This window comes from Novosphingobium sp. PhB165 (assembly GCF_004341845.1).
Classification (GTDB): Bacteria; Pseudomonadota; Alphaproteobacteria; order Sphingomonadales; family Sphingomonadaceae; genus Novosphingobium.
Genome location: NZ_SLVB01000014.1, coordinates 1 through 57,671 on the forward strand (window position 1 = coordinate 1; position 57,671 = coordinate 57,671).

General features: G+C 62.8%; 34 protein-coding genes (1 of these 34 running past the window's edge). 22 read left to right on the forward strand and 12 right to left on the reverse strand.

The window, feature by feature from the left end; genetic code table 11:
* Positions 1–267 precede the first annotated feature (267 nt).
* The 8 genes from EDF56_RS23970 to EDF56_RS24005 all read left to right on the forward strand — a co-directional run bounded on the left by EDF56_RS23970 (position 268) and on the right by EDF56_RS24005 (position 9,696).
* On the forward strand, positions 268–1,746 hold the full coding sequence (locus EDF56_RS23970; protein ID WP_132392379.1) for a DUF1214 domain-containing protein: 1,479 nt from the start codon (positions 268–270) through the stop codon (positions 1,744–1,746).
* 548 nt (positions 1,747–2,294) lie between these two features.
* Positions 2,295–3,212, forward strand: a complete 918-nt coding sequence (locus EDF56_RS23975) for an alpha/beta hydrolase (RefSeq protein WP_132392381.1) — start codon at positions 2,295–2,297, stop codon at positions 3,210–3,212.
* The gene (locus EDF56_RS23980; protein ID WP_132392383.1) at positions 3,209–3,700 is read left to right on the forward strand and encodes a cupin domain-containing protein; all 492 of its coding nucleotides are present in this window, start codon (positions 3,209–3,211) and stop codon (positions 3,698–3,700) included. Before EDF56_RS23975 ends, EDF56_RS23980 begins: the two co-directional genes overlap by 4 nt.
* The gene (locus tag EDF56_RS23985; protein ID WP_132392385.1) at positions 3,697–4,308 is read left to right on the forward strand and encodes a hydrolase; all 612 of its coding nucleotides are present in this window, start codon (positions 3,697–3,699) and stop codon (positions 4,306–4,308) included. Before EDF56_RS23980 ends, EDF56_RS23985 begins: the two co-directional genes overlap by 4 nt.
* Positions 4,309–4,356: 48 nt before the next feature.
* The gene (gene bdcA, locus EDF56_RS23990) at positions 4,357–5,067 is read left to right on the forward strand and encodes an SDR family oxidoreductase (protein WP_132392387.1); all 711 of its coding nucleotides are present in this window, start codon (positions 4,357–4,359) and stop codon (positions 5,065–5,067) included.
* Positions 5,068–5,147: 80 nt separating this feature from the next.
* Positions 5,148–5,927, forward strand: a complete 780-nt coding sequence (locus EDF56_RS23995; RefSeq protein ID WP_132392389.1) for an SDR family oxidoreductase — start codon at positions 5,148–5,150, stop codon at positions 5,925–5,927.
* A 104-nt stretch (positions 5,928–6,031) separates the two neighbouring features.
* Complete coding sequence (locus EDF56_RS24000; RefSeq protein WP_132392391.1) at positions 6,032–9,067, forward strand: sensor histidine kinase; 3,036 nt, start codon at positions 6,032–6,034, stop codon at positions 9,065–9,067.
* Complete coding sequence (locus EDF56_RS24005) at positions 9,067–9,696, forward strand: response regulator transcription factor (RefSeq protein ID WP_243652827.1); 630 nt, start codon at positions 9,067–9,069, stop codon at positions 9,694–9,696. The genes EDF56_RS24000 and EDF56_RS24005 overlap by 1 nt, the downstream gene beginning before the upstream one ends.
* A gap of 616 nt (positions 9,697–10,312) precedes the next feature.
* Here EDF56_RS24005 and EDF56_RS24010 read toward each other — a convergent pair.
* A complete protein-coding gene (locus tag EDF56_RS24010; protein WP_132392395.1) occupies positions 10,313–13,372 on the reverse strand; it encodes a YadA-like family protein in 3,060 nt (1,019 codons plus the stop codon).
* Positions 13,373–14,064: 692 nt separating this feature from the next.
* On the opposite strand from EDF56_RS24010, the gene EDF56_RS24015 reads away from it, so the two are divergent.
* Both EDF56_RS24015 and EDF56_RS24020 read left to right on the forward strand, forming a co-directional pair.
* Positions 14,065–15,573 carry an arylsulfatase gene (locus tag EDF56_RS24015; RefSeq protein WP_132392506.1) on the forward strand — a complete coding sequence of 503 codons (1,509 nt, stop codon included), beginning with the start codon at positions 14,065–14,067 and terminating at the stop codon, positions 15,571–15,573.
* A gap of 818 nt (positions 15,574–16,391) precedes the next feature.
* Positions 16,392–27,401 (forward strand): autotransporter-associated beta strand repeat-containing protein, encoded by an 11,010-nt coding sequence (locus EDF56_RS24020; protein ID WP_165912363.1) that lies wholly within the window; start codon positions 16,392–16,394, stop codon positions 27,399–27,401.
* Between the two features lie 74 nt (positions 27,402–27,475).
* Here EDF56_RS24020 and EDF56_RS24025 read toward each other — a convergent pair whose 3' ends face one another.
* The 6 genes from EDF56_RS24025 to EDF56_RS24050 form a co-directional block, all read right to left on the reverse strand.
* Positions 27,476–27,928, reverse strand: a complete 453-nt coding sequence (locus tag EDF56_RS24025; RefSeq protein WP_132392399.1) for a GNAT family N-acetyltransferase — start codon at positions 27,926–27,928, stop codon at positions 27,476–27,478.
* Positions 27,929–28,248: 320 nt separating this feature from the next.
* Positions 28,249–29,946, reverse strand: coding sequence for a sulfatase-like hydrolase/transferase (locus EDF56_RS24030; protein ID WP_207905040.1), 1,698 nt, complete (start codon positions 29,944–29,946; stop codon positions 28,249–28,251).
* A gap of 17 nt (positions 29,947–29,963) precedes the next feature.
* Positions 29,964–31,802, reverse strand: a complete 1,839-nt coding sequence (locus EDF56_RS24035; protein WP_132392403.1) for an arylsulfatase — start codon at positions 31,800–31,802, stop codon at positions 29,964–29,966.
* A 13-nt stretch (positions 31,803–31,815) separates the two neighbouring features.
* Positions 31,816–33,609, reverse strand: a complete 1,794-nt coding sequence (locus tag EDF56_RS24040) for an arylsulfatase (RefSeq protein WP_132392405.1) — start codon at positions 33,607–33,609, stop codon at positions 31,816–31,818.
* A gap of 7 nt (positions 33,610–33,616) precedes the next feature.
* Positions 33,617–35,104 (reverse strand): sulfatase-like hydrolase/transferase, encoded by a 1,488-nt coding sequence (locus tag EDF56_RS24045; protein WP_207905042.1) that lies wholly within the window; start codon positions 35,102–35,104, stop codon positions 33,617–33,619.
* Entirely contained in the window at positions 35,104–37,941 is a 2,838-nt protein-coding gene (locus EDF56_RS24050; RefSeq protein WP_132392409.1) for a TonB-dependent receptor, read from the reverse strand. The genes EDF56_RS24045 and EDF56_RS24050 overlap by 1 nt, the downstream gene beginning before the upstream one ends.
* A gap of 309 nt (positions 37,942–38,250) precedes the next feature.
* On the opposite strand from EDF56_RS24050, the gene EDF56_RS24055 reads away from it, so the two are divergent.
* Positions 38,251–38,430: a hypothetical protein gene (locus EDF56_RS24055; RefSeq protein WP_132392411.1), complete on the forward strand. Its 180-nt coding sequence runs from the start codon at positions 38,251–38,253 to the stop codon at positions 38,428–38,430.
* Positions 38,431–38,718: 288 nt separating this feature from the next.
* Here the strand turns inward: EDF56_RS24055 and EDF56_RS24065 are convergent, their stop codons facing one another.
* Both EDF56_RS24065 and EDF56_RS24070 read right to left on the reverse strand, forming a co-directional pair.
* Positions 38,719–39,405: a peroxiredoxin-like family protein gene (locus tag EDF56_RS24065; protein ID WP_132392413.1), complete on the reverse strand. Its 687-nt coding sequence runs from the start codon at positions 39,403–39,405 to the stop codon at positions 38,719–38,721.
* 100 nt (positions 39,406–39,505) lie between these two features.
* Positions 39,506–40,339, reverse strand: a complete 834-nt coding sequence (locus EDF56_RS24070) for a LysR substrate-binding domain-containing protein (RefSeq protein ID WP_132392415.1) — start codon at positions 40,337–40,339, stop codon at positions 39,506–39,508.
* 276 nt (positions 40,340–40,615) lie between these two features.
* Here EDF56_RS24070 and EDF56_RS24075 point away from each other — a divergent pair, with 276 nt between their 5' ends.
* From EDF56_RS24075 to EDF56_RS24115, 9 genes are all read left to right on the forward strand, one after another.
* On the forward strand, positions 40,616–41,398 hold the full coding sequence (locus EDF56_RS24075) for an ABC transporter permease (protein WP_132392417.1): 783 nt from the start codon (positions 40,616–40,618) through the stop codon (positions 41,396–41,398).
* Positions 41,399–41,451: 53 nt separating this feature from the next.
* The gene (locus tag EDF56_RS24080) at positions 41,452–42,264 is read left to right on the forward strand and encodes an ABC transporter ATP-binding protein (protein WP_132392420.1); all 813 of its coding nucleotides are present in this window, start codon (positions 41,452–41,454) and stop codon (positions 42,262–42,264) included.
* Positions 42,261–42,881 carry a cysteine dioxygenase gene (locus tag EDF56_RS24085; RefSeq protein WP_132392422.1) on the forward strand — a complete coding sequence of 207 codons (621 nt, stop codon included), beginning with the start codon at positions 42,261–42,263 and terminating at the stop codon, positions 42,879–42,881. Before EDF56_RS24080 ends, EDF56_RS24085 begins: the two co-directional genes overlap by 4 nt.
* Positions 42,878–44,110 carry a rhodanese-like domain-containing protein gene (locus EDF56_RS24090; protein WP_132392424.1) on the forward strand — a complete coding sequence of 411 codons (1,233 nt, stop codon included), beginning with the start codon at positions 42,878–42,880 and terminating at the stop codon, positions 44,108–44,110. Before EDF56_RS24085 ends, EDF56_RS24090 begins: the two co-directional genes overlap by 4 nt.
* A 24-nt stretch (positions 44,111–44,134) precedes the next feature.
* Positions 44,135–45,226: an LLM class flavin-dependent oxidoreductase gene (locus EDF56_RS24095; protein ID WP_132392426.1), complete on the forward strand. Its 1,092-nt coding sequence runs from the start codon at positions 44,135–44,137 to the stop codon at positions 45,224–45,226.
* A gap of 106 nt (positions 45,227–45,332) precedes the next feature.
* Positions 45,333–46,667: an LLM class flavin-dependent oxidoreductase gene (locus tag EDF56_RS24100; protein WP_132392428.1), complete on the forward strand. Its 1,335-nt coding sequence runs from the start codon at positions 45,333–45,335 to the stop codon at positions 46,665–46,667.
* A gap of 23 nt (positions 46,668–46,690) precedes the next feature.
* The gene (locus tag EDF56_RS24105; RefSeq protein ID WP_132392430.1) at positions 46,691–47,551 is read left to right on the forward strand and encodes a TauD/TfdA family dioxygenase; all 861 of its coding nucleotides are present in this window, start codon (positions 46,691–46,693) and stop codon (positions 47,549–47,551) included.
* Positions 47,552–47,554: 3 nt separating this feature from the next.
* Positions 47,555–48,493 (forward strand): ABC transporter substrate-binding protein, encoded by a 939-nt coding sequence (locus EDF56_RS24110; RefSeq protein ID WP_207905044.1) that lies wholly within the window; start codon positions 47,555–47,557, stop codon positions 48,491–48,493.
* Positions 48,494–48,626: 133 nt separating this feature from the next.
* The gene (locus EDF56_RS24115) at positions 48,627–51,119 is read left to right on the forward strand and encodes a TonB-dependent receptor (protein ID WP_243652828.1); all 2,493 of its coding nucleotides are present in this window, start codon (positions 48,627–48,629) and stop codon (positions 51,117–51,119) included.
* 181 nt (positions 51,120–51,300) lie between these two features.
* Here EDF56_RS24115 and EDF56_RS24120 read toward each other — a convergent pair whose 3' ends face one another.
* From EDF56_RS24120 to EDF56_RS24130, 3 genes are read right to left on the reverse strand one after another with little or no spacing between them, the layout of a single operon-like run.
* The gene (locus EDF56_RS24120) at positions 51,301–51,798 is read right to left on the reverse strand and encodes a RidA family protein (protein ID WP_132392436.1); all 498 of its coding nucleotides are present in this window, start codon (positions 51,796–51,798) and stop codon (positions 51,301–51,303) included.
* A gap of 16 nt (positions 51,799–51,814) precedes the next feature.
* Positions 51,815–53,362 carry an FAD-dependent oxidoreductase gene (locus tag EDF56_RS24125; RefSeq protein WP_132392438.1) on the reverse strand — a complete coding sequence of 516 codons (1,548 nt, stop codon included), beginning with the start codon at positions 53,360–53,362 and terminating at the stop codon, positions 51,815–51,817.
* On the reverse strand, positions 53,362–55,818 hold the full coding sequence (locus EDF56_RS24130; protein ID WP_243652829.1) for a TonB-dependent receptor: 2,457 nt from the start codon (positions 55,816–55,818) through the stop codon (positions 53,362–53,364). Before EDF56_RS24130 ends, EDF56_RS24125 begins: the two co-directional genes overlap by 1 nt.
* Positions 55,819–56,291: 473 nt before the next feature.
* On the opposite strand from EDF56_RS24130, the gene EDF56_RS24135 reads away from it, so the two are divergent.
* Positions 56,292–57,287 (forward strand): ABC transporter substrate-binding protein, encoded by a 996-nt coding sequence (locus EDF56_RS24135; RefSeq protein ID WP_132392440.1) that lies wholly within the window; start codon positions 56,292–56,294, stop codon positions 57,285–57,287.
* Positions 57,288–57,671, forward strand: the 5' end (the start) of a protein-coding gene (locus EDF56_RS24140; RefSeq protein WP_132392442.1) for an acyl-CoA dehydrogenase family protein. 819 nt of this gene lie beyond the right edge of the window; the window shows 384 of its 1,203 coding nt (coding positions 1–384); its start codon is at positions 57,288–57,290; its stop codon lies beyond the right edge, outside the window.

The window sequence follows — 57,671 nt, forward strand, 5'->3', positions numbered from 1 at the left end:
CTTTTCGATGACAAATCGGTTCGAGTGGCAGACTTGCCTGTCCACTGATCAAGATTGAGCCTTTCCTAAACAGGCCATTCCTGGAGTGCCGGCACCTGCCGGCCCGAAGGGCCGTATGTGGGACATTCGCGACTTTCTGGTTCTGAGTGCCCGACTCAGGAAACCAGACGCTCCCAACGTCCCGCTTGCTAAAAATCCATCGGCGGCAACCGCCCGTTTTCAGCCATTCAGGCCGACCATGATCAACACTGATAGCTGCCGCAATACTTGCGTCTGGCGCGCGCCAATTTTTTTGGAGCGCCTCATTTCATTGAAATTGCACCACCGGCCCTAGGAATGAAGCTGCACCGACCTCGGGTTTCCCCTGATGGCTACGGTTACATCGGTGCCATAGCCTCGGCCACGCAAACCTCGATCCGCGGAAGGTCACGCATCGGATCATCGAAGGAAGTCTTTCAAGAGGATGGCAATCTCATGGCCTCGGCGCATTCCAACCCAACCTCTGACCTCCTGCCGGATTCGGCTATCAGCGACGCCTACATCTATCTGCTCGGCCGGCTGCTGATTACCCGGCAGCAGCAAGTCGACTTTGACGAGGAAGGATTTGTCTGGAACGAATTGGTCCATCGCAAACCAGGCCAGGTTGCCTGGCCGAACCCAAACCTCGATGTCGCCTATTCCGAGGCATGGGTGACAATCGACGAAGTCAGCACGCTGCTGGTGACAGTGCCCGAGATCACAGGCCGTTACTATACAGTGGAGTTCATCAACGGATGGGGCGAAACGCTGGCCAACCTCAACGAACGTTGCCACCCCGACCATCCGAATGGGTTGTTCGCCATATGCTTCCAAGGCAGCGACGTCGAAGTCCCCAGCGGCGCCTTGCGCGTGGATGTGCCGGCGAAAACCATGCGCGTGCTGCTTCGCGTCGAACTCGGGGCGAATTGGGATGAGGCCATCGCTCTCCAGCACCAGTTTAATTTCGAGATTTGGGGAAAACTGCAGGCGCCTGAAATTCCCCGTACCGTGATGTTCGACATGGCACATCTACCTGGCGTTGAAGCATTCGAGTCCGCCGAGCTTGCCATGCAGGAAAAGGATCTGAGCCCACTGGACGACATGCAGGCAAAAGTTCGCGCCATCGTGAGTGAGATTGCCGATCCCGAGCGCCGGGCCGAAGTCGATCAGATAATTCGAACGAAAGCGCAGGCGGACTTTGCAGCCGCTGCGCCTTACATCGGGCGGGGCTGGATCCGCAACGGGTGGGCGCGGGAAAGCTGTTGCGGGCACTGGGGCACGGATTGGTTGACCCGTACGACCGTAAACTACGGTGGCATCTGGGCCAATGTGATGGAGGAAGTGGTCTACTACCGCGGGGCCTTGGACAAGAACCTGAGCTGGGTGGAGGCCGACGGTACCTACTCGCTCACCTTTCCGGCGGACGCGCTGCCAGAGAAATTCGCGCGGTACTTCTGGTCGATAATCGCGGTGGATCGTCAGTTTCGCCACGTGCTGCCCAACCCACTCGAACGCTATCTGCTGAACAAGGAGTCCGGCGTAGTTAGAAGTAGCGACGGTTCGCTCACCTTGTATTTCGGCCCTGCCAAGCCGGATGATGCTCCCGATGCCAACTGGTTGCCGACGGGAGCCGGGAAGCCTTGGAGCCTGACATTTCGCTTTTATGGGCCACAAGGCGGCGTTGCTGACGGAACTTACTATCCGCCACCACTTATCCGAATTGCATGAGCCGGTTGCCAGCTGTGCGCCCAAACTTGTCGTTCGGCGGCTACTTCCGCGAGTCCGAAGGTGGACAGCCAGCCTTGTCTGGGCTGCATTCACACGAATGGTCGCAAATGGCGAATTGGCTCACTGACCTGCTCGCCTTGAATACGGAATAGTGAAAGCGCTCTATGCGCAATCGGAGCGATTGTTTTTGGCCATCCGCTGGCCCCAATCAGCGATCGCTGCTGTCGGCGTGAAGCGTGCGCTCTGCAGGGAGGCAATTTGGGCGAACGTCTGTAGTTCTACCCGTTCGGGTAGTCCTGAAGCCCCACCTTGGGATTGTAGCCCGACCGGGCAGCGTGGATATCAGGCACCGTTATAACCGTTGCTATTACGGCTCAAAGGAGAAGCAATGTTCTGAGCCGTCTTATCGGCAACCGCGCTTTGCCTTGCCGCGCCCGTGGCAACCGAGATTACGCCGTTCCTAGCACGCTCCGGTCCGCGACATAAACGCCGGCGGAGACGCCCCCCGGATTGCTTACCCGACGCTCCCAGAGCCCGAGGAGATTTCCATGCTACGCATTCTAGCTACCAGCCTGATCGCCTTGTTGTCTGCCTCTTTAGCTGAAGCAAAGGTCGTGCAGTTTCCACCGACCTGCAAAGTCCAGGATATCCCAACCAACGCTACCTCGCTGCACGTACGCATCTGCGGAAGCGGGCCCGCCGTGGTGCTGCTGCACGGTTACGGTGAAACCGGCGACATGTGGGCGCCGCTGGCCGCAGACCTTGCTCGCGATCATACGGTGATTGTGCCGGATTTGCGCGGAATGGGGCTCTCGGCACTACCAGTCGGCGGGTATGACAAGAAAACGCAAGGTCAAGACGTTGCCGGCGTCCTCGACGCGTTGAAGGTTGGCCAGATCGATCTCGTCACTCACGATATCGGCAATATGGTCGGTTTCGCCTTTGCGGCCGAGCATCGCGATCAAGTGAAAGCCTTCGTGCTGATGGATGCGCCGCTTCCCGGCGTCGGCCCTTGGGATGAGATCCTGAAAAACCCGTTGCTTTGGCACTTCCGCTTCGGCGGTCCCGATATGGAGCGTCTCGTCGCCGGTCGCGAGCGCATTTACCTCGACCGCTTCTGGAACGAATTTTCCGCCGACCCCGCAAAGTTCGACGAAGAGTCCCGCCAGCATTATGCTGCGCTCTATGCTCGGCCCGGCGCAATGCATGCAGGTTTCGAACAGTTCAAGGCGTTCGATCAGGACGTCAAGGACGATCAGGCTTTCCTGGCGACCGGAAAGCTGACGATGCCGGTCCTGGCGGTCGGCGGCGATCACTCCTTCGGCCCGATGATGGCGGTGGTGATGCGCGCTGCCGCAACTAATGTGAAGGAAGGCGTCGTGCGCGACGCCGGCCATTGGCTGATGGAGGAGCAGCCGGGGCAAACCGTGTCGATGGTCCGCACCTTCCTGGACGCACAGAAGTGAGCCGGGTTTTGCTGCTCGCCTTCCTGGCGGGAACCACAGCCGCGACTAGCGCCCATGCCGCGCAGCGCGGCGAGATTCGCCTGACGCAGGCCGAAATCGCGGCGCAACATCCCGCTTCCGGCGGACCGGGAACCTCAGGTGTCGCCGGTATCCAGACCGTCGTTCTGGCAGGCGATCCCACGGCGGCGGGCCCGTATACGATCGAGTTGCGAGTCCCCGCGAACACCAAGATCGCGGCCCACACGCACCGCGACGATCGAACCGCAGTGGTCGTCTCGGGCACATGGCATTTTGGCTATGGCGCGGTGGCGACCGCGGCGGCGACGAAGGCGCTGGGCCCCGGCAGCTTCTACAGTGAGCCGGGCGGCGATGCCCATTTCGCGATGACCGGGGCTGAACCGGTGACAGTCATCATCAGCGGCTACGGCCCGACCGATACCATTTTCACCGCCGCCGCGCATTCGCAGCAAACGGAGAAGCAGCCATGACCTCACCCGCAATCATCCGTGATCCGATCGCCGACCATATGCTGACGCCGGAAAACGCGGCGCTGATCATTATCGATTTCCAGCCGGTCCAGGTTGGATCGATCGTTACGATGAACAAGCGGCTGTTGGTCAAGAACGTTGCGGCCCTTGCCCGCACCGCCAAGCTTTACGGCCTTCCTGTTGTCCTCTCGACCGTCAATGTCGCGACCGGACGAAACATGCCGACGATCCATCAGATCACCGATCTGCTGCCGGACGTCTCTCCCATCGATCGCACGTCGATCAACGCATGGGAGGATGAGGATTTCGTGGCCGCCGTGAAGGCCACCGGCCGGTCCAAACTCGTTATGGTGGCGCTGTGGACCGAGGTGTGCCTTGTCTTTCCCGCGCTCGACGCGCTGCGAGCAGGCTATGAGGTCTATGTCGTCGTCGACGCCGTCGCCGGTACGTCCGAAGCAGCGCATCAAGCGGGGATCGACCGCTTGGTCCAGGCAGGGGCCGTTCCCGTCAGCTGGATCCAGTTCGCTTGCGAACTCCAGCGCGACTGGGCGCGCGATGCGACCGTCCCAGGCTTCGCAGATATCGTCTTCGCAGAGGTTGGCCACTGACGGCGACGAACCGTCCATCTATCAATCCAAATCTCGATGGAAATCCATATGACTGATGAAAAGCGCAATGTTCTCGTCATTGGCGGCAGCCGCGGTATCGGTGCCGCCATCGTGCAGCGATTTGCCGAGGCAGGCGACCGGGTGACTTTCTCCTACGCAGGGTCTGCAGACGCGGCGGCTGCGCTCCAGAAAAACACGGGCGCCGTTGCGATCCGTTCGGATGCTGCGGATCGCGAGGCGGTCGTCGCCCTGGTCAAGTCGCGGGGTAAACTGGATGTTCTGGTGATCAACGCCGGGGCGCTCGTGCTTGGCAATCCGCTCGACCTGGATGCTGATGCGGTCGATCGGATGATCGATCTCAATGTCCGCGCACCATATCATGCGGCCGTCGAGGCTGCTCGTACGATGGGAGACGGCGGCCGCATCGTCATGATCGGATCCGTCAATGGTGACCGGATGCCCTTTGAGGGCGGAGCGGCTTATGCGCTGACCAAATCGGCGATGCAGGGTATGGCCCGCGGGCTGGCGCGTGACTTCGGCGGGCGCAACATCACCGTCAATGTCGTCCAGCCGGGACCGACCGATACCGACATGAATCCCGGCGACGGCCCGATGAGTGATTTCATGCACGGCTTCATGGCGATCAAGCGCCACGTCCGTCCCATGGAAGTCGCGGGCATGGTGGCCTGGCTCGCCGGACCGGATGCGGGCGCTGTTACCGGCGCTATGCACACCATCGATGGCGGCTTCGGAGCCTGAGACGTTCGCTGCCCGCGCGGCATGGCTTGCGCCAAGCCTGACGCAATGCCCCTGTGCAATTTGATCAAAGGACCAAGCCTATGAACGTCGATCTCAGCGGCAAGACCGCACTTGTCACTGGTTCGACCGAGGGCATCGGTTTCGCCGTCGCGCAGGGTCTGGCCAAAGCTGGCGCGGCGGTGGTGATCAATGGCCGCGCTCAAGCGAAGGTAGACGCTGCTGTCGCGCGTATCGGCGGAAGCGCGCGCGGCGTCGCTGCAGACCTAGCGACGGCCGCCGGGCACGATCTTCTGGTCGGAGAAGTGCCGCAGGCGGATATCGTTGTGAGCAATCTCGGCATCTTCCAGCCCATCGATTTCTTCGACGCGGACGATGCCGTCTGGGACCGACATTGGCAGGTCAATGTGATGGCAGGCGTGCGCCTCGCCCGATTCTATTTGCCCAAAATGCAAGCGGCTGGTTGGGGCCGTTTCCTGCTGCTCGGGTCGGAATCTGCCTTCAACATTCCCGCTGACATGATTCACTATGGCGTCAGCAAGACGGCTGACGTCGCTCTCGCCCGCGGTCTGGCGAAGCGCATGGCCGGCACCGGGGTTACGGTGAACTCGGTTCTGCCTGGGCCTACGCTGTCCGAAGGCGTTGCTGCGATGCTGGAAAACGAACGGGCCGCATCGGGCAAACCGATTGAGGAGGTCGCTGCTTCGTTCGTGCGTGCCTCTCGCTCAACGTCGATTATCCAGCGGGCGGCGTCTGTGGAGGAGGTCGCGAACATGTTTGTATATCTCGCATCGCCACTGGCCTCGGCGACGACCGGCGCGGCGCTCCGGGTCGATGGAGGGGTTATCGATACTCTGATGTGAGCCCGGATGTGGCGATTGGAGATTGCCGAAAATGCAAGCGTTGTCCATACGGTGCTCATTGGTGGGGGGGATCTGGCCTCCGGTAGTGGGAAGAGGCCAGCTGAATGACCCGGTCTTGCAAAACCAGACTTGGCCACCTTGCGTTTTCGATAACACTACAGTTCGTCGGAACTGCCTGCCTGGCCCAATCAGCCTCCCCCGGTTTCGAAGCGTATAAGCACGTCCGCGCTGCGGTCGACGATGGCGCCCCTGACGGTCTCCTGAGAATTGCGCAGACGTCCGACGGCTACATCTGGCTTGCCGGCGACGCACTCTATCGCTTCGATGGCGCGACCTTCGAGCGGATTGACTGGCCGCAAGGGTCGGGCAAGCGTCACGCGTCGCCCTCAACGCTCATGGTAAGCGACCGCGGCGAGCTTTGGGTCGGATTGCGGGACACTGGCGGGGTTGCCGTTTACCGGCAAGGCGAACTGCGGGATATGCATATGCCCGATCCACCGCGGGGCCTGGCCGCTCTTGCACAAGCGCCCGATGGAACAGTCTGGGCGTCCTCCATGTCGCTTGACAAGCGGCTGGAGCGGAAACGCGGGAACCGGTGGGAGCGCGTGGACGAAGCGCTGGGTCTGCCGCGCGGGTATATCATGGACCTGATCGTGGCGCGAAGCGGCAGGCTGTGGATCGCGCTCAGCGCCGAGAATGGAGAAAGCGGCTCGCTGGCGTATCTCGACCCCCACGCGGTACGGTTTCAAAGAGTGCCTGTGCAACTTTCGGGCCGCCCCAAGATCGCGCTCGATCATAGTGGAGCGCTCTGGGTCTCGGACGCAGCGGGAACGCGCATTTTGTTCGACGCCCGGGGCATGCGCAAGCAATCGACCATCACTTTTCCCGCAGTGCCCGGTGTCACCCGCGCCGCTATTGCGTTCGATCGCAGCGGTGGGCTTTGGGGCACGACGGCGTCTGTCGGAATTTTCCACATTGCCAGCCCCCAAGCCCCGTTTGCCGGTCCCGGAACGCGGGTTCGCCGGTTCGATGCGGCCAACGGCCTCACTTCGGACACCACCTATGCCCCGTTTGTCGACCGTGAGGGGAATGTCTGGATCACGACGGAAAACGGAATAGATCAGTTCCGCCGGTCCGCGGCACCACAGGACACCGCCGTGTCCAGCGATTCACAGCACGGCCTTTCGATGGCCCGGGCGAAAGACGGGAGCATTTATGTGGGTTCGCGCGGGACAGTGTTTCGCGTGTCCGCGAACGGTGCAGCGGCACCAATCCTGAAGTTGCGCACCGATGAAATTTCCATGTGCCCTGCCCGAGGCGAGGGGGTCTGGGTTATCGAGCCCGGCCAGCTCATTCTGCTGCAAGGCCAGCGAGCGCAGAGGCTGCCCGGTTATCCGGGAGGAGAAGCCAAGATCGCCTGCGCCGAAGATGCCGCTGGGCGCCTCTGGCTTGGCCTGGCCAGCGGCGTGCTCCTATGGCGAGACTCATCGGGCTGGCATCGGGCCAACGGAGCGCTGGACAGCCTCAAGATTTGGGATTTGACCACGACGGCGTCCGGTGATCTTGCTCTCATCATCCCGCCCGACGTCGCCATTCTCCACGGCAATCGGCTTGAGAAGATCAGTCTGGAGCGCACGGGTATCGGAACGCCCTGGGCGGTGATGCCCGGCAATGGCCTGACCTCGCAAGACTTGTTCGTCAGCGGAAGCGCAGGCCTTGCCCGAAAGCGCGGCAATCAATTGCGAATTCTCGCCGAAAACCGCTTCCCCTGGATCACTTGGGTAAGGACGCTCCAGCAGACAAGGGACGGCAAAACTTGGCTGTTCAGCAGAACCGGGGTGTACCAGCTTGCCACGGCCGATCTGGACCGCGCGTTCGAAGATCCACACGCACCGCTGCCTTTTATCAAATTTGACGCGTTGGACGGGCTGGCGAGCACGGTTCAGCAAGGCGGCTTCGCAGGCCCGCAATCCGCCGTTGGGGGAGACGGCAGAATCTGGTTCCTCAATCGGCAGGGCGCGGCCTTCTTCGACCCCGCGAAACTTCAGCCGAACATCATGCCCCCGCCCTTGACTATCCGGTCGCTTGAGAGCGGCGGCAGAACATGGCGCGATCCGGTCAATGTCACCCTTCCACCCGATACGCGCACGGTCAACATCGTTTACGCAGGGCTAAGCTTCACGGTCCCGCAGCGTGTGCAGTTCCGGTACAGGCTGCAGGGCGTCGACGACGCCTGGATCGATGCGGGCGCGCGGCGGACTGCTTCCTATACCAACCTCGGGCCGGGCAGATACAGCTTTCGCGTCATCGCACGAAACAGCGGCGGCGTGTGGAACCGTCAGGGGGCCACTCTGGCATTCGAAATCGAGCCCACCTTCATGCAGAGTTGGCCGTTCAAGTTGATGTGCGCGGCGGCGATACTGGCGCTGATGTGGCTTGCCTATTCGTTGCGGCTGCGCACTGTGGCCGACCGCATCCGCATGCGCATGGCCGAACGGGCGGAGGAACGCGAGAGGATCGCGCGTGAACTGCACGACACGCTTTTACAGTCTGTTCAGTCGCTCACGCTTCGCTTTCAGCTTGCGGCAGACGATCTGCCGGACGGGACGCCCGCGCGGGCCTCGCTCATCACCGCGATCGACACGGCGGACAAGGTCATAGCGGAGGGTCGCGATCGGGTGCGTGAACTACGCACGCAGCAGGATGGCGACTTGCAGCAGATCATTTGCGACCTCATTGCACGGCTCGAGTTCAGCCCGTCCGTCGTCACAACGATCTCCTCCGACGGAGAGGCGTGGCCACTTGAGCCGGCAGCGCTCGAGGAAATCACCCGGATCGCAAGTGAGGCACTTTTCAACATCCGCCGCCATGCCCAAACCACTGAGTTGAGTGTCGAGGTTCACCACGGAGCAAATCTGCAGATCCGTTTTGCGGACAATGGTTGCGGCATAGACGCAGAAGTAGCCCGGGTGGGAGAGAAAGCTGGACACTACGGATTGGTCGGCATGACCGAACGCGCGCGGCGGCTGCGTGGCCGCCTTGTCATCCAGCGGCGCGCCGATCACGGCACCGAAGTCTTGCTGACGGTTCCAGGAGCGATCGCCTACCAGTCCCGCAAATCACGACGATGGAGTTTCTGATGCCCTCACCCATCCGTGTTCTCATTGTCGACGATCATCCGATGGTTCGCGACGGCATTGCGGCCTTGCTCGACCGGCAGCCGGACATGGAGGCCATTGGTGAGGCCTGCAACGGTGACGAGGCGGTTGAGAAGTTTCGCCAGTTGGCGCCCGACCTAACACTGATGGATGTGCAGATGCCAGGTATGGGCGGAGTCGAAGCCATCGCGGAAATATGCCGCCTGTCACCTGATGCACGCATTCTGGTGCTGACCACCTACCCTGGAGATGCAAATGCGGTACGTGCTATACGTGCCGGTGCTGCCGGCTATCTTCTCAAGAATGCCATTCGCGGCGAACTGACTGACGCTATTCGTTCGGTCCATGAGGGGCGCCGCGCGATCTCAGCCGACATTGCGCATGAAATTGCTACGCACGCTCTGGGCGGGGTACTCACCGAACGCGAAATCGAGGTTCTTAGATTGGTTTCCGAGGGGCAGACGAACAAAGAAATTGCGTCAAGGCTGAACCTGTCAACCGATACGGTCAAAGCGCAGCTTAAATTTATATTCGAAAAACTAGGAGTTCACGACCGCACTCATGCCGTAATAATCGCCACGAGGCGCGGATATATCAATCCTTTTTTATAGCATGGCCGCATCACATTTATTTATTCATGAGAAATTTCGCAACGGCTGCGGCCTAGCAGGACCGTGTCGGATTAAACGGCAGGTCAGCAGCCGCCCCTTACCGGCCTTCGGTCGCTGATTTTTCGTGCCCAATCAGACGCATTAACGAAAGGCCGGTTTCGGTGAGGCGCTTGGCCCCGCCAAAGGCGGCTTTGTCGGCGGCTCCGGAATGACCGCTTCCTGGTTAAAATAGTGAAAAGCCGCCATCTGTCAGGTTTTGTCAGGAGCCGCTATTCCGACAGCCTGAGAGAAACGGATTGAGTTGGTCGGCAAGCGACCCAGTGTGAACGACAGCTATCCCAGTTTCTGCGCTCTGAACCGGACATTCGCCTATCGGCCAGATCCAGTCATAACCTGACGCATTAACGAAAGGCCGGTTCGGGGGCGCTCAGCGCCGTGAACGGCGGCTTATGTCGGCGCAGCTGCAGCAAACAGCAGCAAGGCTGACCCCGCAAGCTGGCGGACAAAACGGGGAGGTTGCTCGGCAACCTCCCTACGTCCCCTCAACGGACTAGGTAGACTGGGGGCAAAAGCTCGCGCAGCTCCGCACTCATCGCACCGAGTCTGTTGTTCGCGTTTAGAACGCAAACCCAGCGCCCACCTGCCAGGTTACGCGGTCGTGATAGCCTTCGTAACTCAGGCCGGCTTTTGCAACGACATGCTCATCAAAAGCCTTGGATGCGCCGACGGCGATTGCCACATTGCTGCCTGTTCCGCCCACGCCGACGCCGACGAGTCCTTGTCCGGGTTCAAAAGCCTGCGGAATTCCCCCAAGAGCCGCGTTGCGCGCATCGCCTGAATCGATACGCTTACGCATGTCGTCCAGGTCAAAGCGGATGCTGGCGATTTGGTTGTCGGTGTAGGAATTGGCCTGGGCTAGCGTTGCGGTCAGCCGCGAATTGAGCTGTCCCACATTGACGGCATCTGTTGCGTTCGTCCCTGCGGCGACATTTGTGATACGTCGTTCGCCTCCTGCCGAACCGACAGACACGACATTCGCGGCACCGCCATCGGTTGACCCGGCCCCCAGAGCAACGGAATTGGCGCCGCTGGATTGCGCCGCATAGCCAAGTGCCGTGGACGCCGTGTTGGTCGCGGTTGAATAGTTGCCGGCCGCAAGGGCGTGAGAGCCCGACGCACGCGAACCATTGCCACCTGCAGAGGCATCTGCTCCCGTGGCTTCGGGAGCGACGCCGGCAGAAGTGTTGTCCGAAGCGAAGGCCCCCGCTTTCGCACCGGTGACGAGGTTGGTGACTGCCAGCACTGCTTCGTTGGTCGCGTTGAGCTGGCTGCCGTTAACTGCGTCGGTGGAACTGGTGCCGAGCGTGCCGGCAGCGACGCTGGTCAGCTTTCGGTTGCCCGCGGTTCCGGCAAAGCTGACCTGTGTGCCATCAGTGGCCGCGCCCACAGTAATGTCCGCGCCGGGCGCCGCTTGCTGGACTAGTCCAAGTGTACCGTCGATGAGGCCGGTGATGTTGCTTGTGTTGGTCGCTACCTGGTTGCCAAGGTTGGTGATGTTAGTCGTGTTCGTTGTCACCCGACTGTCGAGCTGGGTGATATTGGTCGTATTCGTTGTCACCTGGGTGTCGATAGCGCCAAGAGCGCTCCCCACGTTGTTATATGCAGAACCCTGCACGGTATAGCTCGGCGCTGAGATTGAACCGTCGGCATTGACAACAGTACCCCCGCCCAGCGCGGACGCCGTGCTTTGCGACGCTCCAAACAACTGGCCCCCGTTCACGCCTTCATTGGAACCGCCAGCTACCGTGCCGTCAGCCACGTTTATCAGCTTGCGTGCACCTGCCGTGCCGGCAAAGTCGATCGCCGCACCATCGGTGTCCTTGCCCACCGTCAGATTGGCACCGGCCGCTGCCTGCTGCACGAGACCAACCGTACCGTTGGTGATGCCGGTGATGTTGTTCTCGATGGTCGTCGTGCGATTGTCGAGATTGGTAAGCGAGTCACCTACGTTATTATAGGTATTGCCGCCAATATGATAGGTCGGCGCGCTGATCGAGCCGTCCGTATTGACGGTCGAGCCACCGCCTAGTGCGCTGGCGGTGGAACTGGCGGTCGCATAGAGTTGCGAGCCGTTGACAGCATCGACAGAGGTCACATTGACCGCGCCGGCAGCGACGTTGGTCAACACTTGCGCTGAGCCGGGAGCCGAAGCATCGCCGCCAATGGCAATCAGCGACAATTGGTCTGTACCGGTGCGCTGCACCGGGCCGATCGTGCCATTGTTGATGGCGTTGATGTTGGTGGTCAGCTGGGTATCGACCGCGCCAAGAGCACTGCCCACGTCGTTATAGGTTGAGCCCTGCACGGTATAGCTGGGGGCAGTGATCGTGCCGTTGAAATCGACGGTCGAGCCGCCGCCTAGCGCGCTGGCTATTGGGCTGGCGGTCGCGTAGAGCTGTGAGCCGTTGATAGCGTCGACTGAGATTGCATTGACCGCGCCGCTCGCGACGTTGGTCAACACCTGCGCCGCACCGGGAGCCGAGGCATCGCCGCCGGCGGCAATCAGCGACAACTGGTCCGTGCCGGTGCGCTGCACCGGACCGATTGTGCCATTGGCGATTGCGGTGATATTGGTGGTCAGCTGTGTATCGACCGCGCCAAGAGCACTGCCAACGTCGTTATAGGTTGAGCCCTGCACATTATAGCTCGGCGCAGAGATCGTACCGTCAGCATTAACGGCGGCACCGCCGCCCGCCAAGCTCGCCACAGAGGCCGACAGCCCATAAATCTGACTGCCATTGACTGCGTCCAGAGAGCCACCGCTAATAATGCCGGCCGCGACGTTGGTGACGATTGTGCCTCCAGGTTCAAGAACAACACGGCTCTTGCTGGAATCCTCATATAATACCGCATTGGCGCTCAGGTCCTCCAAAGCGCTATTGGTCGCGGACAATTGGGAGCCGTTGACCCCATCGGTGCTCGATGGATCGATTCGCCCGGCCGCAACATTGGTAATGGTTCGCTCCGCGTTTGGCGCGCCGACACTGACGGTGCTCAACGGATTACCGCCAGCAAAGCTATAGGTAATGCCATTGATGACGGTCGACGTCGTGGCAATAGGTGCGGCTACGGTCGATCCATCGCCAAGTGCGATCGCTCCATCGAGCCCCGCAGCGATCGAGACATTGTTGCCCAGCACGAAAGCATTGTTGGCGTCGATCACGTTGTCGTTACCAATCGCATAACTGTTATTTCCGTTAACGACGTTGGGATCGCCGATCGCCCCGCTCCCGGAGCCCGTGACGATATTGCCCGCGCCAATCGCGATCGCATTTGCACCCGTCGCTTGGGCTCCTGTACCGATTGCTGTCGCTGAAGCGCCGCTTGCTACGCTATTGGCGCCCGTGGCCGTCGCGCCTTCATCAGTCGCTTGGCTATTCAATCCCAAGGCGGTGCTGTTAGTGCCGGTCGCTTGGCTGGTCGTACCGCATGCAACACCGTTCGAAGCAACTGTGGCTCCGTCCCCCGTCGAGTCATTGAATGGCGTCCCGGCCGCGTTCCCCATGCAGATGAACTGCGCCGCAGCAGGCTGCGACAGAAAAATGAAACCGGCTGCGGCAACAGTGGCGGAGCTTGCCAGCAAGCTAAAGCGATAAGCCTTGGCATCGATTTGCATTGATCGTCTCCCCTGTTCGCATCCGTGGACGGCCAACACAGCGCACCAATAATAACGACGCCACACGGATTTGAGTCAAAGCTACCGACGATCAATAATTAACATCTATTAGTATAAGTACTGATTCTAGCCATCACCGTCCCTGATATTTGATTATATTTTTACAAACTGCCCTAAGGGGGTGTTAAGCGATTTGGATATGAATTTACCTTCGTTTAATCGCCTTATCTGTGGCTCGAATTTTCCATCGAAACCCTCGAAATTGCATGATTAGACCACGAATTACTCCACTCGAGGGAGGGGCTTTGCCGATTTTATCAATCGGGAGTTTTTCGGCCGGGCTCTGCCCCATTCTCGCCATTCGCCCCTGCCACACAGGGCTCGGGATAAAGTGACAGGGTAAGCCCGCGGCCGCTCTGGAGCTCAGTTTGAAACTGCGAAACCCGCCCTCCATTAACGCGACTTACTACGGAGGTTATGGCGGTTTTCGGTGTGACCGGCTTTGGATGACGGCTCGGGAAAAGTCACCATTCCCCGAGCTTGGCCAGAAATTGGCATTCAATGCAGTTCGATTCTCCGGCGAAGCTTTCGGAGTAACCTCAGTCATTTCTCCATCGGACCTGAGGGTTCACCCGGATCGGCACACCGCTGGCGCAATGGCACTCTCGCCATATCTTGTCGGGAGTTTCGTGATGCCGAATGGAAAGCCCAATATCCTCTTTATCATGGCCGATGACATCGGTTGGTTCAACGTAAGCGCCTATAATCTGGGCGTCATGGGATATCGCACTCCCAATATCGACCGAATCGCCCGCGAAGGTGCGCAGTTCACCGACTTCTACGGCCAGCAGAGCTGCACGGCGGGGCGCGCTGCCTTCATCACCGGGCAATCTCCCATTCGCACGGGCCTCACCAAAGTCGGCATGCCGGGCGCCACGCTGGGCCTCAGTTTCGAGGACCCGTCCGTGGGCGAGTTCCTCAAGCATTTCGGTTACGCGACCGGTCAGTTCGGCAAGAACCATCTGGGAGATCGCAACGAGCACCTTCCCACCGTCCACGGTTTCGACGAATTCTTCGGTAATCTCTATCACCTCAATGCCGAGGAAGAACCGTATTACGACAACTATCCGAAGGACCCTGCCTTCCGAAAGAAATTCGGCCCGCGGGGTGTGCTCAAATCCAAGGCGACAGACAAGGACGATACCACTGTTGACGAGCAGTTCGGCAAGGTAGGCAAGCAGACCATCGAGAACACCGGCCCCTTGCCCAAGGAGCGAATGGAAACGGTGGACGAGGAATTTCTTGGTGCAGCGCTGGATTTCATCGAGCGCAAGTCAAAGGACGATGCACCGTGGTTTTGCTATTTCAATCCCACCCGCATGCACGTCTTCACGCACCTGAAGCCGGAATCCAAGGGCAAGACCGGTCTTGGCGTCTATCCCGACGGCATGGTTGAACTGGATGGCTATGTCGGGGAATTGCTCAAGAAGCTCGACGATCTGGGTATCGCGCAGGACACTGTCGTCGTTTTCACCACGGACAATGGCGCTGAAGTATGCACCTGGCCGGATGGCGGTGCCACGCCGTTCCGGGGTGAGAAGGACACCAACTGGGAAGGCGGTTGGCGCGTTCCCTGCGTCATGCGCTGGCCCGGCGTGATCGAACCGGGGCGCATCGTCAACGATATCGGGTCCCTACAGGACTTCATTCCCACCTTTGCCGCCGCCAATGGCGAGCCCGATCTCGTGGAAAAGGTCAAGAAGGGCTACGAAATGGGCGGCAGGACCTACAAGGTTCACCTTGATGGGTTCAATCTCCTCCCATTCCTGTCCGGCAAGGAGGAGAAATCGCCCCGCCAAGGCTTCATCTATTGGAGCGACGATGGCGATTGCATGGCCATGCGGATAGGGCGCTTCAAAATCGTGTTCGCCGAGCAGAGAGCCGAGGGACTACAAGCATGGCGAGAGCCGCTATCCGCAATGCGGATACCGAAATTCTATGATCTGCGCGCAGATCCGTTCGAACGCGGCGAAGACAGCATTAAATACAATGATTGGTTCATGGAGAACAATCACTTGCTCTACGGCGCGCCGCCGCTGCTGGGACAATGGCTGACGAGTTTCAAGGAATTCCCGCCGCGCGCCAAGTCGGCCAGCTTCTCAATCGATCAGGTGGTGCAGAGCCTCATGCCCAAAAGCTAGTTGACGTCCGCCTTACGCTTACAGACGTGTGAGCGGAAAAGCCTGCTGGGGAATGTAGCTGGATAGCGGCCCCGCGTCATAAAAACGATCGCTGCACCCCTAGCTCATCGGCACTTCGATACCGCCAGCAATATGCATGGTGACGACCAGCAAGTCATCGCCAATTCGAGCTGGATCTCTGGCGCGGCGCCTGCGGAGCTTTCTCAGGTCATTTCCCGATGTAAGAAAGGGCAGAAACGTCTAAAGTACTACTGCATAATATTGGAGGGTGTGGCTGTGCATATTAATCGCGATAGGCCGTACGATTCGGACAGAACTCATTGTTCTGAGAGTTTTGCGAGTCGAGTTGGGGAATTGTTATATAACAAGAAGCCGAAATTTGGCGGAAGTTTCCGCCATTTTGACAGGGATGCGGCTTTCTATCGAGCACGAGGCCAACTCCGATCGGCTTGATCATGGTCAAGCCACGATTACAAAAGAATGGTTATTGGGAAGGGCTCCGCGCGGCAACCGAGTGCAGCCACTCTTTCCAACTCAACTGTATTTCAACCCCGGAGCGGAGCCGCCTGCTGCGACGGCAAAGGCTGCTGTCAACGTTGGCGGTGGTCGCGCTGCTTCCAGGTTTCGCACCAAGGGCTTACGCCCAATGCGCATCAAACGGAGAAGCCACGAATGCATCTTCAGCGGGCGGCTGCGGCGCTAATGCAGTAACCGCCCGTCTCACAGTTGCAGCAAGCGCGGGTACGCCGATTTTCTGGGACGGCACGGACGAAACCCTCCTCAACAACGGCACCGTGGATGGCGGCGCGGGAACATGGTTGGCGGCGGCCCCCGACACGAGTTGGACCGATGCATCGGGCGCCGCCAACACGCCATGGTCGGCTGGCGGCGTAGCCGTCTTTCAGGGGTCACCGGGAATCGTCACGATAGACGACAGCGCGGGCAGCATCACGTTCGGCGGGCTTCAGTTTGCTGTTTCGGGTTACGGCATCACGGGCGACGACTTGACGACGAACGTGCCTGACACCGTGATCGCGGTGGGAGACGGGTCGCCGGCAGGTTCGTCGGTAACCGCAACGATTGCCGCCTCGATCCAGGGCACAGGCGGAATTCGCAAGACGGATTTCGGCACGCTCATCCTGACCGGCGACAATGGGTTCAGCGGCGGGACTGTCATCGACGGTGGCAGCCTGCAAATCGGCGATGGCGGCACCAGCGGCAGCATTGTCGGGGACGTGGTCGACAATGGCGCCCTGATTTTCAATCGCGCCGACCGGACCACTTTCGAGGGAGCAATCACGGGAAGCGGCACGGTCGCCAAGCTGGGCGCGGGTACATTGACGCTCTCGGGCGCGAGTACCTACTCGGGTGCAACGGCAGTTGGCTCCGGCACGCTGCTGGTAAACGGTTCTCTCGGCACTTCCCCAGTGACAGTCGCCAGCGGCGCGACGCTGGGCGGGAGCGGTGTGATTGCCGGGCCTGTCACCATAGCCGACGGGGGGCACCTGTCGCCGGGGGACGGCGTGGGCACTCTTTCGCTCGCGAGCCTCGTTCTGGGCCACGCTTCGATTCTGGATTACGATCTGGGCATCCCGAATGTCGTCGGGGCCGGGGTCAATGACCTGCTGACCGTCAACGGCGACCTCACGCTCGGCGGGACGCTGAACGTGACCGATGCCGGCGGCTTTGGAAACGGCGTTTACCGGTTGATCGATTTCAGCGGGTCACTGACCGACAACGGTCTGGTCCTGGGCACGCTACCGAATGGTTTCGATGCCAACGAGTTTACGGTCCAGACCGGTCAGGCCCATCAGGTAAACCTCGTCGTCCAGCAGCAACTGGCAGCGGGTGCAAATCAGTTCTGGGACGGTGCCAATCTCTTGCCAAACGGCGTTGTCGACGGCGGGTCCGCAACCTGGTCCGCGGCGACGGTCAACACGGACTGGACGAACGCCGCCGGTACAATCAACGCGGCCTGGGCATCGAACAACCTTGCGATCTTTCAGGGAACGCCGGGCACCGTAACCGTCGATACGAGCGCCGGCGCGGTCAATGTCCAGGGGATTCAGTTCGCCGTCGATGGCTATACGATTACCGGCGGCGCCCTGACCACGACCACGGCGGCGACGGCCATTCGCGTGGGCGACGGTTCGGCCGCCGGTGCGGGCATGAGCGCAACCATTGCCGCGGTCATTCAAGGCACCGGCGGCTTGAAGAAGACCGATTTGGGCACGCTCGTTCTCTCAGGCAGCAATACCTATTCGGGCACCACGACGATCACGAGTGGAACACTGCAAACGGCTGCTGCTGCCGGGCTGGGGACAGGCACCACGCTGACCTTCGATGGTACCGGAGCGACTGCTGGCAGTCTATTGTGGACCGGCGCGGGGACATTGGCGAAGCGCCTGACGGTTGCGGCAAACGCCACCGGCACGCTCGCCACCGGGCCCGGTGGCGCCGTGCAGATCACGTCCCCCAGTTATACAGGCAATGGCGGTGCCGGCACACTGAACACGGGCAGTACGCTGTTCCTGAACGGCGGCATTACCTTTGCGAACAATATCGCGAGCGGGGCAGGCGGCGCGTTCTACGTCGGCAGCGGCACCCTTTCGGTCAATTCCGGAAGCGCCGACTTTGCCCTCACGGGGAATACCGCCACCGGCAATGGCGGCGCGATCGCGTCGACGAATGTCCGCAGCATTGCATTCACCAGCGCGGGCGGTGCGTTCAATCTCGTGGGTAATACGGGGGCGCAGGGAGGCGCGATCTACAGCGGCACGGTCTCGATCGATGGCGCATTCAACGCCATCACCATTGCGAACAATCGCGGCACTTACAGCACTTCCACCTCCAGCCTGACCGATCTCAGCCGAGGCGGCGGCGGCGCGATCTATGCCTACAGCACGATGCTGATCAACAACACGGCGGCAGGCGGCACGCTGACAATCGAGAATAACTCGAGCGGGGCCGATGGAGGCGCACTGCTGGCGCAAAAGGGCCTGACCATCAGCGGCAATTACAGCGACATACTAATTGATTCGAACAGCAACCAGATTACCAGCAGTTCGCGCGGCATGGGCGGGGCGATACGCGTGACGGACGGCCCGCTGCTGATCGATACCGTAACAACGGGCGACATGATCATGCGCGGCAATGTCGCTGCCTCTTTCGGGGGGGCACTGGACGCTGCCTATAACAACAGTACGATTACCCTGCTGGGGAGTTATCGCTCGATCAGTCTCACCGACAACATTTCTACTTTGAATGGCGGCGGGGCATTAGGCGCCGGGAACACGATGCTGATCGACACGGCGACGCAAGGCGCGCTGGAGATCAGCCGCAACAGCGCAAAAACCTCGGGCGGCGCGCTCCTCGGCTATTTCGAGGGGATGACGCTCAGCGGCAGCTACGGCAGTATCGTCGTCGATGGCAATTCGGTCTCGGCCACGACCGGAACCGGCGCTGCCGGCGGCTGGGGCGGCGCTTTCTATACGGAAAAGGCCATGCTGATCGATCCTTCGGTCACGGGAGGATTTTCGTTCACCAACAATGTCGCGGGTATCAGGGGCGGCGCGCTGGCGACAGGCACCGGCGGGGCGATCACGATTGGGGGCAACTCCGCCGGGCTGCTCTTTTCTGGCAATCGCACCAGCACGCTCGGGCTCGGCGGGGCGATCTATACGGAAGGGCAGGTGACGATCGGCGGCACCCACAATGCCATCGTCTTCGAAAACAACACGGGTCCCACCCGCGGCGGAGCAATCTATGCGGGTGCCGGATTCAACCTCTCGCTGGCGGCGGGGACTACTCTGACCGCCACCGGCAACAAGGCCGCGACGAATGCCGGGGGCGGATTCCTGTTCGCCAACGCCGGTAGCATGGTCTTCGACATCGGTGCGGGCGCGACGGCCACCATCGGTGACAGCACTTCCATTGCCAATGCCGCCGACAGCATCGCCGCCGGGACTAGCGTGCAGCTATTCAAGCGGGGTGCGGGTGTGCTGACGCTCTGGGGCGCCAACTCCTATACCGGGATGACGAATATCGAAGCCGGCACATTGCTGGTCGACGGCTCGCTGGCGGGGGCGGCAACCGTGTCTTCGGGCGCGACACTTGGCGGCACGGGAACCGTGAGCGGGCCGGTGGCGGTTCAGGACGGAGGGCACCTCGCGCCCGGTGACAGCCCTGGCACGCTGACCATTGGCGGAAATCTCGTTCTGTCCAGCGCGGCGATCCTCGACTACGAGTTCGGGCAGGCGGGAACCGTCGGCGGCTCGTTCAACGATCTTGTCATCGTCGGGGGCAATCTCACGCTCGATGGCACGCTCAACCTGACCCAGTCGAGTGGAGGCGCGCTGGGGCCGGGCATTTACAGGATTTTCAATTACGCCGGCACGCTGTCGAACAACACGCTCGATTTCGGAAGCGTGCCCGCCGGTTTGGAACCCAATACAAACCTGTTCATCCAGACCGCAGTTTCAAAGCAGGTCAATCTCGTCGTCAGTACGGGAAACGTGACCTTCTGGGATGGCGGCAATGCCGGGCTCTACAATAACGGCGCGGTCAATGGGGGAACCGGAACCTGGACATCCGCGCTCGGCGGTGCGGCCTGGACCGATTCCGCGGGCCTTGCCAACCGGCCCTGGACGGCCGACAGCTTCGCCGTCTTCCAGGCTGTGCCGGCAACCGTAGTCATCGACAATACCGCTGGCCAGGTGGCCTTTTCCGGCGCCCAGTTCGCAGTGGGTGGTTATACGATCGGCGGGCAGTCGCTTCAGACCGACGCGGCGGATACGGTGATCCGCGTTGGTGACGGTACGGCGGCCGGCGCGTCGATGACCGCCACGATTGCGGCGGTGATCCAGGGAACCGGCGGCCTCGACAAGACCGATCTCGGCACGCTGGTGCTCTCGGGACAGAATACCTATTCGGGCGGAACGACCGTCACTCAGGGCGTTCTGTCCATCTCCGGCGACGGCAACCTCGGCGCGGCGGCGGCCGGCCTGACGCTCGATGGGGGCACGCTGCTGACCACGGCCGGCGTTGTTTCTGCGCGCGCGGTAAATCTTGCCAGTACCGGCACGATCGACAACGGCGGCAATGCGGACGCCTTTTCAGGGGTGTTCTCAGGCGCGGGCGGCGCCATTTTCGCGGGCGCGGGAACCACGGTCCTCACGGGAGAAAATACCTATACCGGTGGGACCACGATCAGCGGGGGCACGCTCCAGATCGGCAATGGCGGAGCAACCGGCAGCCTCGTCGGCAATGTGATCAACAATGCCGCGCTCACCTTCAACCGATCGTCCGACTACACGTTCGGCGGTGCCATCGGCGGATCCGGAGTGCTGAACAAGCTTGGCGGCAACACGCTGACACTGAGCGGGCAGGTCAGTTCTACGTCGTCGAGTGCCGGCGCGGTCTCCGTGCAGGCAGGCGCGCTGACGGTTACGGGTGCGCTGGCCGTTACCGGCGCTGGCGGCGGGATCGCCATCGCCAGCGGCGCCGCGCTGAACATCGGCGATGGCGGGACTGCCGGGACGGTTTCGGGCACGATCACCGACAATGGCACGGTGACGATCAACCGCAGCGACGACCTTGTGCTGGATGCACTTGTTACCGGGACAGGAGCGCTCACCAAGCTGGGTAGCAACACCCTGACGCTGACCGAGGACAATACATATACCGGCCTGACGACGATCGCGGCGGGAACGCTGCAACTCGGCACCTCTACCCAGAGCGGCAGCGTCACCGGAGACATTCTCGACAACGGGACGCTTGTCTACGCAGGCCAGCTGAGCGCGACTTACGGGGGGACAATCAGCGGCTCGGGCGCGGTGATCAAATCGGGTGCCGGCGATTGGACGCTGACGGGGCTGAACAGCTATTCCGGCGGTACCGCCATTACCATGGGCACGCTGATCGTGCCGACCGACGCCAGCCTTGGTCTTGCCGGAGCACCGCTTTCCTTCGATGGCGGCACGCTGCAGTTCACCGCCACGGGCCAGCCCCAGAACCTGCGTCCCATCACTCTCGATCTTGGTGGCGGGACCATCGCTGCCCCTGCGGACGGCCTGACGCTGGCCGGCCTGATCACGGGGGCGGGCGGCCTGACGGTCCGGGGCGCGGTGACGATGCTGGGCACCAATACCTATTCGGGCGCCACGACGATCTCCGCCGCCAGCAGCCTGAAGATCGGGAACGGCGGCACTGCGGGCAGCATTTCCGGCAACGTTTCCAGCAGCGGCAGCCTCATCTTCGATCGTTCCGACAGCTTCGACTTTGCCGGAACGATCACCGGATCGGGGGCAGTGGAGCAGGCCGGACCCGGCACGACCGTGCTGACGGCGAACAGCAGCTACACCGGCGGGACCACGATCAGCGCGGGCACACTGCAGATCGGCGACGGCGGGGCGAGCGGTACGATTGTGGGCAATGTTGTCGACAATGGCCGGCTCGTGTTCGACCGGGCCGATGAAATCACATTCGCCGGGACGGTCAGCGGTACGGGCGGGCTGGGCAAGGCGGGCAGTGGAACGCTGCGGCTGACCGGAGACAGTACGTACGCCGGCAGCACCTCGGTCGATGCCGGGCGCCTGCTGGTAGGCGGTTCTATTGCGAGCGCCGTGCAAGTCAATGCCGGCGCAACGCTGGGCGGCGAAGGAACTATTGGCGGCACCGTGACGGTCCTGGACAGCGGCCACCTAGCGCCGGGTGAAGGTATCGGCACGTTGACCATGGGGCCTCTGGTGCTCTCGGCCAATTCGCAGCTCGACTATGAACTGGGCCTTCCGGGTACCGTCGGCGGCAATGCGAACGATCTCATCAGGGTCGGCGGCGACCTGATGCTCGATGGCATACTCAACATTACCGACGAAGGCGGCTTCAGCCAGGGCGTCTACCGTCTGATCGACTATGGCGGCGGCCTGATCGACAATGGGCTGGCATTGGGCAGCCTGCCCAGCGCGAGTTCGGGCGCTGGCTTTCTCATTCAGACAAGCACGCCGGGCGAGGTCAACCTGGTCGTGCAGAACGGGGGCTTTGCCCTGCAGTTCTGGGACGGTCCCAATCTTGCGGGCAACGGCCTGATCGACGGCGGCACGGGGGTCTGGAACACGGCGGCGTCGAACTGGACGGGCGCGGATGGCGCCATCAATGTGCCTTGGCAATCCGGTTTCGCGGTTTTTCAGGGCACGGCCGGAATCGTGACTCTGGGCGGGAACCTTGCGTTCGACGGCATGCAGTTCCGCGCCGACGGCTATGTCATCACGGGGAGCGGCTTCACGCTGGCGGGCACGCCAGACACGATAATCCGCGTGGATCCGAATGTCTCGGCAACGATCGATGCGCCGATCGTCGATGGAAGCGGCGGAGCGGCAAAGCTCACCAAGACGGACGATGGCGTTCTGACGCTGGCGGCCGACAATGGCTATACCGGAGGCACCGCGATCGACGGCGGGACTCTTGCGATCGAGCGGGATGCCAATCTCGGCGCGGCGTCAGGCGCACTGGAGATCGATGGCGGCACGCTCGCCACGACTGCCAGCTTCAGTTCCTCACGTATCGTCACGCTCGGGCTCGATGGCGGAGCCTTTGCGCCGCAAGCGACGACCACGCTGACTTTGACGGGCACGATCGGCGGTTCGGGGCAGCTCGCCAAGCTGGGCGCGGGCACGCTGGTTCTCACGGGGGCGAACAGCTACGCCGGGGGAACGCTGGTGACGGAAGGCGTCCTGGCCATTGCTAGCGATGCAGCTCTGGGAAGTAGCGACAGCGCACTCGGCATCGACGGTGGTACGTTGCGCTTCGACGCGGGCTTCGATCCGGCGTCAACCCGTGTGGTCACGCTGGGCGCAGCGGGCGGCTCGATCGATACGAATGGCAATGTCGTCGCTTTCGCTCAACCGGTCGGCGGGACCGGCGCTCTCGTCAAGTTGGGCGCGGGTACGCTGATTTTGGCGGGAGACAATACCTACTCCGGCGACACGACGATCGCGGCAGGGACGCTGCAGATCGGCAATGGCGCGGCTTCGGGCAGCGTGCTTGGCAATGTCGTCAACAACGGGACGCTCGTGTTCGATCGCAGCGACCAGTACATCTATGCCGGCGTCGTCAGCGGGAGCGGCGCGCTCGTGCAGGCGGGCAGCGGCACTACGATCCTTACTGCCGACCAGAGCTATTCGAGCGGCACCACGATCGATGCGGGCACGCTTCAACTGGGTAACGGCGGCACATCCGGAAGCCTGTCAGGCAATGTCGCCAATGCCGGAACGCTGGCCTTCAACCGTTCCGACGACGTGATCCTGACTGGCATCGTCAGTGGAACAGGCGGTCTGTCGCAACTGGGACCGGGCCTGCTCACCATTGCCGGTGCCCAGAGCTATACCGGCCCCACGCAGGTTGCAGCGGGCACGCTCGAAGTTGCAGGATCGCTTGCAAGCGGCGCGGTGTCCGTGGCGTCGGGCGCTACGCTGACCGGCGACGGGCGCATCGATGGCGTCGTCGCGATAGCGTCCGGAGGCCATCTGTCGCCCGGACCGCTTGCCACGCCGGGTTCCATCTCGCTGGGCGCACTTGCCTTGGCAGACGGGACGCAACTCGACTGGCAACTGGGTGAACCGGAAGTGGCCGGAGGGCCGCTCAACGACATTGCACGGGTCGATGGCGATCTCACGCTTGACGGTACCCTCAATGTCACGGCCAGCGGCGGGTTCGCCTTGCTTCCGGGAAGCTACAAGCTGATCGAATATGGCGGCGCCTTGACCGACAACGGTCTGGCCGTCGGCCCATTGCCCGCCGCGTTTGCGTCCAGTCAGGTACAGACGGCGATTGCCGGGGAGGTCAATCTGATCGCCATCGAGAACGGCCTTGCGGTGCAGTTCTGGGATGGCAGCAACCAGACTGGCGACGGCGTCGTCTCGGGCGGCGACGGCGAATGGAATCATAGCGCGACCAACTGGACCAACGTCAACGGCCGGATCAACCAGCAATGGCTGTCTGGAATGGGGATCTTCAGCGCTCAGGGCGGCACGGTCACGCTGGGCGAGAACGTGTCCGCCGTCGCACTGCAGTTCACGGCTGACGGCTATCGCATCGAGGGCGCGGGCAGGACGCTGACATTTGCCGATCCGGAGAATACCGGCTTTGCAGGGCTGATCCGTGTCGATGCGGGAGTAACGGCTGAGATCGCGGTGCCCATTGCCGGTTCGGCGGGCCTGACCCTGACGGATCCGGGCACGCTGATCCTCTCGGCGGACAATAATTATACCGGCGTGACGACCATCGAACGGGGCACGCTTCAGATCGGTGCCGGAGGTATCGGCGGCTCCATTCGCGGCGACGTAGTCGACGATGGTACGCTCATATTCAATCGGTCGGATACCGCGACCTATACGGGCACGATCAGCGGCACGGGATCGCTGGAACAGGCAGGCACCGGCACAACGATCCTGACCGCAAACCATAGCTATATAGGCGGCACGACAATCACGGCCGGCACGCTTCAACTGGGCAATGGCGGCGCCTCCGGCAGCGTATCGGGGAATATCGTCGACAATGGCACGCTGACCTTCAACCGCAGCGATACGGCAACCTATGCGGGCATTGTCAGCGGGATCGGCGCACTGGTCCAGGCCGGGCCCGGCACCACCATCCTCTCCGGCGACCACAGCTATACCGGCGGGACGACGATCGCCGCTGGCACGCTTCAACTGGGCAACGGTGGAACCACGGGAAGCGTTGTCGGGAATATTCTCGACAATGGCGGGCTTGTTTTCGATCGCAGCGATGTCGTCCTGTTCGGCGGTACCATCAGCGGCACAGGATCGATGACGCAGGCCGGCACAGGGCGGCTCATCCTGACCGGCGCCAATACCTATGGCGGAGGCACGACGATCGCCGCGTCCACTCTGCAGATCGGCAATGGCGGTACATCGGGCAGCATCGAAGGCAATGTCGCGAACAACGGCGCGCTGGTCTTCAACCGCTCCGACGCGATCGAATATGCAGGCACGATCAGCGGCGCGGGTTCGGTCACGCAAGCCGGGACAGGGACTCTCAGCCTTACCGGCGCAAGCAGTTATGGCGGAGGAACCGTGGTGAATGCGGGGATCCTGCAGATAGGCACCGATGCAAGCATTGGCGCGCCCGCCGGCGGCTTGACCCTGAACAGCGGGACATTGCGGTGGGCGGGGGCGTTCGACCTCGCCGGGACGCGGGTAATCGACCTGGGGCGGGGTGGCGGAGACTTCGACACCAACGGCTTCGTCACCGCGATCAGCCAGGGAATTACCGGCACGGGCATCCTTGTGAAATCGGGAAGCGGAACGCTCAGCCTGAATGGCGCAAGCAGCTATACGGGGCTGACTGCGGTCGTGGCGGGCAGGCTTTCGGTCAATGGATCGATCCGATCGAACACCGTGGTCTATCCCGGCGCCACATTGGCGGGCAGGGGGACGATTATCGGGGACGTCCTCAACGAAGGGATCATCGCGCCGGGCAACTCGATCGGAACGCTCACGATCGCCGGCAATTATCGCGGCAATGGAGGCTCGCTGCAGATCGAGACGGTGCTTGCCGGCGACCAGTCGCCCGCGGACAGACTTGTCATCTCCGGCGGGACCGCCACGGGATCGACATCGATCGATGTGCTCAACCAGGGCGGCCTTGGCGCGCTGACAATCGGTGACGGTATCCCGATCGTGCAGGCCGCGAACGGGGGCAAGACGGCCGCCGATGCCTTTTCGCTGGCGGGGCCCGTTATTGCCGGGCCCTACGAATATTCGCTCCATCGCGGCAGCGCCTCTGCAAGCGACGACTGGTTCCTGCGCTCGGTTTCGAGCAATCCCGGGCCCTCGCCCCGTCCCGATTACCGGCTTGAAACATCCCTCTACGCGGCGATCCCCGCCCTGGCGCTCAGCTTCGGACGCAATCTGCTGGGTACGCTGGACACCCGCGTCGGTGAAATTGGCGAAAACACTGCCATCGCCAAGGATCGGGGCACCATCTGGGGCCGGACCATGGGCCGCTTCGGCCATCAGGAAGGCAAAAACCTGATCTTCGGCGCCGGGCCCTACTACGACTATGATTTCTATGCGTTTCAGGTGGGAGCGGATTTCATCCGCAAGACGGACGGGGACAAGGCGGACTTTGCGGGCGTCTATGGCGCCTACGGTTCGGGCCGGGCCGAAGTGACGCACTATACGAACCGCAGAGCCGGTCAGGACCCCTTCGACAGCTACTCGGTGGGGGCCTATTGGACACACTTCGCACCTGCCGGCTGGTACCTTGACGGTGTTGTCCAGGGCACCTGGTACAAGATGAAAGGGCAGTCCACGAGGTTGAGCGAACTCCGGACCGATGGTTTCGGGATCGCGGCATCGCTTGAAGGCGGATACAAGATCCGCTCGAACGGGATTGCCATCGAACCTCAGGCGCAGCTCATTTTTCAGTCGGTGTCGCTGGAGGACAGCGGCGATGCCGCAGCGACAGTGCGGTTCACCGGGGTCCAGTCGCTCGCGGGCCGGTCCGGCGTGAAGCTGGCGCAAACCTGGATGCGTGGCAGCGGCACCGATGCGCGGCCCGTAACCGCTTGGGTGCGGGGCAATCTCTGGTATGAATTTCTCGGCAATCCCAAGACCGAGTTCTCATCGGCCGACGGGCTCATCCCCCTGCGCGCCGATCTCGGCGGAGCCTGGGGCGAATTGAGCACCGGCGTCACCGCCCAGCTGACCGGCAATCTGTCCTTCAACGTGAGCGCGGGCAGCGAAATCGGTATCAGCGATGGGCGCCGCTCTTACGAGGGGCGCTTTGGATTGCGGCTCACTTGGTAGATTACGAGCAACAATGAATGATCGGCGGCTGTAGCAAAGCCAACCTGGCGCAGGGAATGACCGACATGTTGGCGCTAGGAAACGTGCTTGAACATGTGGATCAGCACACCGCCATTTAAGGGCTCCTCTCTTTCGATCTCGTAGTCGAGCGAAAGGTAGAGTCGCACATTCTCCTCAAACTGCGAGTTCGTATACAGCCGAACGACTGCCGATCCAGCGCATACCGCGAGTTGTTCGGCGTGTGCTACCATTTTCCTGCCGTAGCCTCGCTTCTGGAATTTCGGCTCAACGGCAAGATTTTCAATGAGCAGTCCGTCATCGCCTTGGACCATTTCGACAAGCGCGGCTAAGTCTTGCCCAACTAACAGCAGATCAACCCGATGATCTCGGATCATGGCTGCATGATCTGCCTGCATTGGCATAGGTTCCCGCCCAATCACTGGCACCCATTTGGCATAGGCCGAACGAGTCAGCGCCGTTACAGCGTCGGCATCGCCGATCGTGGCAATTCGAATCGTCTCAGTCATGACTAGTTTATGGCCGATCCCGGGTATGGGCGGAACAGGTTCAAGCGACGAAGATAATGGCGCTGCCGGAAGTCCGCTTTGCTTGAGTGAAGATCTGTAAACGGTCAGACTGAAAGCGGCCAGACCCCGTCATAACCTGCGCATTAACGAAAGGCCGGTTCGAGAGAGGGCGCTCAGCGCCGTGAACGGCGGCTATATTGGCATGTCTGGCCGAGCTCAGAAGAGCGGTTGCCTTTCAATGAATCAATCCGGGAGCAGCCGCACCGTAGCCGCCGGCTGAACGTTCCACTTCCATCGTTGAGCGGGGCACCTGACCGCCGTCAGTGCTCCACCTGCGTCCAGCCACGCACGTTGCTTTTCTCATCCGCGCGAAAATGATCGAGTGCCTGCTGAAGTTCGGTGCGAACCTCGGGGTGGCGGGCTGTCACGTCGTGGGACTCGTTGTCGCGTGCAAGATCGTAAAGACCGCCTTGACCGCCGGTTGCTCGCTGGCGGGCGATCAGATCGGTGTCGCTCGCCGGATCGCGCAACTTGAAGGCCGAATTGCGCACGGCCTCGTACTGGCCGGACCAGGAGGTCGTGTAATAGAGGTAATCGTGCGGCGTCTGGCCTCCGGACAGAATGGGGGTAATATCCCTGCCGTCGATCACGCGGTCCGCGGGCAAGGGCTGCTTCACGGCCGCCAAAATCGTCGGGAAGAGGTCGATCACACCGGCCATTTCGTCGCTGCTGGAACCCGGGGCTATATGGCCGGGCCAAGCTATGAAGGTGGGAACGCGCATCCCGCCCTCGAACGTGTCTCCCTTGCGTCCGCGAAGATTGCCGACGTTCCCTTCGAAATCGCCGCCGTTATCGCTGGTGACGATGACGATCGTGTTCTCATCCAGCTTCAGCTCGCGCAGGACGTCGGAAATGCGCCCGACATTGGCGTCCAGATCCTCGATCACGTCGCCATAAGTGCCGCCGTCCGACACGCCCTGATGCTTGGGATTGGCGAAATGCGGCCGGTGCGGCGCGGTAAAGGAGGCGAAGGCGAAGAAAGGCTTGTCGGCATTCTTGCGAATGAAGGCGATGGTCTCGTCGGCAATGCGCTCGGTGATCGTGGTCTGGTCGAACCGGTCGGCGGGAACGACAATGGTCTTGTTGCGCCACAGATTGGTCGGCTGGGTGTCGTTGGGATAAAGCAGGCCGAAGAAGTCCTGGAATCCCATGTCGTTAGGAATATGACCGGGGGTATCGCCCAGATGCCATTTGCCGAACAGGCCGGTGCGATAGCCGGCGCGGGAGAGAACTTCGGGAAGCAGGATCTCATCGCTCGGGATGGCATTGGCGAGGCCGCGACTGCGGCGATAATCGGCGTCGTCCGATCCTGTGGCCATCAGCACATGCGTCGCCATGTTCGTGTGCATCGGGTAGCGCCCGGTCATGATCGAGGCGCGCGAAGGCGAGCAGACCGGGGACGCCGCGTAGAAGTCATTGAGCCGCATGCCCTTCCGGCCATAGGCGTCGATATTCGGCGTCTTGATCAGCTGATTGCCGAACGATGAGTAGTCGCCATATCCCAGATCGTCGAACAGGATCAGCAGAACATTGGGCGTCTTGCCAGTCACCTTGCGGATCGACTGGAGATAGGCCGCTTTCTGCGCATCATGTTCCGATTTCGGCTCCGCGTTCAGCGCGGCTGAGCGCTTGATGAGATCGGATCTGGCGAGCGTCACGTTTAACTCCGCGACGCCGTTTTCCGGCACTTGCACAGTCGGGAAGACGGCTTCGAGCCCCGGCGCGATGATGGAGACGTGAATCGGCCCGCCGGGCACAGCCTTGATGGTGAAGCTGCCGTCCTTGCCGGTGGCGTTGCCTCGCCGCAGGTCTTCGACCACGACTTGCGCCCGGACGACCGGCTTGCCGTCGGGCCCGGTGATCCTCCCACGGATCTCACCGGCCTGCGCGTGGCCGGCCAGAATTGCCGAGGCTGTCAGGGTTGTGCCCAGCAGGGCTTTGCGGAATGCGCCCACCACGTCTCTTCCCATCGATCTCAATTGCCCTGATAGCCGTCGTCGAACTGATTTTGCCGGCGGATGCCTTCTGCCGGTTCGGACAACGGAGGATCGCTGTATTTGATCGCCTCGGACCACCACAGCGCCTGCAACTCTTTCAGCTTTTCAGGATATTGAGCGGAGAGGTCGCGCGATTCCGAGAAATCTTCGGCAAGGTTGAACAGCTGCCACTTGTCCTGACCGAAGGGCGTATTGAACTTGTGGATCGCCACGGCCTTCCAGTCGCGCGAAGTGATAGCGCGATTGCCGCGCAGTTCGAAGAATTGGGTCGTGCGCCCGCCGGCGGTGGGCGATGTGAAGCTGGGAACGATCGAGGCGCCCGCCACCGGGATCTGCCGCACGCCGTCAATCACCGGATGGAAGGCAGTGCCCGCGGCCTCCAGGATCGTCGGGCCGAGGTCGATCACGTCCACCATCTGATGGCGGATTTCACCACGCGCCTTGATGCCGCGGGGCCAGGCGATGATCAGCGGATCGCGCGAGCCGCCCGCCAGCGGCCACAGCTTGTAGCGGCGAAACGGCGTTGCACCGGCATAGGCCCAGGGGCGCTGATAAAGCGGCTGCAGTTCGGGGCCGCCCAACTTGTCGAGGTTCTGTTCCATTTCGGCGATGGTGGTCTTGTCGCCATAGGGCCGTTTGAAGCCCCCGTTCTGGCCAGCCTCGGGCGCGGCGCCGTTGTCGGAGATCAGCACTATCAGCGTGTTGTCATACTGCCCGGTCTTTTTGAGGTGGGCGACCAGCCGCCCGATCTGCTCGTCGGCATGCGTGATGAAGCCGGCATAGGCCGCCATGAAACGGGCAAAGACCTTGCGTTCCTGATCGGTCAGCGAAGCCCAGGGCCGATCGCCGTGCCCGATGGGGGGCAGCACGGTATCGGCCGGAACGATGCCGAGCGCCTTTTGCCGGGCGAACCGCTCCGCCCGGATTGCGTCCCAGCCCTTGGCGTACGTGTCGCCATACGCATCGATATAGGATTTCGGCACCTGGATCGGGGCATGGGCGGTGCCGAGCGCCAGATAGACGAATTTCGGTTTCTCGTCCGGCCTGTCGCCGAAAGCGGCGATCGCATGGTCGATCAGATCGGGCGTCAGGATATAGCCGGGCGTACCCGGGGCCTTGATATGGGCGTTATCCTGTACAAGCTCCGGATCGTACTGATCGGTCCAACCGCTGATGAAGCCATAGAAATGGTCGAAGCCGCGCTGCAATGGCCATGACCGCTGCTTGAACTCCGGTTGTTCGTCGTAAAGCGGGGCGAGGTGCCATTTCCCGAAGCCGAAGGTTTGATAACCGGCCGTATGGAGGGCCTGCGCCACGGTTTCGGCATTGGTCGGCAGCTCTCCTTGCGAGGCGGCGCTGGCGGTGGGGTCGAGCTTGAATTCGCGCGGGGCGGAGGAATCCATCCGGCGCGGCGGCTGCGGTGTGCCGTTGGCGGTCTTGTCTCCGGGCGGCGGCGTCCATGCTCCGCCCGAATTGGCAAGGTCTTCCATCCGCACCGTCTGGTTGTTGCGGCCTGTCAGCAGCGCGGCGCGTGTGGGAGAGCAGACTGCCTTAGTGTCGAAATGATTGTAGCGCAGCCCACGCGCGGCAAGCGCGTCAATGTTGGGTGTACGGATTTCCGAGCCATAGGCGCCCAGATCGGAAAAGCCGACGTCATCCAGCACAATCAGCAGGACGTTGGGCCGGGCCTGCGCGGAAGTCGATGCGGGACCCGGAGCGGGCGCGGCCGTTCCGGCAGTTGCCGTGCAGGGTGCAAGGGCGAGGGCCGCAGCGGTGAGCGCCGTAGCGCCGAGCAGCTTGCGGAAATTGCGGGCCATCGTGGAAATCCTCTTAGCGATCGGTCGTGGGGGAGGGCGCGGGAAAATCGTCGTCGTATTGGTGCATGCCGCGAATATCCTGCTTGGGCTCGGCCAGCGGCGGATCGCTGTACTTGCGTGCCTCGCTCCACCACAGCGCCTGCAGTTTCTTGAGCTTGGCGGGATAACGGCGGGAAAGGTCGCGACTTTCCGAAAAGTCGGTCGCGGTGTTGAAAAGCTCCCACTTGTCGGCGGAAAAGTCGGTGCCGTAGCGATGGATCGCCACGGCCTTCCAGTTGCCGGAGCGGATCGCGCGGTTGCCGCGCAGTTCGAAGAACTGCACTTGCCGGGTGGGCGCCGTAGCGGACGCGAAAGTCGGGAGGATCGAGCGCCCGGCGACCGGGATCTGCCTCTGCCCGCCTATCGCGTCGTGGAAATGGGTACCGGCCGCTTCCAGCAATGTCGGCGCGATGTCGATGGCATCAACGTATTGCCCGCGGATCGCGCCCTTGCCAGTGATGTGGCCCGGCCACGAGACGATCAACGGGTCGCGGCTGCCGCCGGCATAGGGCCACAGCTTGTAGCGCCGGAAGGGCGTGGAACTCACCATCGCCCAGGGGCGCTGGTAGAGCGGCTTCGTATCCGGGCCGCCCAGCTTGTCGAGATCGCGCACCATGTCGGCCAGCGTGGCGTGATCCTGAATGGGATACTGGCTATAGTGATAAGGGTAGTAGAACCCGCCCATCTGGTCCCCCTCGGGGGCACCGCCATTGTCGGAGAGCAGCACGATCAATGTGTTGTCGTACTGGCCGCTGGCCTTGAGCTGGGCGATGACGCGGCCGATCTGTTCGTCGGCATGGGTGATATAGCCTGCATAGGCGGCCATGAACCGGGCGAAGACGCGCTTCTCGTCCGGGCTCAGCGAAGCCCACGGGCGGTCGCCGGGATTGATCGGCGGGAGGACTGTGTCTGCGGGGATGAGCCCCTTGGCCTTCAGGCGCGCAAAGCGCTCGGCGCGGATCGCGTCCCACCCTTTGGCATAGGTGTCGCCGTAGGCGTCGATGTAGCGTTTGGGTACCTGGATCGGGGTATGACCGGCGGTGAAGGCGAGATAGACGAATTTGGGCTGGTCGCTTTGGTCTTGCGCGAAAGCGGCAACGGCGTGGTCCGCCAGATCCTCGGCAAGGATGTAGCCCGTACGGGTCGGCTTTGGGAGGCGCTGGTTATCCTCCACCAGATCGGGCTGATACTGGTCGGTCCAGCCGCCGAGATAGCCATAGTAATGGTCAAACCCGCGCTGGAGCGGCCAGGATTCCTTGTTGTGCCCCGTCTGGGTGTCGAACGCGGTGGAGAGGTGCCACTTGCCAAATGCATAGGTGGCATAACCAGCGGCGTGGAGCGCCTGAGCCACGGTTTCAGCATTTACTGGCAACTCACCGCGCGCCGCTGCGCTTTGGGTGGGATCGGGCGTGGTCTTGTCTGCCGCCAGATCTTCCATCCGTACCGTTTGCGGGTTGCGACCGGTCAACAGAGCCGCACGGGTAGGCGAGCAGATCGCCTTGGTGTCGAAGCGGTTGTAGCGCAGGCCGTCGGCGGCCAGTGCATCGATATTGGGCGTGCGGATTTCGCCGCCATAAGCACCGAGGTCGGAAAAGCCGACGTCGTCGAGGACGATCATCAGAATATTAGGCTGGGCCTGCGCGGGCCTTTCCGTCACTGCGGCAGGAGCCGAGGCCGCCGCCGGAGCCAGCGACAACACTGCCAGCGAAAGCGAGGTAGCGGCAAGCAGGTGCCGGATCGGACGGAGCAGGGGCGTGCGTCTTTCCATCGCTATGTCAGGCCGAGCGCGGCCTGCTCCTTCCCTCGCGTTGCAGTTTTTCGAGTGTGGCCGTCAGCCGCGCCACGATTTCGGGGTGCTGCTGATAGAGGTTGTTTTCCTCGCGCGGGTCGGCCCTGAGGTCATAGAGCTGGCCTAGCGGCCCCCCCGGCGCGGGTTCGACTGTCCGGGGCGCAGAAAAGCCGCCCGAGCCGAGCCCCATGATCAGCTTCCAATTGCCTTCGCGGATCGTGAATATGCCGTCGACCGAGTGATCGACGATATTGGGGCGGACCGGCGCACGGCGGTCGCCCGAGAGCACCGCGTCGAGATCGAAACTATCCTCGGCAGCGTCATCCGGCAACGCCAGGGCAAGCGCACCCGCTACTGTCGCCATGATATCAGTGAGCGAGGCGGTTGCTGGCGACAGGCTTCCCGGCTTCACTTTCCCCGGCCAGCGGACGATGAAGGGAATTCGGTGGCCGGCTTCCCAGGCATCCGCCTTTTCACCGCGCCATGGGCCGTTGGCGCGGTGGGCGAAACGGGCGGCGTCCTCGATCTTCCAGTCCGCGCCGTTGTCGCTGGTGAAGATTACCACAGTGTCCTCGGCAATGCCCTGCCGGTCGATCTCGGCGAGCACCCGGCCCACCATCGCATCGGTCTCCATGGCATAGTCGCCATAGGTGCCTGCGCCGGACTTGCCCTGATATTCGGGCAGCGGCACCCACGGAGTGTGCGGGGAGGGGAGCGGGAAATAGAGGAAGAAGGGCCGGCCATCGGCCTTGCGCCGGGTCGCCCCGCTGGTGATGACTTCCACGGCCTTGTCGGTCAAGGTCGGGACCGTCTGCTCCATCCTGAAACCGGGCGCGATCTGGCCCGCGCGCCAGAACACGCCGCGCGGTTCCTTGCTTCCATCGGTATGCGCGCTGGGCGCTTCCACCACATGGTCATTCTCGAAGAACAGATAGGGCGGATAGTCGAGCGAGGAGGGGATGCCGAAGTAATAGTCGAACCCATGATCGTTCGGCCCAGGGCGCAGCGGCCTGGAATAGTCCGTCGCCTCGCCTTCACCCAGCCCAAGGTGCCACTTGCCGATGCCCGAGGTGTGATAGCCCGCCTTTTGCAGCAACCCGGGCAGCGTCAGCCGGCCGGGGTCGATCAGATTGGTGCCGGTGCCGTCGAGCACTCCCTTCTTGAGGCGCGAACGCCAGCAATAGCGCCCGGTAAGGATCGAGTAGCGGCTGGGAGTGCAGACGGCCGATGAGGCGTGCATGTCAGTGAACCGCATGCCTTCGCGGGCCAGCCGGTCGATATTGGGCGTCGGCACGGCGGAGAGGGGATTGTAGGCCCGCGCATCGCCGATCCCGAAATCGTCCAGCAGGATGAGAACGATATTCGGGCGGGGCGGGACTGCGGCCAGCACGCCCCTGCTTCCGGCGAGGAGCGCCGCCGCCATGGCGGCGCTGCCGAGAAAGGCCCGACGCCGGATCGACGGCAATTCGCGCATCAGAAGCTTACGCGGATGCCGCCAAAGACGCGCGTGCCGTTGCGGTAGTAGGTATCGGGCAGGCCGCCAACGTAATAGGCTTTTTCGGTCGCATCCAGCAGGTTGACCGCCTGAAGCGTTGCCGAGAACCGGCTGTTGATCTGGTAGGTTATGCTGCCGTCCAGCGAGCCGTACGGCTTGGTGTAGACGCTCAGCCCCGGCAGGATCGCAACCGAGGAGAGATAGCTCCCGCGCCAGGAATAGGACAGGCGGATGCCCAGCGGTCCCTTTTCGTAATAGACGGTGGCGTTGAAGTTGTTCTTCGCGGTCGCGGTCAACTGCGTGGGATCGCTATTGTCGATATAGGTATAGTTTAGCTGCGTGCCGAGGCCGTCGAGTGGTGCGGGCAGGAAGCGGAACGCCTGCTGGTAATAAAGCTCCACGCCCTTCACCGTCACGCCGCCGCCGTTGACCAGACTGCTGACGTTGAAGTCGACATTGGCGACCTGCGTAGCCCCGGTCGAATAGACATATGTCACGGGCAGGCTCTGGACGCGCGTATCCTTGCGTACCAGCGAGTCCAGATTCTTGTAGAAGGCCGTCGCGCCCAGCAGGCCATCCTTGCTGAAATACCATTCCGCGCTGAGATCGACATTGGTCGCACGATAGGGATCGAGCTGCGGGTTGTTCGCGGTTACCGTCCGCTGCGGACCGCTGACCGTCGTGGAGGGAGAAACGTCACCCAGATTGGGCCGGGTGATCGTGCGGGAAGTGGACAGGCGGAGCACCAGCTTGTCGGTTGCATCCAGCTTGAGGTTGAGGCTGGGTAGGAAATCCCAATAATTGCGGTTGACCGCGACCGCGCCTGCCGCCGGGACGACAGTGGTGTTGCCCGCATCGGGGAAGATCCGGATGCCGTTGAGGTCCGGGCTGGCCCCGACGGTCGATTGCCGGGTGTTGACCACCCGGAAGCCGATATTGCCGGAGAGCTTGCCGAAGGCGAAATCGCCCCGGGCATAGCCGCCCAGCGTTCGTTCGGAGACATCGGTGATGCCGGACGGACTGTTCACCAGGCTGCCGCCCGCCACCTTGGAGGCCGCGATCAACTGTGCGTCGGTGAACTGCGAGGTAAAGGCATTGGTATCGGAAGACAGCCAGGACGAGGCGAACGAGGCGTTGCCGTTATAGGTTCCCAGAAAGTTGCCGTTGCCGGGCGTGATAAGCACCATGAACGGCGCCGCGCTGTAGGAGCCCGCTATCGGCCCCGCCGGCAGGCCAACCCCGCCGTTCACGGAAGCATAGAGCTGCGAGACGCCGGCGGCGGAAATCGTCAGCTGCGGATTGTCCTTGTAGATCGAGCGATCGGTGAAGTGGAAGCCGAAGGAAAAGGCCTTCATGCCCTCGTCCGAGAATTCGCGCGTCACGTCGGCGCGGGCTTCCCACAAGCTGTCGTTGCTGGTCTGATTGAACGGGCCGTTGAGGCTGGCGACACGATAGCTGTTGGGATTGAGACGGGCCGCGTCGAAGCCGTTCTGGTACTCGATACCCCAAAGTGTATCGCCGGGCTGCACGGTGAACTCTGCCTGGCCGGTGGCGATGTCGGCGATGTTGAGGTTGCTGTAGTTCTGCCCGGAATGCGAATAGGCCCCATCCAGCACGACTTTCCAGCCATCGACCTGATAGGTGGCGTTGCCGGCGATCTGGTAAGTCGTGCTCTGGCGGTCCTCCAGACGACTGCCGCCGCGCATATCGAGATCGGCGACCTGCAAGGCGGTGGTGGTCGGCAAGCCGAGATAATCGACGGTGTCGGCGCTCAGCACCTTATTGGCATTGGCGAATATCTGGAGGAACTCGCTGGTCGAATCCTTGACATTGAGCTTGGTGTAGAGCCCGTCCAGACCGAGGGTCAGCGCGTCGGTGGCGCGGAACTGGAATGAGGCGATGCCGCCGATCCGCTGGTCGCGCTCGTGATAGATGTAGTAATTGCTCTGGTTCGGAAAGCGCACGCTCTGGTTCGGTTCGATCACGCCGTCGCCATTGAGATCGTCGGGACCGCTGCCGGCCGGGATGCCGTTCTTTTCGGTGGAAGTGGTATAGCCGATCGAAGCGCCCTGGGTCGATGGGCGGCGCTCCATGTAGGAAAAGCCCAGCGAGATGCCGAAGCGGTCATCCGCGAACGTGTCCGAGAAAAAGGCTGAGCCCTGCGGCGAGAACTTGTGGGAATTGCTTTCCCATTCGCCCTGAAGCGAGGCCGAGATCACGCGCTTGCCAATTTCGAAGGGGCGCGGCGTGCGGACATCTACGGTGCCGGCAAGGCCGCCTTCGGTGAGATCGGGCGTAGAGCCCTTGTAGACCGCCAGCGTGCGAATGAATTCAGGAGGCAGCACCGAAAAATCGAACGTGCGACTGCCGGCGGAATCGCCGCTGGCATTGGGCAGTTCGCGACCGTTGATTGTCACTTGCGTGAAGTTCGCAGGGAGACCGCGGATGTTCACGGTCCGACCTTCGCCGCGCACGCGGTTAATCTGCACGCCAGTGATGCGCTGGACCGATTCCGCTACGTTCACGTCGGGAAACTTGCCCACGTCCTCGGCGCTGATGGCATCGACGATCGTGTCCGAATTGCGCTTCACCGCAACGGCGCGATCAAGCCCGGCGCGGATACCGGTCACAAGGATTGCCGCGCTTTCGGGATTTTCAGCGAGTGCGGTCTCGGCGGGAGCGGTTTCGCCAGAAACAGCTTCGGGTGACGCAGGCGCTGCCGGTCCATCCGACGCATAGGCCGACGCCGGCAAGAGCAGCGCAAGAATGATGGCAGCGCCGGAGATACCGGCGCGCCAGTGATGAACCTTCGACATCGGAACTGGATTCCCCCCTGTGGGATAATTGCGAATTATCCAGTCCGGAAGTCCGGTCCCTTGTGGGCTTCTCAACTAAATTGGTGGAGTTTGTCTGCAATTAAGATTTTCTGGTGCTGGCGATAGGGCTTCTTTGCCCTGCATCGCGGCCGAAGCGGCGAGGCCTACTTCGTCACCGATGGCGAGCCGATCGCATTTCGCGAGTTGGTATCGCGAATTCTGAAAACGCATGGCATCACTTCACCTGCCAAAGAACTGCCTTCATGGGAGGTCAATTCCGTCGCCCGCGTCGGCTAGGTACTGGCGACGATGGCGGTGGAAGTGACCCTGAACATCGCCAAGGCTGGTCAGGATCGACAGCGCGGCATCAAGTTAACGCTTGCGTTCCTGATGGCGGGCGATCGGGCTGCGCAGAACTTTTGCCGTGGATCGTTCCTGACGACGGTCGGCCCGCCATCGGCATGCAAAGGCTTGCACGGGCATGAGTGAGTTCTTTGGCGAGACCGACGCAGCGGAGGCCCATGCCACGCTCGATCGGGCAGTCGAGCTGGCGTCACCTTGTTCGATACCGCAGATGTCTATGGCAGCAGCGAGAACGAACGCTTTCGCGGCTCGGGCAGGCAGGTTGAGGTCGATGCAGCCAAGGCGAAGTCTGGGCGAGCAAGCTCAGGCCAGGCGAACAGGCCGTGACCGGGGTTGAGCACTGACTGATGTTCAGCGCGTTCGCAGAGGAGGAGACCTTCGATGACGAACCGCTCCTCCGCAGCGCTTAGCTCTTCAATCGGTCAAGATCGCCGTCGATGGTCTATCGGAGATGCCAGCCGATTTGGACAGTGCCGTCAAAATCGTAGCGCTCTCGGTGCGGTTTAGCCAGTCGGGACTGGCGTCCAGCAGAAGCACCCGGCCGTCGCTGTCGAGCACAAGCGCAGCCGGGAGGTCGATTTCGTAACTGAAAGTGCCCAGAGTTGCGCCGATCCAGTTTTCGTCGGGCCGAACGGCGGGTTGGTCTTCGGGAAAGAACGTGATCCCCAGGCTGCGAGCAAGGGCATAGTCCGGGTCACTGGCCACCGGAAAGCCGATATTGTGGCGTTGGATCATGCTCTTATCGACGGGGATCTGGGCGCTTAGCGCGACGAGCCCCGCCCCGCGTGCTTGCAGTTCGGGCCAGAGCGTTTCGTTATAGTAGGGCAAGGCGACATTGCAGGCTGGGCAGCCGCCGAAGCGGAAGAAAATGAGCACGACGGGGCCCTGCGCCAGCAGTGCATCGCGCGTCAGTTCTTCGCCGTGCTCGTCCCTCAGTGTGAACGGGGCGATTTCGTCGCCGACTTGGGGGAGCTTGGCCGGATCGTGCTGCGCCACAAGCAATCGGCGCTGTGCCGCGTTGCGCGCGAGTTGCTCTGCGCTCCAGGAGCGGTCGCGCTCTGCCTGGAGTTCCACAAATCGATCCTTGAGGCTCTTGCTCACGTCTGTTCCTCCTGCGTGGTGTCCGCAGGGAACCTAGGCCCGGATCGAGGGCGGGAATAACGAGAAACCCGCCGGTTTCCTTGAGACTTTCCAATATGACCTAGAGCGCGGCAACCACCTCCCGCGCCAGTCGCGCCAATTGGCTGGTGGGTCCGTCGAGGCCGCTGGCGGTCTGCAGGATGCAGGAAACGTGCGGCAAGGCCGGAAGGTCGACATCCTCAAGCGGGGCTTCGCGCAGGAACAGGTGGGTGCGGCAAGTCAGTCCCAGCCCGGCATCGACTGCAGCGCGAAGCGCGGTGAGATTGGGCGTCTCCACGGATATCCGGTACGGCCTGCCCGCGTCTTCCAGCGCGCGGATCGCCGCTTCGCGAAAGCGACAGGGCGGTTCGAGAACGGCGAGTTGCACCGTGTCCAACAGCGCCAGTTCAGCCTTGCCGTACCAGGCCATGGGCGCGCTGGCGATCGCGTTGGGGTCGTTATGGGCGGCGAAACCCAGCACGATATCTAGCTGGCGTCGCTCCAGCTGGCCGATCAGTTCCGCCGTGCCCGCGACGCGCGAGTAGAGCTGCGCTTCGGGGTGAAGCTCGGCGAAGCGGGCGAGCAGGCCCGACAGCAGCATTTCGGCGAAGTCCTGGACCATGCCGATGCGCGCAGGCCCGGTAAAGTGGCCGGCTGTGACGGCGGCCACGGCCTCGTCGTGCAAGGTGAGCACCTTGCGCGCGTAGTCGAGCATGAGTTCACCAGACTGGGTGAGGGTAAGCCTGCGTCCCTCGCGATGAAACAGCGCCTGCTGCAACAATTCCTCCAGCCGTTTGATCTGGAGGCTCAGGGCGGATTGACTGACGAAGACCCGCTCGGACGCATGGAGCATGGAACCGGTATCAACGATCGCCACGAAACTGCGCAGGAGGTTGGTGGGAAGATTGACGGGCATGTTCGAATCACTCGCAATGGGATGGGGGAGAAGTAGGCGATAGAGTGTTCCATATTCTCAACTAAATCAGTAGAGTTTGTGACAGTGATTGCAAACCTTGTCTTCACCGCAACCGTGTGGGCGATGCGCTCGACCCGAATTCGGCACGGATCGGCGACGGAAAATCGCCGTTTTTCTCGATTATGAGCAGCGCTGATAGGCGCTCCGGGAAAACTCAATTGAAATAGTTGAGAATGCGGTGTCTCTTCCGTTCCCGCCCTCCGGACGAGAGAGACAATGGCTATTTTGCATCGGATCACCGCCTTGCTGGGCAGCGCGCGCTGGCTTTCGCCATTGCTGTTCCTGTTCGCCTGGGAAGCTGGATCGCGCTCGGGCCTCATTCCCGAACGGACGCTGGCCGCGCCGTCCAAGGTGCTCTCGACGCTGCTGGGCATGGCGGTCTCCGGCGAGCTGGTGGACAACCTTTGGGTCTCGTTCCTGCGCATCGCTATCGGCCTTGCCATCGGGGTGACGATCGGCGTGGCATTGGCGCTCGTCGCCGGGCTTTCGCGGCAGGGCGAGGTGGCGGTAGACCCCTTGATGCAAATCAATCGCACGATCCCGACGCTCGCGCTGACGCCGCTGTTCATCGTCTGGTTCGGCATCGGCGAGACGCCGAAGATCGCGCTGATCGCCTTCGCGTCGATCTTTCCGGTCTATCTCAACCTCTACAGCGGCATTCGCGGCGTGGACCTGCGCCTGCTGGAAGGCGCGCGCAGCTTCGGGCTCAGCCGCGCAGAGCAGATCTTTCACGTCATCCTCCCCGGCGCCTTGCCCTCGCTGCTGGTGGGGCTGCGCTATTCGCTTTCCGTTTCCATCCTCGTGCTGGTCGTGGCCGAGCAGATCAATGCGTCGGCCGGGCTTGGCTATCTCATCAACAATGCCCGCGACTTCATGCGGACGGACATCATCGTCGTGTGCCTGATGATTTACGCCGTGCTCGGCCTCGCCGCAGATGCGCTGGTGCGGGCCGTGGAAAGCCGGGCTCTCGTCTGGCGACCCAGTATCGTTTCCCAGTGATGCATCGTCTCGCAATGCTCCCCAGAACCGCCCCTTCATCGGAGAAAACTGCCATGGACGCTCGATCGACCGGCTATTCCCGCGTGGCTCCGCCCCAGTTCCAGACCGCTCAACTCCAGAAGGCCCAGCCCGTCGTCCGGCTGCGCGATTTCACCCGCCGCTTTGGCGACAACACGATCATCTCGGGACTGGACCTCGACATCGCACCGGGCGAGTTCGTGACGCTGCTGGGCCGTTCGGGATCGGGCAAGACAACCCTGCTGCGGACACTCGCGGGTCTCGATCCGACGCTGGGACAGGATGTGACAGTACCGGCCTCGCGCGCGGTCGTTTTCCAGGACGCGCGCCTGCTGCCGTGGAAGAAGGTCTGGCGCAATGTCGCGTTGGGCCTGCGGGACGGCGACGTGCGGGCGCGTGCCGAAGGCGCCCTGCGCGAGGTGGGGCTCGGGCACCGGCTCGACGCATGGCCGCTGACCCTGTCCGGCGGCGAGGCGCAGCGCGTGGCGCTTGCCCGTGCGCTGGTGCGTGAACCGAGCCTGTTGCTGCTCGACGAACCCTTCGCCGCGCTCGACGCGCTGACGCGGCTCCGCATGCACGAACTCGTGCTCTCGCTTTGGACGCGCCACCGCCCGGCGGTGATGATGGTCACGCACGACGTGGACGAGGCCATTGCCCTGGCCGACCGCATCGTCCTGCTCGACGAGGGACGCATTGTCACGCAGGAGCGCATCGAGGCGCCGCGCGGCGAGCGCAGCCATGTCGCGCGGGGGCTCCGCAGTCGCCTCCTGAGCGCGCTGGGCGGTCACGTCGCCGAGAGCCCGTCGCCTGCCGAAATCATCGCGCTCCACGCCGGCGGCTTTGCATGAGTGCGGCGGTTTCGCTTGTCGTTCCGCCACGGGATATCGCTCCGCTACGCCGTTTCGTGACCGGCTTTGCCGCGATCCTCGACAGCGGCGCGGGGCAGGCCGCGATCCTTGAGCAGGGCGGCGATCTGCTCGCGCGCCTCGTGTCGCGCGACGATTGGCTGCCTGATGCGTTCGCCCGTCCGCATCCCGATCGCTATCAGCAATACCTGCTTCATTGCGACAGTGCCGAGCGCTTCAGCGTGGTCGCCTTCGTCTGGGGGCCGGGCCAGACGACGCCGATCCATGATCACCGCGTATGGGGTTTGGTCGGCGTGCTGCGCGGGGCGGAAAAAGTGCAGAACTTCCGTCGCCGCGTGGACGGTTCGCTCGTCCAGCAAGGCGCGACGGCGGACCTGTTCGAAGGCGAAGTGGAAGGGATCGATCCGGACGTCGGCGACATCCACCGCGTCGCCAATGCCTTTGCAGACCGCACGTCGATCTCGATCCACGTCTACGGCGCCAACATCGGCGCGGTGGAGCGCGCGACGTATCGCGCCAATGGCGAGGAACGGCCCTTCATCTCGGGCTACGCGAACGATGTCCTGCCCAACCTTTGGAACGGAGTAATCCAGGTATGAGCGTCTCTCCCACGGAAATCCGCAGTGCCCTGTTGGCCCGCCGCGAGATCGCGCTGATCGACGTGCGGCAGGAGGCCCAGTTTGCGCTCGGGCATCCGCTGTTTGCCGCGCAGATCCCGCTGCAACGCATCGCGATTGAGGCGCCCTGGCGCATTCCGCGCAAGGACACCCCGATCGTCGTCTACGATGACGGCGAGGGCCTTTCCGAACCGGCATCGCATCAGTTTCGCGCGCTGGGTTACACCCACGTCGATGTGCTGGAGGGCGGCCTCTCCGGCTGGCGCGCGGCGGGATACGAACTGTTCGAGGATGTGAACAGCTACTCCAAGGCATTTGGCGAACTGGTCGAGCATCGCCGTCATACCCCCTCGCTGCCTGCGCCCGACGTGCTGGCTCTGATCGAGGAGAAGGCGAACATCGCCATCCTCGATGCCCGCCGCTTCGACGAATATGCGACGATGAGCATCCCAGGCGGCCGCAGTGTGCCGGGCGCCGAACTCGTGCTGCGCGCCCCGGTCGCCGCGCCCGATCCGGACACGACGATCATCGTCAACTGCGCCGGGCGCACACGCAGCATCATCGGCACGCAGTCGCTTATCAATGCGGGTTTGCCGAACAGGATCTTTGCCCTGCGCAACGGCACGATCGGCTGGACGCTCGCCGGGCAATTGCTGGAGACCGGGCGGCAGGAGAGCGTGGAAACCGGGCAGGACGGCGAGCTGGACGTAGCGCGCGAGCGCGCCCGCGATGTCGCTTATCGCGCCGGCGTGCGCCGGATCGACAGCGACGATCTCAGGGCGCTCCTCGCCGAGAGCGACCGCACGCTCTATCGCTTCGACGTGCGCCAGGCCGCCGACTTCGCGGCCGGACACCCTGCAGGCTTTCGCAATGCGCCGGGCGGCCAGCTCGTTCAGGAGACCGACCACTTCGCGCCCGTGCGCGGCGCCCGCATCGTGCTGGCGGACGACCTCGGCCCGCGTGCCGACATGACGGCGTCCTGGCTCGCGCAGCTCGGCTGGGACGTGCTGGTCTTGGCGGATGCCTTCGACGGCCCACTCGAAACCGGTGAGGACGGCGCACCGGCGCCGCGCGGTCCCGAGGGGCGCTACAAGCGCCCCTACGAGGGCACCGACAACCGCGCGGCCGCAATGCAGGCTTATCTGGACTGGGAATATGGCCTCGTCGCCCAGCTGGAGCGCGACGGCACCCACGGCTTCTTCGTCATCTGATCATTCCCGCAGGGAGACCTTGTCATGACCGTCAAATTCATCGGCTACATCGGCTTCAACGACAGTTCGGAAATCCACGCCGGCTCGCGCTCCCGCGTGCTCGACCGCGACTATGTGGAGGCCGCTGCCCGCGCACAGGAAGAGGGCGGGTTCGACCGGGTGCTGATCCCGTTCGGCTCCAGTTCGCCGGAGAGCCAGATCGTCGCCGCCCATGCCGCCGCGATCACCACGCGCCTCGGCTTCCTTGTCGCGCACAGGCCCGGTTTCACCCAGCCGACTTTGGCTGCACGCCAACTGGCGACGCTGGACCAGCTTTCGGGCGGTCGCGTGGCCGTACACATCATCACCGGCGGCGCCGACGAGGAAATGGCGCGCGATGGTGACGCCCACACTCTCAAGGCCGAGCGCTACCTGCGCAGCGACGAGTACCTCGATGTGCTCAAGCGCGAATGGAACGAGCAGGCGCCGTTCGACCATTCCGGCCGCTTCTATGAAGTGCGCGGCGGTTTCAGCGCCGTGAAGCCGGACAACCTGCCGGTGTTCTTCGGCGGCTCCTCGCCCGAGGCGATCGAGGTCGCGGGCCGCCATGCCGATGTCTATGCGCTTTGGGGCGAGACGCTGGAGCAGGTCGGCGAAGCCGTGCGCACCGTGCGCCACGCGGCTGCCCGTCACGGGCGCAATCCCGGCTTCTCGCTCTCGCTGCGGCCGGTCATCGCCGATACCGAGGAAGCGGCGTGGAAAAAGGCCGACGAGATCACCGAGAAAGTCCGCGCCAATCGCGAGGCGGCGGGGCTGCCCACGAGCGGCCACCGCCCGCCTAATGCCGGATCGTTGCGCCTGCTTGAAACCGCGCAGACCCAGCGCCGCGACACCCGGCTCTGGACCGGCGTTGCCGCGCTTACCGGCGCTGCGGGCAACAGCACCGGCCTTGTCGGCACGCCCGAACAAGTCGCCGAGGCCCTGCTCGAATACTACGACATCGGCATCGATCACTTCCTGATCCGCGGCTTCGAACCGCTCGCGGATGCCATCGACTATGGTCGCGATCTCATCCCGCTGGTGCGCGCGAAAGTCGCCGCGCGCGAGGGGGCGGACAAAGTGGCGCTGGCAAGCTGAAACGGCCTTCCCGCGCTTTGGAAATACTCACCTTCCTATCAGCCATCCGCGTTGGTTCGTCCCGGCCCACCCGCATAGCCTGAACCCACGCAGAAGGAGCAAAGACATGACCACCCGCCAACTCAAGCTGGGCTTCATCCTGCACGGCGTCGGCCCCGGCTGGGACGACTGGCGCCATCCCGACGCCCAGGTCGATGCCAGCACCAGCCTCTCGTTCTACACCCGGCAGGCACAGGCCGCGGAGCGCGGCAAGTTCGACTACCTGTTCGTGGCCGACAGCGTCTCGATCAACGCGCGGTCCTCTCCGCACTACCTCAACCGCTTCGAACCGCTGACGATCCTTTCCGCCGTCGCGGCGGTGACCGAGCGCATCGGCCTCGTCGGCACGGCGACCGTCAGCTATACCGAGGCCTACAACCTCGCCCGCCAGTTCGCCTCGCTCGACCATATCAGCGGCGGGCGGGCCGGGTGGAACGTCGTTACCTCATGGCTGGAGGGGAGTGCCGCCAATTTCGGGCGCGACAAGCACCTCGATCATGACGTGCGTTACCGGCTGGCCGAGGAATACCTCGATGTCGTGAAAGGGCTCTGGGACAGCTGGGAAGACGACGCGCTGGTCCGCGATAAGGCGACCGGCCAGTTCCTCGATCCCGACAAGCTCCATGAATTGGGCCACAAGGGCGAGTTCCTCTCCGTAAAGGGCCCGCTCAATATCTCGCGCTCACCGCAGGGCCAGCCGGTGATCTTCCAGGCGGGGTCCTCGGAAGACGGCCGCAACTTCGCCGCGCGCCATGCCGAGGCGATCTTCACCCATCAGGAGGACCTCGCCGAGGGGCAGGCCTTCTACGCCGACGTCAAGGCCCGCGCGCGTGGTTTCGGCCGCGATCCCGAACAGCTTCTGGTGCTCCCGGGCGGCCGTCCCGTGGTCGGCTCCACCGAGGAGGAAGCCGAGCGGCTTTACGGCGAACTGGCGGGCCTCGTCAGTCTGGAGAACGCGCTCAGGGCGCTTGGACGCTCGTTCAACGACCATAATTTCAGCGTCTACGATCCCGACGGACCCTTCCCGCAGCATGTCGCCGAAGAGGGCCGCAAGAGCAACCAGAGCGCGTCCGAACGCGTGCTCGCCGATGCGGCGCGCGGGTTGACGCTGGGCGAGATCGCCCTGCGCGTCGCCACGCCGCGCAGCCACTTCACAGGCACGCCGGAGCAGATCGCGGACCGCTTCCAGCTCTGGCTCGAACAGCGCGGATCCGACGGTTTCAACTTGTTCGAATCCCTGCCCGGCCAGCTTGAGGTCTTCGTCGACCACGTGGTGCCGATCCTTCAGGCGCGCGGGATCTACAAGCAGGACTACCCCGGCAGGACCCTGCGCGAGACACTGGGGCTGGATGTTCCCGAAAACCGCAACACCTCTGCGCGCCTGCGCCGCACGGCTGCCTGACACGCAAGGAAAGGAGAAGACTCATGGCCAGAACCGCTTCCACTTTCGACGTTTCCAGCACGGATCTCGTCATCCGCCCGGTCCAGCCGAGCATCGGCGCCGAAGTCGAGGGCGTGGACCTTTCGAAACCCCTGACCGACGAGTTGCGCGCGACGATCCGCGCCGCACTGCTCAAGTGGAAGGTCCTGTTCTTCCGCGACCAGTCGATCGACGATGCCCAGCAGGCGGCCTTCGCGGCGAACTTCGGCCCGCTCTATACCCATCCGACCACCCGCCACGATGCGGCGAACAAGGAAGTCCACGCCATCGCCGCGCGGGAGGATCGGGAATACGAAAAGAAGCTCGGCTACAAGCTGAAGGCGGGCGAAGCCTATCACACCGATACGAGCTGGCGCCTCGTGCCGACATGGGGCGCGGTGCTGCGCGACGTGAACCTGCCGGAAGTGGGCGGCGACACGATCTGGGTGGATGCGAACCTCGCCTACGAGACGCTTTCACCCGAACTGAAGGAGCGGCTCGAAGGCAAGCACGTCACGCATAACTTCGTGCCCGCGCTGGAGCTTTCCGGCCACGAATATCCGATCGTCGCGCACAAGATCGTGCGTACCCACCGCGAGACCGGGCAGAAGATCCTCTGGGTCAATTTTTCGCAGCAGCCGCAGATCCTGGGGCTGGAACTGTCCGAAAGCCGCGAGCTGCTCGAAGAAGTGCTGCGCCAGTACAAGCGGCCCGATCTTCAGGCCCGCTTCTCGTGGCGGCCGGGCACGGTTGCGTTCTGGGACAACCGCGCCACGGTGCACTTCGCGGTGCGCAACTATGGCGACTTCCCGCGCGAACTGCACCGCATCCTGATCGCCGACGAACCGCTTTGGACGGACCTCTGATTGATGCTGGACAGACGCTATCTGCTTGCAGGACTTGCTACGACTTTCGCCCTGGCCGCTTGCGGCCGGGGCGCGGGCGCGCATGCGGACGTGCTGCGCGTCGGCAGCCAGAAGGGCGGCACCAAGGCGCTGATGCTGGCCTCTGGCGCGCTCGACGGTGCGCCCTACAAAGTGGAATGGTCGGAATTCCCCGCCGCGCAGAACCTGCTGGAAGCGCTGGGCAGCAGCGCGGTCGATCTCGGGCTTGTCGGTGATGCCCCGTTCCAGTTTGCCTATCAGGCAGGCAGTCCGATCAAGGCGGTGGGCGCGCAGCGCACGCAAGGCCGGATCGACGGCGCGCTGTCGATCCTCGTGCCGGCTGGGTCGCCGGTCCATGACGGCAATGGCCTGAAGGGCAGGCGGATTGCCACCACGCGCGGCAGTGTCGGCCATTATCTCGTGCTGCGTTCGATGATCGCTTCCGGCTTCAGACCCGAGGACGTGAAGATCGTGTTCCTCTCCCCCAGCGATTCCCGCGCGGCGCTCCAGAGCGGGGCGGTGGATGCCTGGTCCACCTGGATGCCCTATGTCGCAGCGGCGCAGGCCGAGGGCGACCGCATCGTCGTGGACGGACGTGACTTCGTGCAGGGCTACGGCTTCGAGATCGCGCCCGAGAGCGCCATCGCCAACAAGCGCGAGCAACTCGCCGATTTCCTGCGCCGCGAGGGCAAGGCGCTGGAATGGGCGAAGGGACACATCGATGACTATAGCGCCGTGCTGGCAAAGGAGACCGGCTTGCCCCTCGGCATCGCCCGCGAGACCGCGACGAAGAATATTCGCCTGCGTGTTCCTATCGATGACAGAGTTGTTGCCGATCAAAAAATCGTTCTGGATACATTTCGTAGATTTGGTGAAGTCAAGTCTGTTCGTCCGCTCGATAGTGCATTCGTATCTAATGTCTAACTAAAGAAAATATTGCATAGGAATGAGATATTTCAATTTCAACCAATTTGGTTGAGATGGCACGAAGGCTCTTATATTTTTCGATATGAGGGTTGATGTGAAGAAATTTTCAATTTCCGGTCTACTTGTCGGCGTGTCGCTTCTGGCCATCTCTCCCGCTAGGGCAGAGGAGGCCGCCGATGAGGCAGCGGCAAACGCGGCGCCCGCCGAAGCAGATGGATCAGCCATTGTCATCACCGGTGTACGCGGGCGCATCCAGCGCTCGGTCGCCGACAGCCCGGTACCCATCGACGTCATCGGTCCTCAGGAACTGCGAAATACCGGGCGGACCGGGCTCAAGGAAATCCTCGGCAACATCATCCCGTCGCTGACGATGCCCGCGCTGGGCGGCGGCGGCACGTCGGCAAGCGTCCGGCCCATCGCGATCCGTGGCCTGTCCGGCGACTACGTGCTGGTGCTGGTCAACGGCAAGCGCCGCCATACGACCTCGCTCATCAACAATCTCTCGCGCGTTTCCGGCGGCTCCACGCCGGTCGACATCGACCTGATCCCCACCATCGGCGTCGGCCGGATCGAAGTGCTGCGCGACGGCGCGGCGGCGCAATACGGTTCGGACGCGATTTCCGGCGTCATCAACATCATCCTCGACAATTCGCCGCAGGGCGGCGAAGTCTCGGTGACAGGCGGCCAGCTCTACCAGAAGGGCGGCGCGCTGGCGCAAGTTGCCGGAACCTACGGCCTGGGCCTTGGCGATGGCGGCTTTGCGCGCTTCGCGGTCGAGGCCAAGTATCACGACCGGGCGGATTCCTCGGGCGAACCGGTACCTTACATCTACCCGCTGGTGAACGGACAGCCCGACCCGCGCGAGGCCGATGCCGATCACCTGATCGCCGGCGGTTATGGACGCTCCAATCGCGACAAGATCGTCAACGCCAGTTACAACGCCGAACTGCCGGTGGGTGACGACACCAGCCTCTACTCGTTCGCGACCCTCAGCCACCGGGACATCAAGGATGCGCGCGGTGCATTCTTCGCCGCGCCGACGGGTTATGGCGGGCTCGCCAATACGTCCGGTGCTTCCGTGCTGCCGCAGCTCTATCCCAGCGGCTTCCAGGCCTATCGACGGATCTGGGAATGGGATTTCCAGGTCGCCTTGGGGCTGCGTTCCGAATTCGCCGGCTGGTCGCTGGATGTCTCGACCGGCTTCGGGCGGAACAATGTGAAGCTGGGTGCCGAAAATACGCTCAACCCCTCGCTGGGGCCGGACAGCCCCACCAGCTTCTTCATGGGCCGCCAGAAGCAGGACTTGTGGGTCAACAATCTCGATCTCAGCCGTGACCTCGATCTCGGGCTTGCCAAGCCGGTCAGCCTGTCGCTCGGCGTGGAACAGCGCTGGGAGCGGTTCCAGAACCTCGCGGGCGAGCCGGACAGCTACCGCGACGGTGGCTATGTGATCCCTGCGGACGGCACGCCGTTCGGCCTGCTCTATGGCGGTAAATCACCGTCGCCGGGGCTGGTTTCCTTCACCGGCACGTCCCCGGCGGACGCATCCAGCCTCAGCCGCAACAACGTGGCGGCCTATGTGGACGTCTCTACCGACCTGACGCCGGGCTGGTTTCTCGGCCTTGCCGGCCGGTTCGAGCATTATTCGGACAGCGCGGGGAACACCTTCAGCGCAAAGGCGTCGACCCGCGTCGAACTGACGAAGGGCCTTGCTCTGCGAGGCGGCGTCAACACCGGTTTCCGCGCGCCGTCGCTGGCGCAGACGGCATTCTCGACCACGCAGAACACCGTCACCGTGATCGGGGATGACCGCGTCTCCACCGTCTCGAAATTCCTGCCGGTGAACAGCGCGGCAGCCATCGCGCTGGGAGCCAAGCCGCTCAAGCCCGAGAAATCGCTCAATTTCACGGCAGGCGTGACATATGAAAACGGGCCGCTGCGCATCACGGTCGATGCCTACCAGATCCGCATCGACGACCGCATCGTCAAGACCGAGTTCCTCGGCACGGCGTCGAACGGCGGCGCGGCGATCAAGGACATCCTCGTTGCCAACGGTATCGACGACGTGGACAGCGCCCAGTTCTTCACCAATGCGATCGACACCCGCACGCGCGGTGTGGATGTGGTAGGCGAATATACGCTGGATACCGCCGCGCTGGGCACGTTCCGCCTCAATGCCGCCTACAGCTACAACCGCACCAAAATCCTCCATGTGATCGACAATCCGGAAGAACTGAGCGATCTCAACGTCACTCTGTTCGGTCGCCAGGCGCAGCAGGATCTCGTCGTGGCGCTGCCGCGCAGCAAGGTCGTGCTGTCCAGCAACTGGTCGCTCGACAGGCTGCGGGCGCTGTTGCGGGTGACGCGCTACGGGGAATATACCGAAGCCAGCAACGTCGCCGCGTCCGACCGCACTTTCGGCGCGAAATGGATCACGGACGCGGAGGTCGGCTTCCAGCTCACGGAAAGCCTCGACATCGCCGTGGGCGCGAACAACCTCTTCGACGTCTACCCCCAGAAGAACGGCGCAGTCGCTTACGATGGTTCAGGCCTCTATGGCAATTTTGCACCCTTCGGGCTCAGCGGCGGCTTCTATTATGCCCGTCTCGACGTGAAATTCTGATCGGTCCATCGCCTGTCCCGAAACGCGTCGGCAGAAGGGTGTACGACAGTCCTGCAAGGCGAACAGGGATGGGGTTGTCAGCCTGCGCGGGCTCGGTCAGCTCGAATACGAAATCTGAGCCGACGACATCCTTTCCCGCAGTCCGGCTGCGGGAAAGGCATCGCATGTGGACGGGTATCCGCTATCGTGTCCGGGCAGCCGTGGCTTCGATCTCCACGAGAAAGCCGGGATTGGCGAGCGCGGCAACCTGTACGGTCGAACGCGCAACGAGGTTGGGCTGGCCGGCGGTGCCGAAGAACTCGGAATAGGCCTGCTGGAAGCCCTGGAAATCCTGTTTCCCGCCCAGCCCGGGATCTCCGACCAGAAAGACGGTCAGCTTGATCACGTCGCCCAGCGTATAGCCCTGCGCTTTCAGAAGAGCGTCGATCTTGCGGAACACGCTGGTCGCCTGCGTTTTCGTATCGCCGTAAGTGGCCGGATCGGTCGGCGCTCCGGTGTTGTTCGCCGGGCTGGGCACTTGTCCGCTGAGATAGAGATAAGTGGCATTGGCGGGGACCGTGACGCCTGCGAGGATAGGCGATCCGGCGGCGCCGGGATGCCGAACGATCTCTTCGGCATGCGCGGAGACGGCGCCGGTTAGGCTCAGGAGCGCGGCGGCCATGGGGACGAAAGATCTCATGCGTATTCTCCCTGATTCAAGCGGATCGGCGGTCGGTCGCGGCCAAGGCGACGGCACGGCGCGCGGATAGAATGGCGCCTTCCTGCCAGTGGCCCGAATAGGCGGACAGGTGCGAGCCGGCGAAGAGGAACGGCCCGTCGCCTGCGTTGAGGACGGCCGCGGAGGCGATGTCGTTTCCGGGATCGCTCCATTCGATCCATGGCCCTTCGCTGAAGGGGATCTTGTTCCAATGGACGACGACCGGCGCGGAGAGATCCCGGCCATGGCCCGGATGCAATCGTTCTACGGCGGCACGGGCCTGCTCGATCTGTTCGGCACGCGTCCGCAGGGCAAGGTTGCGCGCCTGCGGACCGGCGCTGTAGGCGGCGAGCAGCACTTCCCGCTTCGCCTGAAATTGGCCGCTGGGATACCAGATCAGCCCGGTATCGCCGCCGACGAAAGTAATGCCGCCGTAGATCTGCTCCTGCTCCCAGAACGGCGCGCTTTCGAACCCGATCTTGATCGAATCCGAATAGCGCACGCCGGCAATCGCTTTGCTCACGGCCGGGCTGAAGTCGTTGGGCGTGCGGGCCAGGATCGACAGCGGTGTGGTGATGATCGCCCGATCCCCCTCCACGGCGATGTCGCGGCCGGTGCGGCGGTCCCGGTAGACGATGCGCACGCCATCGCCCGACCGCCGGATCTCGCGGACTTCGGCATGCAATCTGGGCTTGCTGCGCAAGGCGCCGGCGATGGCAACGGGCAGCCGGTCCATACCCCCCATGGGCTGGAGCATGGTCGGCTGCATGAGGATGTTCTCCTCGAACAGCAAGGTGGACAGCTCCGGATTGGCGAGCAGTGCATCAAGCGTGACCGGCGGCACCGCAATCGCCTGTTCGATAGTGGCGCCGGGTACTTGCAAGAGGCCGGAGCGCTGGGAGCCCCGATAGGTTCCATCCTGCGCAAGATCGCCGTAGGTTTTCAGGAACTCGACCAGCTTGGTCCGGGCCGCCGGATCGAGATCCTGATCGAGTGCACCGCTGCGCAGTGCCTTTTCAAGGAGCGCGGAAAGATGGCCACGCAGATCGTTCGATGCCTGCCGCAACCGAATGGGCCGTTCGGTGCTGTCCGGCGTGGCGGACAGGAAGTTGCTGTGGCTGGTGTTCACCAGCACTTCCAGCGGTACCTGCAACTCGCGCGCAAGACCGAGGTACTGGTCATGGTGGCTCGGGATGCGGGCAGGGCCGGCATTCAGGTAGAGCCCTTCGGAGAAGGTTGCCCGCTGATCGTCCTCGCCGATGTGGCTGACGGTATCGCCGCCACGCAGCGTCCAGGCGCGGCCGCCAACGCGGTCGCGGGCTTCCAGCAGGATGACCTCGCCGCCCTGTTTCTCGATCTCGTGGGCGGCGACCAGACCGGCCATGCCGGCGCCGATCACGATCACGCGGCGGCCGGAGGCGCCGCCGCCGCCGCTGGCGGGGCGGGCTGCCGCGAGGCCGGGAGGGAGCAGGGCTGCTGTCGTCAGGCCGCCCATTGCGCCCAGAACCGTGCGGCGGCTCAACCGGGAAAATGGCGCGCCGGGCATCAGAAGTTCACCGTAATGCGGCCATAATAATAGCCTCCGTTGAAACCATAGGCTGCGTAAGTGAGCGGCCCTCCCCAAACGAGGGAGCTGTTCACGTATGTGGTCGTGCCGGGGACGAAGGGCGGATCGGGTGGTCGCTTGTTGAACAGATTGTTCGCGCCGATTGCGAACTGGACGCCTCTTGCCAGTTCGTAGCCCAGTTCCAGATCGGTGATCGCCGCCGTGTCGATGTGAGTGGGGTAGTACGTCGTGAGGTCGGCTGAGGCATAGCTGGAGGCGGGGCCATAGATCGTCTCACGCAAGTTCACGCTGAGCGCGCCGCTGGTGAACAGGGCGCCAAGGCCGATCTTGAACTTGGGTGAGGCCGTCTCGATGTCACCGCGCGCTTGCGGTGTGAAGACGCCGGCCGGAAGGCGATCGCGGGTGACTTTCGTCCGGTTGTAGTTGGCGTCCAGTGTCCAGTCGATGCGGCTGGCATCGAACCGGGTGGATGTCGCCAGCGAGAGATCAACGCCGCGGGTGCGTGTGTCGATCGCATTGGCGAAAGTACTGGCCGCGACGTAAGTCGAGCCCGGATCGATCACATTGCCGTGTGCGGCGATCGCATCGAGCACGTTCTGGTCGATGATCGTCGTGCCCGACTTGCCGAGCAGGTTGCCGGTGGAGGTGATCCGGTTGCGGATCCGGATCTGGTACGCGTCCAGCGTGATCGTCAGCGACGAGGTCGGCGTGGCGACAAGGCCTGCCGAGAAGTTGGTGGATTTCTCCGCCTTGAGCGGCTGGAAGCCCAGCAGTGCCGCCGCCGCAGAGTTCGCGGGCAGTTGGACGACCGCTGTCGTGGGCGACACTTGCGTTGCCGAATAGAAGGATTCGCCAAGCGTCGGGGCGCGGAAGCCGGTGCTGGCCGTGCCGCGCAGGGCGAAGGCGGGTGAGATGTCGTAGCGGGTGGTCAGCTTGCCTATCGCGGTGCTGCCGAAGTCGCTGTAGTGCTCGAAGCGACCGGCCACATCCACGGTCCAGGCGTCCACGGGGTTGGCCGAGATGTCCACATAGCCTGCCCCGGATTGGCGGCTGTTATGACCTGCGTCGGTAGACTGGAAACCGGGGAAGGACTGCCCGCCCTCCTTGTAGGTGGAGGCGTCGTCGCCCGCCTCGATAGCGTAAGTGTCGCGCCGATACTCGCCGCCGAAGGCCAGATTGAGTGGCTTGTCGAACCCGACGTCGATCTCGCGCGAGATATCGAGATTGCCGGTGAACTGCGTTGCGGTGAAGGCGCCGTCATAGAAATCGCGCGGGGTGAAGCCGGTGTCGGCATAGAGCGAGGCATTGGCCGAGTTGAGTGTGCTTATGCGCACCTTGTTCCGGCCATAGGTACCGCTCAGGTCCCATCGCCAGGCTCCCGCGTTATTCCTTATTCCACCGGTGAAGGAGTAATCGTCCTCCTCCAGGCCCATGAAGGGTGTGAAGCCATCAGGAAAGGGCAGGGTGGTGACGCCGTCCACGGTTCGCGAAACGCGATTGGGCAATCGGTATTGCTCTACCGCCCGCGCCGTGCGCCGTCCGTAACTGCCGAAGCTGTAGAGTTCTGCGCCTCCCAGATCGTAGCCGGCGTTGTAGACGCCTGTCGTCAGCCGGGAGCGTGCATCGCCATAGATCCCGTTGAGGCGCGGAAAGCCGGGAATCGATGCCCAGCTTGCGGGCAATCCCGCCAATAGGGTGCCGTCGCTGTTGGAGATGCGCTTGTCGCCGCCGCCGCGTTGACTGAAGTCGTGAAAGCGGTGGAACAGCGTCAGGTCGAAATAGCCGCGCTCGCCTATCGGCAGTGCGATCCGCCCCGATGCGCCGAAGGTCTCGCCATCTCCGTGATAGTATTGTCCCGCCGTAGCCGAAGCCTGACCGCCTTCGCTGTCCGACTTGAGGATTATGTTGATGACCCCGGCGATTGCGTCGGAACCGTACTGGGCGGCGGCGCCGTCCTGAAGGACTTCGATCCGCTCGATGGCCGCAGGAGGAATGAGATCGAGATCGGGGGCCGCGCCTCCCTGATAGGGCCCGGCAGAGACTTGCAGGTTGGCGCTGGGATGGCGGCGTTTGCCGTTCACGAGAATGAGCGTGTGGTTGGGGCTGAGGCCGCGCAGCCGCGCCGTCAGCGTGAGGTTGGCCGCGTCCCCGCCGAAAGCCTGGGCGGTGAAGGAAGGAACGATCTGCGTGAGGGCCTGACTGAGGGAGGGCTGCCCCACCCGGGCCAGCGTGTCCGCGTCCAACACCTGAATGGGGGCGGCACTGTCGGCGGCCTTGAGACCGGTCTGGCGAGTGCCGGTCACGATGATCGCATTGGCGGTTCCGCCGCTGTCATCCGATGGTGCGGCAGACTGTGCCTCTGCCCGGATCGGCATGGTCATGAACAACGCGAGTAACGAAGCGCCTGCAAGGCGGCCTGCAACGATGTGGTTCACTGTTTCCCCCTTATATCTCGAAATCGAGATGTGCGCCGAACCGGGTCCGGCTTCGAAACGTCATCGAAATTTGATGCGTCGTAACAATTGGTTAGGGGGATGTTCCGCGAATGGCAGATGTAGATATTCTTCATCTCTCCAAATAATAGATTTAATGATGAGAATATTAAATGAACATATTTCCGCGAGGTATTTCAGTTCATTATTTGTTTATCGCGCGATGTGCTAAATTCCGTGATTCTCTAAGAACCCGATATTGAGGATGCAAATAGATTGGAGCCGAGTGATAGCCAATTGAGAAGTTCAAAACAGGTTGATCGACTTGCTAATAAGACCGTCGCGCGCCGTTCGGGGTGGTGTATCGCGCAGAATTGAAGATGCTCAACAGGCGTGAAGCAGAACTCATTTGTCGCCGTGCAACCGTCTGATCAGAACCTGAAGGTCAAATGGCTATAGGAAAGTCTTCGTCGGCGATGATCAAGGACTGCATCAATCTCGATCGTCGTTCGGTTCTTCGGGGCAGCGCGGGTGTTCTCGTCGCCGGCCTTGTCGGCTGTTCGGGAGGGGCGAAGGACGCGGGCGGGCTGCGCGTCTCTATCACCGGCAAGGGCGAGGGCGACGTGCGTCTCCTCTTTCAGCATGCCGGGCTGAAACCGGACTTCCCGATCAGCTATTCGGAGTTCCAGTCAGGGCACCTCGTCGTCGAGGCGTTCAACGCCGGTTCGCTCGATTTCGGCGGAACCAGCGAGATACCGCCGGTTTTCGCGGCCGCTTCGACAATCCAGAGCTTCCGCCAGATCGCCGTCAACCATGGCGATGTCAACAATCAGGTCGTGCTCGTGCCGGCTGGTTCACCGATCCGCGACCTGAGCGGCCTGAAGGGCAAGCGCGTAGGGTACGTAAGGGCAACGACCTCGCAATACTTCCTGATCCGGATGTTGGCCTCCGTCGGATTGAAATGGTCCGACATCGACCCGATCGCGATGACGGTCTCGGACGGCGCTGCGGCCTTTTCGCGCGGCTCGCTCGACGCCTGGGCCATCTACGGTTTCCCCATACAGCGCGCGCTTGCCACCGAGGGCGCGCGCATTCTCAAGACCGCGCTGGGTTTCCTGTCGGGAAATTACATCATCTGCGCACACGAACAGGCGCTGGCAGATCGCGAAAAGTCCGCACAGATCGAGGCTTACCTTAGATTGCTGCAAAAAGGCTATGTCTGGGCGGCGCAGAATCGCGATCGCTGGGCCGAGATCATTGCCGGCGAGATCGGCGTGCCGCCGGAATATGTGCACGATCAGTTTCGGCGGCAGAGCGCGACCTATTCGCTGCGCCCAGTCACGCCGAGCGCCATCGCGTCGCAGCAGGCGGTCGCGGACGTATTCAGCGATGCCGGGCTCATTCCCAGCCATGTCGACGTCCGCCCGCTCTGGATCGACCGTTTCAACAGCATGATCGCGAAGGAGGCCTGAATGGCCAGCCAAGTTACGCTTGCGTCCCGAGATGTTGCTGCTGCACCCGGCCTTGTTTCGCCGAGCGACAGGGACCTGAACCGGATTACCGCAGCGCTCGCCGCCACGGCGGAGCAGTACGACCGTTCAGGCGAATTCCCGCGCGCGAACTTCGACTTGCTAGCGCGGGAGAACCTGATCGGCCTAACCGTAGACCGCAATCTGGGCGGCGGGGGTGGCGGCTATGTCGAGGCAATTCGCCTGCTGGGCGCGGTGGCAAAGGGCGAACCATCGACAGCCCTTATCCTGTTCATGACTTATGCGTTTCACGCCGCGCCGGAAAAGACCGAGCGCTGGCCGCGCGCGCTGTATGAGCAACTGGCCCGCGAGGCGGTCGCGGGCCGG

Excerpts from the sequence above, each read along its gene's own strand:
- EDF56_RS24015 (WP_132392506.1), top strand. The coding sequence starts at position 14,065 with ATGCCGAATGGAAAGCCCAATATCCTCTTTATCATGGCCGATGACATC.
- EDF56_RS24090 (WP_132392424.1), top strand. The coding sequence starts at position 42,878 with ATGAGCGTCTCTCCCACGGAAATCCGCAGTGCCCTGTTGGCCCGCCGC.
- EDF56_RS23985 (WP_132392385.1), top strand. The coding sequence starts at position 3,697 with ATGACCTCACCCGCAATCATCCGTGATCCGATCGCCGACCATATGCTG.
- EDF56_RS24040 (WP_132392405.1), bottom strand. The coding sequence starts at position 33,609 with ATGGAAAGACGCACGCCCCTGCTCCGTCCGATCCGGCACCTGCTTGCC.
- EDF56_RS24095 (WP_132392426.1), top strand. The coding sequence starts at position 44,135 with ATGACCGTCAAATTCATCGGCTACATCGGCTTCAACGACAGTTCGGAA.
- EDF56_RS24100 (WP_132392428.1), top strand. The coding sequence starts at position 45,333 with ATGACCACCCGCCAACTCAAGCTGGGCTTCATCCTGCACGGCGTCGGC.
- EDF56_RS24050 (WP_132392409.1), bottom strand. The coding sequence starts at position 37,941 with ATGTCGAAGGTTCATCACTGGCGCGCCGGTATCTCCGGCGCTGCCATC.
- EDF56_RS24035 (WP_132392403.1), bottom strand. The coding sequence starts at position 31,802 with ATGGCCCGCAATTTCCGCAAGCTGCTCGGCGCTACGGCGCTCACCGCT.
- bdcA (WP_132392387.1), top strand. The coding sequence starts at position 4,357 with ATGACTGATGAAAAGCGCAATGTTCTCGTCATTGGCGGCAGCCGCGGT.
- EDF56_RS24085 (WP_132392422.1), top strand. The coding sequence starts at position 42,261 with ATGAGTGCGGCGGTTTCGCTTGTCGTTCCGCCACGGGATATCGCTCCG.
- EDF56_RS24045 (WP_207905042.1), bottom strand. The coding sequence starts at position 35,104 with ATGCGCGAATTGCCGTCGATCCGGCGTCGGGCCTTTCTCGGCAGCGCC.
- EDF56_RS24025 (WP_132392399.1), bottom strand. The coding sequence starts at position 27,928 with ATGACTGAGACGATTCGAATTGCCACGATCGGCGATGCCGACGCTGTA.
- EDF56_RS24120 (WP_132392436.1), bottom strand. The coding sequence starts at position 51,798 with ATGAGATCTTTCGTCCCCATGGCCGCCGCGCTCCTGAGCCTAACCGGC.
- EDF56_RS24000 (WP_132392391.1), top strand. The coding sequence starts at position 6,032 with ATGACCCGGTCTTGCAAAACCAGACTTGGCCACCTTGCGTTTTCGATA.
- EDF56_RS24070 (WP_132392415.1), bottom strand. The coding sequence starts at position 40,339 with ATGCCCGTCAATCTTCCCACCAACCTCCTGCGCAGTTTCGTGGCGATC.
- EDF56_RS24135 (WP_132392440.1), top strand. The coding sequence starts at position 56,292 with ATGATCAAGGACTGCATCAATCTCGATCGTCGTTCGGTTCTTCGGGGC.
- EDF56_RS24005 (WP_243652827.1), top strand. The coding sequence starts at position 9,067 with ATGCCCTCACCCATCCGTGTTCTCATTGTCGACGATCATCCGATGGTT.
- EDF56_RS24010 (WP_132392395.1), bottom strand. The coding sequence starts at position 13,372 with ATGCAAATCGATGCCAAGGCTTATCGCTTTAGCTTGCTGGCAAGCTCC.
- EDF56_RS24105 (WP_132392430.1), top strand. The coding sequence starts at position 46,691 with ATGGCCAGAACCGCTTCCACTTTCGACGTTTCCAGCACGGATCTCGTC.
- EDF56_RS23995 (WP_132392389.1), top strand. The coding sequence starts at position 5,148 with ATGAACGTCGATCTCAGCGGCAAGACCGCACTTGTCACTGGTTCGACC.
- EDF56_RS24110 (WP_207905044.1), top strand. The coding sequence starts at position 47,555 with ATGCTGGACAGACGCTATCTGCTTGCAGGACTTGCTACGACTTTCGCC.
- EDF56_RS23975 (WP_132392381.1), top strand. The coding sequence starts at position 2,295 with ATGCTACGCATTCTAGCTACCAGCCTGATCGCCTTGTTGTCTGCCTCT.
- EDF56_RS24055 (WP_132392411.1), top strand. The coding sequence starts at position 38,251 with ATGGCGGTGGAAGTGACCCTGAACATCGCCAAGGCTGGTCAGGATCGA.
- EDF56_RS24080 (WP_132392420.1), top strand. The coding sequence starts at position 41,452 with ATGGACGCTCGATCGACCGGCTATTCCCGCGTGGCTCCGCCCCAGTTC.
- EDF56_RS24125 (WP_132392438.1), bottom strand. The coding sequence starts at position 53,362 with ATGCCCGGCGCGCCATTTTCCCGGTTGAGCCGCCGCACGGTTCTGGGC.
- EDF56_RS24075 (WP_132392417.1), top strand. The coding sequence starts at position 40,616 with ATGGCTATTTTGCATCGGATCACCGCCTTGCTGGGCAGCGCGCGCTGG.